48 protein-coding genes (1 of these 48 cut by a window edge) are annotated in these 47,768 nt (G+C 46.0%); 9 read left to right on the forward strand and 39 right to left on the reverse strand.

What is annotated here, in order from left to right:
* A protein-coding gene (locus tag ACFQ1X_RS04740) for a Na/Pi cotransporter family protein (RefSeq protein ID WP_144840165.1) crosses the window boundary here: on the reverse strand, positions 1 to 495 show its 5' end (the start). The gene continues 1,137 nt to the left of window position 1, outside the view; the window shows 495 of its 1,632 coding nt (coding positions 1–495); its start codon is at positions 493 to 495; its stop codon lies off the left edge, out of view.
* 161 nt (positions 496 to 656) lie between these two features.
* Here ACFQ1X_RS04740 and ACFQ1X_RS04745 point away from each other — a divergent pair, with 161 nt between their 5' ends.
* The 3 genes from ACFQ1X_RS04745 to ACFQ1X_RS04755 all read left to right on the forward strand — a co-directional run bounded on the left by ACFQ1X_RS04745 (position 657) and on the right by ACFQ1X_RS04755 (position 3,046).
* On the forward strand, positions 657 to 1,172 hold the full coding sequence (locus ACFQ1X_RS04745; protein ID WP_379081569.1) for a DUF1189 family protein: 516 nt from the start codon (positions 657 to 659) through the stop codon (positions 1,170 to 1,172).
* 143 nt (positions 1,173 to 1,315) lie between these two features.
* Positions 1,316 to 2,437, forward strand: a complete 1,122-nt coding sequence (gene ispG, locus ACFQ1X_RS04750; RefSeq protein ID WP_144840163.1) for a flavodoxin-dependent (E)-4-hydroxy-3-methylbut-2-enyl-diphosphate synthase — start codon at positions 1,316 to 1,318, stop codon at positions 2,435 to 2,437.
* 12 nt (positions 2,438 to 2,449) lie between these two features.
* Positions 2,450 to 3,046: a hypothetical protein gene (locus ACFQ1X_RS04755; protein WP_144840162.1), complete on the forward strand. Its 597-nt coding sequence runs from the start codon at positions 2,450 to 2,452 to the stop codon at positions 3,044 to 3,046.
* Positions 3,047 to 3,199: 153 nt separating this feature from the next.
* Here the strand turns inward: ACFQ1X_RS04755 and ACFQ1X_RS04760 are convergent, their stop codons facing one another.
* From ACFQ1X_RS04760 to ACFQ1X_RS04780, 5 genes are all read right to left on the reverse strand, one after another.
* A complete protein-coding gene (locus ACFQ1X_RS04760; protein ID WP_144840161.1) occupies positions 3,200 to 3,610 on the reverse strand; it encodes a Fur family transcriptional regulator in 411 nt (136 codons plus the stop codon).
* Positions 3,607 to 4,461: a metal ABC transporter permease gene (locus ACFQ1X_RS04765; RefSeq protein WP_144840218.1), complete on the reverse strand. Its 855-nt coding sequence runs from the start codon at positions 4,459 to 4,461 to the stop codon at positions 3,607 to 3,609. Before ACFQ1X_RS04765 ends, ACFQ1X_RS04760 begins: the two co-directional genes overlap by 4 nt.
* Positions 4,462 to 4,463: 2 nt before the next feature.
* Positions 4,464 to 5,228 carry a metal ABC transporter ATP-binding protein gene (locus ACFQ1X_RS04770; RefSeq protein WP_144840160.1) on the reverse strand — a complete coding sequence of 255 codons (765 nt, stop codon included), beginning with the start codon at positions 5,226 to 5,228 and terminating at the stop codon, positions 4,464 to 4,466.
* Positions 5,229 to 5,335: 107 nt separating this feature from the next.
* The gene (locus ACFQ1X_RS04775) at positions 5,336 to 6,232 is read right to left on the reverse strand and encodes a deoxyribonuclease IV (RefSeq protein ID WP_379081607.1); all 897 of its coding nucleotides are present in this window, start codon (positions 6,230 to 6,232) and stop codon (positions 5,336 to 5,338) included.
* Positions 6,233 to 6,241: 9 nt separating this feature from the next.
* The gene (locus ACFQ1X_RS04780) at positions 6,242 to 7,537 is read right to left on the reverse strand and encodes a DEAD/DEAH box helicase (RefSeq protein WP_144840158.1); all 1,296 of its coding nucleotides are present in this window, start codon (positions 7,535 to 7,537) and stop codon (positions 6,242 to 6,244) included.
* A 130-nt stretch (positions 7,538 to 7,667) separates the two neighbouring features.
* On the opposite strand from ACFQ1X_RS04780, the gene ACFQ1X_RS04785 reads away from it, so the two are divergent.
* Entirely contained in the window at positions 7,668 to 8,648 is a 981-nt protein-coding gene (locus ACFQ1X_RS04785) for a 4-hydroxy-3-methylbut-2-enyl diphosphate reductase (protein ID WP_144840157.1), read from the forward strand.
* Positions 8,649 to 9,163: 515 nt separating this feature from the next.
* Here ACFQ1X_RS04785 and ACFQ1X_RS04790 read toward each other — a convergent pair.
* The 9 genes from ACFQ1X_RS04790 to ACFQ1X_RS04830 form a co-directional block, all read right to left on the reverse strand.
* A complete protein-coding gene (locus ACFQ1X_RS04790; protein WP_144840217.1) occupies positions 9,164 to 10,273 on the reverse strand; it encodes a Nif3-like dinuclear metal center hexameric protein in 1,110 nt (369 codons plus the stop codon).
* On the reverse strand, positions 10,260 to 10,973 hold the full coding sequence (locus tag ACFQ1X_RS04795; RefSeq protein ID WP_144840156.1) for a tRNA (adenine(22)-N(1))-methyltransferase: 714 nt from the start codon (positions 10,971 to 10,973) through the stop codon (positions 10,260 to 10,262). The genes ACFQ1X_RS04790 and ACFQ1X_RS04795 overlap by 14 nt, the downstream gene beginning before the upstream one ends.
* Positions 10,974 to 11,036: 63 nt before the next feature.
* A complete protein-coding gene (cccA, locus tag ACFQ1X_RS04800) occupies positions 11,037 to 11,441 on the reverse strand; it encodes a cytochrome c550 (RefSeq protein WP_144840155.1) in 405 nt (134 codons plus the stop codon).
* A 128-nt stretch (positions 11,442 to 11,569) separates the two neighbouring features.
* Complete coding sequence (locus ACFQ1X_RS04805; protein ID WP_144840154.1) at positions 11,570 to 12,709, reverse strand: acyl-CoA dehydrogenase; 1,140 nt, start codon at positions 12,707 to 12,709, stop codon at positions 11,570 to 11,572.
* 43 nt (positions 12,710 to 12,752) lie between these two features.
* Positions 12,753 to 12,974: a hypothetical protein gene (locus ACFQ1X_RS04810; RefSeq protein ID WP_144840153.1), complete on the reverse strand. Its 222-nt coding sequence runs from the start codon at positions 12,972 to 12,974 to the stop codon at positions 12,753 to 12,755.
* A 189-nt stretch (positions 12,975 to 13,163) separates the two neighbouring features.
* The gene (rpoD, locus tag ACFQ1X_RS04815; protein ID WP_144840152.1) at positions 13,164 to 14,318 is read right to left on the reverse strand and encodes an RNA polymerase sigma factor RpoD; all 1,155 of its coding nucleotides are present in this window, start codon (positions 14,316 to 14,318) and stop codon (positions 13,164 to 13,166) included.
* 31 nt (positions 14,319 to 14,349) lie between these two features.
* On the reverse strand, positions 14,350 to 16,143 hold the full coding sequence (gene dnaG / locus ACFQ1X_RS04820) for a DNA primase (RefSeq protein ID WP_144840151.1): 1,794 nt from the start codon (positions 16,141 to 16,143) through the stop codon (positions 14,350 to 14,352).
* Between the two features lie 202 nt (positions 16,144 to 16,345).
* Positions 16,346 to 17,149: a pyruvate, water dikinase regulatory protein gene (locus ACFQ1X_RS04825; RefSeq protein WP_144840150.1), complete on the reverse strand. Its 804-nt coding sequence runs from the start codon at positions 17,147 to 17,149 to the stop codon at positions 16,346 to 16,348.
* 11 nt (positions 17,150 to 17,160) lie between these two features.
* The gene (locus tag ACFQ1X_RS04830) at positions 17,161 to 17,799 is read right to left on the reverse strand and encodes a helix-turn-helix transcriptional regulator (protein WP_144840149.1); all 639 of its coding nucleotides are present in this window, start codon (positions 17,797 to 17,799) and stop codon (positions 17,161 to 17,163) included.
* A gap of 312 nt (positions 17,800 to 18,111) precedes the next feature.
* On the opposite strand from ACFQ1X_RS04830, the gene ACFQ1X_RS04835 reads away from it, so the two are divergent.
* Positions 18,112 to 19,488: a glycine--tRNA ligase gene (locus ACFQ1X_RS04835; RefSeq protein WP_144840148.1), complete on the forward strand. Its 1,377-nt coding sequence runs from the start codon at positions 18,112 to 18,114 to the stop codon at positions 19,486 to 19,488.
* Between the two features lie 454 nt (positions 19,489 to 19,942).
* Here the strand turns inward: ACFQ1X_RS04835 and recO are convergent, their stop codons facing one another.
* The 20 genes from recO to lepA form a co-directional block, all read right to left on the reverse strand.
* Positions 19,943 to 20,725 (reverse strand): DNA repair protein RecO, encoded by a 783-nt coding sequence (gene recO / locus ACFQ1X_RS04840; RefSeq protein WP_144840147.1) that lies wholly within the window; start codon positions 20,723 to 20,725, stop codon positions 19,943 to 19,945.
* Between the two features lie 12 nt (positions 20,726 to 20,737).
* The gene (era, locus tag ACFQ1X_RS04845) at positions 20,738 to 21,655 is read right to left on the reverse strand and encodes a GTPase Era (RefSeq protein ID WP_144840146.1); all 918 of its coding nucleotides are present in this window, start codon (positions 21,653 to 21,655) and stop codon (positions 20,738 to 20,740) included.
* Complete coding sequence (locus ACFQ1X_RS04850; RefSeq protein ID WP_144840145.1) at positions 21,639 to 22,049, reverse strand: cytidine deaminase; 411 nt, start codon at positions 22,047 to 22,049, stop codon at positions 21,639 to 21,641. The genes era and ACFQ1X_RS04850 overlap by 17 nt, the downstream gene beginning before the upstream one ends.
* A 20-nt stretch (positions 22,050 to 22,069) precedes the next feature.
* Complete coding sequence (locus tag ACFQ1X_RS04855) at positions 22,070 to 22,423, reverse strand: diacylglycerol kinase family protein (RefSeq protein ID WP_144840216.1); 354 nt, start codon at positions 22,421 to 22,423, stop codon at positions 22,070 to 22,072.
* Positions 22,410 to 22,892, reverse strand: coding sequence for an rRNA maturation RNase YbeY (gene ybeY, locus ACFQ1X_RS04860; protein ID WP_144840144.1), 483 nt, complete (start codon positions 22,890 to 22,892; stop codon positions 22,410 to 22,412). The genes ACFQ1X_RS04855 and ybeY overlap by 14 nt, the downstream gene beginning before the upstream one ends.
* Before the next feature lie 15 nt (positions 22,893 to 22,907).
* Positions 22,908 to 25,049 (reverse strand): HD family phosphohydrolase, encoded by a 2,142-nt coding sequence (locus tag ACFQ1X_RS04865; RefSeq protein WP_144840143.1) that lies wholly within the window; start codon positions 25,047 to 25,049, stop codon positions 22,908 to 22,910.
* A gap of 121 nt (positions 25,050 to 25,170) precedes the next feature.
* On the reverse strand, positions 25,171 to 26,130 hold the full coding sequence (locus ACFQ1X_RS04870) for a PhoH family protein (protein ID WP_144840142.1): 960 nt from the start codon (positions 26,128 to 26,130) through the stop codon (positions 25,171 to 25,173).
* Between the two features lie 228 nt (positions 26,131 to 26,358).
* On the reverse strand, positions 26,359 to 26,838 hold the full coding sequence (locus ACFQ1X_RS04875) for a hypothetical protein (protein WP_144840141.1): 480 nt from the start codon (positions 26,836 to 26,838) through the stop codon (positions 26,359 to 26,361).
* Between the two features lie 30 nt (positions 26,839 to 26,868).
* A complete protein-coding gene (gene floA / locus ACFQ1X_RS04880) occupies positions 26,869 to 27,855 on the reverse strand; it encodes a flotillin-like protein FloA (protein ID WP_144840140.1) in 987 nt (328 codons plus the stop codon).
* Positions 27,856 to 29,184 carry an NfeD family protein gene (locus ACFQ1X_RS04885; protein ID WP_144840139.1) on the reverse strand — a complete coding sequence of 443 codons (1,329 nt, stop codon included), beginning with the start codon at positions 29,182 to 29,184 and terminating at the stop codon, positions 27,856 to 27,858.
* A gap of 251 nt (positions 29,185 to 29,435) precedes the next feature.
* Positions 29,436 to 29,609 (reverse strand): 30S ribosomal protein S21, encoded by a 174-nt coding sequence (gene rpsU / locus ACFQ1X_RS04890; RefSeq protein WP_112232367.1) that lies wholly within the window; start codon positions 29,607 to 29,609, stop codon positions 29,436 to 29,438.
* 94 nt (positions 29,610 to 29,703) lie between these two features.
* A complete protein-coding gene (gene deoC / locus ACFQ1X_RS04895) occupies positions 29,704 to 30,372 on the reverse strand; it encodes a deoxyribose-phosphate aldolase (protein ID WP_144840138.1) in 669 nt (222 codons plus the stop codon).
* A gap of 67 nt (positions 30,373 to 30,439) precedes the next feature.
* Positions 30,440 to 31,177 (reverse strand): 16S rRNA (uracil(1498)-N(3))-methyltransferase, encoded by a 738-nt coding sequence (locus ACFQ1X_RS04900; RefSeq protein WP_144840137.1) that lies wholly within the window; start codon positions 31,175 to 31,177, stop codon positions 30,440 to 30,442.
* Positions 31,178 to 31,190: 13 nt separating this feature from the next.
* Positions 31,191 to 32,132, reverse strand: a complete 942-nt coding sequence (prmA, locus tag ACFQ1X_RS04905) for a 50S ribosomal protein L11 methyltransferase (RefSeq protein WP_144840136.1) — start codon at positions 32,130 to 32,132, stop codon at positions 31,191 to 31,193.
* Between the two features lie 15 nt (positions 32,133 to 32,147).
* Complete coding sequence (gene dnaJ, locus ACFQ1X_RS04910) at positions 32,148 to 33,257, reverse strand: molecular chaperone DnaJ (RefSeq protein ID WP_144840135.1); 1,110 nt, start codon at positions 33,255 to 33,257, stop codon at positions 32,148 to 32,150.
* 113 nt (positions 33,258 to 33,370) lie between these two features.
* On the reverse strand, positions 33,371 to 35,209 hold the full coding sequence (gene dnaK, locus ACFQ1X_RS04915) for a molecular chaperone DnaK (RefSeq protein ID WP_144840134.1): 1,839 nt from the start codon (positions 35,207 to 35,209) through the stop codon (positions 33,371 to 33,373).
* Between the two features lie 21 nt (positions 35,210 to 35,230).
* Positions 35,231 to 35,851: a nucleotide exchange factor GrpE gene (grpE, locus tag ACFQ1X_RS04920; protein ID WP_144840133.1), complete on the reverse strand. Its 621-nt coding sequence runs from the start codon at positions 35,849 to 35,851 to the stop codon at positions 35,231 to 35,233.
* Positions 35,852 to 35,926: 75 nt separating this feature from the next.
* Entirely contained in the window at positions 35,927 to 36,955 is a 1,029-nt protein-coding gene (gene hrcA / locus ACFQ1X_RS04925; RefSeq protein ID WP_144840132.1) for a heat-inducible transcriptional repressor HrcA, read from the reverse strand.
* A 462-nt stretch (positions 36,956 to 37,417) separates the two neighbouring features.
* Positions 37,418 to 38,557, reverse strand: a complete 1,140-nt coding sequence (gene hemW, locus ACFQ1X_RS04930; protein ID WP_144840131.1) for a radical SAM family heme chaperone HemW — start codon at positions 38,555 to 38,557, stop codon at positions 37,418 to 37,420.
* A gap of 57 nt (positions 38,558 to 38,614) precedes the next feature.
* The gene (gene lepA / locus ACFQ1X_RS04935; protein WP_144840130.1) at positions 38,615 to 40,444 is read right to left on the reverse strand and encodes a translation elongation factor 4; all 1,830 of its coding nucleotides are present in this window, start codon (positions 40,442 to 40,444) and stop codon (positions 38,615 to 38,617) included.
* Between the two features lie 217 nt (positions 40,445 to 40,661).
* Here lepA and rpsT point away from each other — a divergent pair, with 217 nt between their 5' ends.
* A complete protein-coding gene (rpsT, locus tag ACFQ1X_RS04940; RefSeq protein ID WP_144840129.1) occupies positions 40,662 to 40,910 on the forward strand; it encodes a 30S ribosomal protein S20 in 249 nt (82 codons plus the stop codon).
* Between the two features lie 351 nt (positions 40,911 to 41,261).
* Here rpsT and holA read toward each other — a convergent pair whose 3' ends face one another.
* A complete protein-coding gene (holA, locus tag ACFQ1X_RS04945) occupies positions 41,262 to 42,284 on the reverse strand; it encodes a DNA polymerase III subunit delta (RefSeq protein ID WP_144840128.1) in 1,023 nt (340 codons plus the stop codon).
* A 155-nt stretch (positions 42,285 to 42,439) separates the two neighbouring features.
* Here holA and ACFQ1X_RS04950 point away from each other — a divergent pair, with 155 nt between their 5' ends.
* Positions 42,440 to 42,574: a YqzM family protein gene (locus ACFQ1X_RS04950; RefSeq protein WP_144840127.1), complete on the forward strand. Its 135-nt coding sequence runs from the start codon at positions 42,440 to 42,442 to the stop codon at positions 42,572 to 42,574.
* Between the two features lie 37 nt (positions 42,575 to 42,611).
* Here ACFQ1X_RS04950 and ACFQ1X_RS04955 read toward each other — a convergent pair whose 3' ends face one another.
* The 3 genes from ACFQ1X_RS04955 to ACFQ1X_RS04965 form a co-directional block, all read right to left on the reverse strand.
* Entirely contained in the window at positions 42,612 to 44,753 is a 2,142-nt protein-coding gene (locus ACFQ1X_RS04955; protein ID WP_379081595.1) for a DNA internalization-related competence protein ComEC/Rec2, read from the reverse strand.
* A gap of 131 nt (positions 44,754 to 44,884) precedes the next feature.
* On the reverse strand, positions 44,885 to 45,460 hold the full coding sequence (locus tag ACFQ1X_RS04960; RefSeq protein ID WP_144840126.1) for a ComE operon protein 2: 576 nt from the start codon (positions 45,458 to 45,460) through the stop codon (positions 44,885 to 44,887).
* Between the two features lie 62 nt (positions 45,461 to 45,522).
* Positions 45,523 to 46,161 carry a helix-hairpin-helix domain-containing protein gene (locus ACFQ1X_RS04965; protein ID WP_144840125.1) on the reverse strand — a complete coding sequence of 213 codons (639 nt, stop codon included), beginning with the start codon at positions 46,159 to 46,161 and terminating at the stop codon, positions 45,523 to 45,525.
* 722 nt (positions 46,162 to 46,883) lie between these two features.
* Between ACFQ1X_RS04965 and ACFQ1X_RS04970 the strand changes: the two genes are divergently transcribed.
* Both ACFQ1X_RS04970 and ACFQ1X_RS04975 read left to right on the forward strand, forming a co-directional pair.
* Positions 46,884 to 47,300, forward strand: coding sequence for a hypothetical protein (locus tag ACFQ1X_RS04970; RefSeq protein WP_144840124.1), 417 nt, complete (start codon positions 46,884 to 46,886; stop codon positions 47,298 to 47,300).
* A 48-nt stretch (positions 47,301 to 47,348) separates the two neighbouring features.
* The gene (locus ACFQ1X_RS04975) at positions 47,349 to 47,666 is read left to right on the forward strand and encodes a hypothetical protein (protein WP_144840123.1); all 318 of its coding nucleotides are present in this window, start codon (positions 47,349 to 47,351) and stop codon (positions 47,664 to 47,666) included.
* The last annotated feature ends 102 nt before the right edge of the window (positions 47,667 to 47,768 follow it).

A 47,768-nucleotide genomic window follows, 5' to 3' on the forward strand; every position in this document is an offset into this window, starting at 1 on the left:
GAAAGCCGGCAGTTCGCGCAATGGCTTCATCGCACCGCTCATCGTATCCATACCGAAGAATAAACCACCGAACCCGAAAATGACCTGCCCGATGTTCTGAATTTGATTTTTCTTGAAGAAGAAGATTAAGAAAGCCCCTACTGCCATGATCGGCAACGAGTATGCACCGACATCAAGTCCGATGATGAACGCAGTGACGGTTGTCCCGATATTCGCTCCCATGATAACGCCGATTGCCTGGCGCAAGGTCATGAAACCGGCACTTACCAAGCCGACTACAATTACGGTCGTACCTGAACTGGATTGAATTAGGATGGTTACGATAATACCAACCAGCACACCCATGAACGGATTAGTCGTAAAGCGGTCCAAAATTTCACGAAGTTTATCCCCTGCCGCTTTCTGTAAAGCGTCTCCCATATACTTAATGGAGAATAGGAATATACCAAGCCCACCTATGAAGGTGAAAAATATTTCTTGCCAGTTCATTTCCACGATTAAAAATCACTCCTAGATTAGCGTATTGACACCTTGTCTATTATGAATACTTCTCCATGCAATTGTAAATACCTTTAATAAAAATTTACATTCCCGTAACAAAGCATAAGTAACTCGATTAAATATAATGGTAGGATATTATTATAGATGAAAGGAAGATGAACGTGAATCTATTGCAATTACTGAAAGCCAGCATCATGGAACCTAAAAAGCAGGCAGCCGTCAGGATACTGCCGATCGGAAAAATAATGCGCTTTGTTTTCCTCTTCATCCTGCTGCTGACAATTCCCGCTTTTATCGAATTTATTGATGGACTTGACAGTGTTTCGGGCGATTTGGAAGGTTTTCTTCTATATATAGAAAAAATAGAGTGGCTGCTCTATCCATTGGCCTTTATCATGCTGTTTGTTTCCACCACCCTTTACCATTTCATTAAAATCAGTTTGTTCGCCTGGATCGGCATGGCATTACTGAAATGGATGAAACGCCGGGGAGAATATCGCCAAATGTGGCGGACGGCTTCCCTTGCTGTCACAGTTCCGACAATTATATCGGTAGCTGTCGGTTTTATTGCAGAGAATCCATGGCTTCCACTCCTGATATCGCTGCTGGCAATCGGCTATCTTTATCTGGCAATAAAGTATTACCCGAAAAAGCCGGGGGGACGCAAATAGCGCGCTGACCGTTCTTTCTTGTATTCTACAAGCGGAGACTGCTAAAATAGCAATAGGCATCCCTTAGAGCCGGTGGCACAAACCGGCAGAAGAAAACGGGATCAGTGGAAATAACTGGAATATCCCAAAAGGAGAGATAATTGATGAGTGAGATTATTCACCGTTCAAAAACACGCCCCGTAAAAGTCGGAGATATCACAATCGGCGGCAGCAATGAATTATTCATACAAAGTATGGCAACAACCAAAACACATGATGTAGAAGCGACGGTAGCGGAAATTCTTCGTCTGGAAGAAGCTGGCTGCCAGGTCGTTCGCGTCGCATGTCCGGATGAACGAGCGGCATACGCAATCGGCGACATCAAAAAACGCATCAACATCCCGCTTGTTGTCGACATCCATTTTGACTATAAACTGGCACTTATTGCAATTGAACAGGGTGCCGACAAAATCCGCATCAACCCGGGCAACATCGGACGCCGCGAAAAAGTTGAAGCAGTCGTCAATGCCTGCAAAGCAAAAGGCATACCAATCCGTATCGGCGTCAATGCCGGTTCATTGGAACGAAAGATATTGGAGAAATATGGCTATCCAACAGCTGACGGAATGGTCGAAAGTGCTCTTCACCACATCAAAATCCTTGAAGACCTCGATTTCCATGACATCATCGTGTCCTTAAAAGCATCTGATGTGGGACTGGCAGTAGAAGCTTATGAAAAAGCGTCGAAAGCGTTCGATTACCCGCTGCATCTTGGCATCACAGAATCCGGTACATTATTCTCCGGAACGGTGAAATCGGCTGCAGGATTGGGCGCTTTGCTGCAAAAAGGCATCGGCAACACGCTTCGCGTCTCATTGAGCGCAGATCCGGTAGAAGAAGTCAAAGTGGCACGCGAAATGCTGAAAGTTTTCGGGCTTTCATCAAATGCAGCAACTTTGATCTCGTGCCCGACATGCGGACGCATCGAAATCGACCTTATTTCTATAGCCAATGAAGTCGAAGAATACATCTCACATATCAAAGCACCTTTAAAAGTCGCTGTTCTCGGATGCGCGGTCAACGGACCTGGCGAAGCACGTGAAGCCGACATCGGCATCGCCGGTGCGCGTGGAGAAGGTTTACTCTTCATGCACGGGAAGACTGTCCGTAAAGTACCTGAAGCGACGATGGTGGATGAATTGAAAGTTGAAATCGATAAACTTGCGCAGGAATATTTCGACAAGCAAGCCGCAGAAAAAGCGGAAGCCGACAAACAACAAGTATAAGGTAGTGATGCTATGAGATATCGTTTTGGAATTGATATAGACGGGACAGTAACATGTCCCACTTCATTGATCCCGCATATTAACAAACAATTCAACAGTGAATTGACATTGGATGATATTAAGGAATATGACCTGACTTCTGCACTTCCCCATTTAGAGCCCGGTGAATTTTACACCTGGTTCCGCGAAGCGGAATCATCCATCTATGCATCTTCACCAGTATCAGATAATGCCAAAAGCATTCTGAACAATTGGAAAGAGCATTATGAATTATTCTATATTTCTGCAAGGGGCGATAATGTATCGAATATCACCCTGGATTGGTTTAAAAAACATGCAATTGCCTATGACCATATCGAATTGATCGGCACCCATAAAAAGATTGAAACTGCAAAAAAACATAATGTGGATCTCTTTTTTGAAGATAAGCATGACAATGCTGTAGAAATCAGCGAAGAGTTGGACATACCGGTCATTTTATTCGATACCCCTTACAATCAGGAAGCAGTACCGAATGGAGTCATTCGCGTATATGACTGGCTGGAAGCGGAACAATGGGTAAAAAAAGAATTTGGTGTTCAAAGCACGTTAACAGCTCAAAACAAATAGGAAAAGCCGATTGCACAATTGCAATCGGCTTTTTTGTGTTCAAGTATTTAACTCGTTAATATGAAGGATTTAAGAACTGGCGTTGCCGTTTTTCTGTGTCCAGACTTCAGCGGCCCAGCTCCTCGGGTCATAATCCAGCCCAATCACTTTTCTTTATTTACATTCCGGACACTTACCATAAATTTCGAATTTATGGTTGGCAATTTCATATGCCGGCAATGCGGCTCCAAGCATATCCATCGGACACACTGGAATTTCCTTAATTTTTCCGCAGTCCATACAGATAAAATGATGGTGATGCGAATCACTTTCACAATGCATACGGAAATGGCGCTCTCCGGAAAGCTCGGTCTCTTCCAAAATCCCCAGGCTGACAAATGTCGCCAGATTTCGATACACAGTATCATAGCTCATGCTCGGATAATCTTTTTGCATGACGTCCAGCAGATCCCTTGCGGTCAGATAACGGTCGTCGTTGACAAAAAGTTCAAGAATCTGGTTGCGTTTCGACGTTTCCTTATAGCCTTTTTGTTTCAATATGTCCCATGCTTTTACAAGATTCATGCGATCGCTCCTCTTTTTACGCTTACGGATATTTTTTTGTAAATCAAAACAATCAGCAATAATAAAATCGATGTAACGACAATCGTCCCGCCTGGTGCCAGGTCAAAATAGAAAGCGGAAACCAGTCCGGCAATAACGGATCCTTCGCCGAACAGGATCGACAGGATGATGGTCTGTTTAAAGCTTTTCGATACACGCATGGCTGCAGCGACGGGAATGGTCATCAATGAGGAAACCAGCAGGATCCCTACGATGCGCATAGATCCCGCAATGACAAGCGCCGTTACAATCATGAACATGAAATGGATCCATTTTGCCGGCAATCCTGAAGCTTTTGCATATTCATCGTCAAAGGATAAAACGAAAAGTTCTTTGAAAAATAGAAAGATAAATGCGAGCACCACTCCTGCGATTGCAACGACGATCAATAAGTCTTCCCTGCTGACAGCCGATACCGATCCGAAAAGATAACCGAAGAGGTCATTTGAAAAGCCCTCAGCCAATGAAATGAAGATGGCACCAAAACCGATTCCGGCCGACAGGATAATCGGAATGGCCAATTCCTCATAATGTTTATATAGGCTGCGGAGCCTCTCAATCAGGACTGAGCCGCCGACAGATGCTGCGATTCCCAGGAACAACGGATTCAGCGTTGCGAAAGCGGCAACGCTCTGGCTTAAATAGAGGCTGCCGGCAATTCCGGCCAGTGTGACGTGGCTGAGTGCGTCTGCAATCAGCGACAGCCTGCGCACGACAATGAAAACACCTAACAGCGGTGCGATGACACCGATGATCAGACCTGCGCCAAAAGCATTCTGCAAAAATTCATAAGTTAATATAGCGTCTATCATTGTCAATGTGCGCCTCCTGTGTGATGGATTTTCCGGACGGAATGGCCATACCAGGAGGCGCGTTCTTCGTCGCTCAATGTTTGGAACTGTTCTTTGAAGCCATGGAAATGAATCGTCTGGTTCAGGCATGCCACATGTGAAATACGATCCGTCACCGTATCCACATCATGCGTCACCATAACCAGCGTGATGCCATTGTTACGGTTCAGCGATGCCAGCATATCGTAAAAAGACTGTACATTGGGATGGTCGATACCGACTGTCGGTTCATCGAGAATCAGCATTTTAGGCTTTGACACGAGCGCACGGGCGATAAAAACACGCTGCTGTTGTCCCCCTGATAATTCACTGATGCTGCGGTCCTGAAATTGCTCCATACCGACAGCTTGCAGCGCCTCCATAACATCTTCATCGACAGTTTTCGGCATGCGGTGAAACAGACCCGCTTTTTTCGCAAGCCCCCCTGCCACAACTTCTTTAACTGTTGCAGGGAAACCGGCGTTGAATGAATTGGATTTCTGAGAAACATAGCCAATCCATTCCCGGCTTTTGAAGTTCTTCGAATCCACCCCAAAAAGTTTTATTGACCCTTTTGAAGGTTTTATCAAGCCCAGCATGATTTTCAGCAAAGTGGATTTCCCGGATCCGTTGGGCCCCAATATCGCCAGAAAATCCCCTTTTTCGACTTTCATCGAAATATTTTCCAATGCTTTAGTTTCTTCATATTCAAAGCTGATATCTTTGATTTCAATCAATGGCGCATCCATACTGCCGCCTCTTTTCCAATTAAGAATGATTACGATTTACATTTTAAAAGTATAAGCCAGTTCCGGTCCCTTGTAAACCATTCGAATCCAAAAAGAAAACTCCTCTATTAAAGAGGAGCTTTCAGTTCTTCTATGACGCCGGGTGAAAACACACCGGCTTTGAACATCTCTATTTCGAATGCGTATGGCGCTTTTTTGTTTTTGGCCTCCGCTCCGACATATGGCGTTTCCAAAATCTTTGGAACATGCATAAGGTCACGGTGATGAACAATGCCATTCAGGGCTTCAAAACCGATTTCACCAAAGCCGATATTTTCGTGGCGGTCTTTGGCTGCCCCCCGAACATTCTTGCTGTCATTGATATGAAGCACCTGCAAACGGTCAATGCCGACGGTGCGGTCAAATTGTTCAAGGACACCGTTGAAATCTTCCTTGATATTATAACCGGCATCGTGTGTATGGCATGTGTCGAAACAAACTGACAGGCGCTCGTTATTTTTAACGCCGTTTATAATGGCTGCAATCTCTTCGAAACTGCGGCCGCATTCAGTCCCTTTACCGGCCATCGTTTCCAGGGCAATATTCACCGGAAAGTCCTGGCTCAGCACTTCGTTCAGGCCTTCGATAATTTTAGTGATGCCCGCCTCAGCTCCGGCACCCACATGTGCACCGGGATGCAGAACAATCTGCGTTGCCCCGAGTGCTGCAGTGCGTTCTATTTCCTTTTGCAGAAATTCGACGCCGTGAGCAAAAGTTTCAGGCTTCTGGGTATTGGCGATATTGATGATATAAGGTGCATGGACGACAATATTGGACAAGCCATTGGCTGCCATATGTGCCTGCCCAGCTTCTATATTAAGTTCCTCGATCGGTTTGCGCCGCGAGTTCTGCGGTGCTCCTGTGTAGATCATGAAAGTAGTTGCTCCGTAGGAAGCTGCTTCTTCACTTGCTGCCAGCAGCATCCCTTTGCCGCTCATCGATACGTGAGATCCAAGTAACATAATTTCGACTCCTTATTTCTTGCGGTTTTTCCGGCGTTCCGCTTTTTTGATTTCGTCCATTTTCCACTTCATCTTTTTCTTGTACATCGGTTTAACCGATTTTGGTTTGTGGACCATCGTTTTCGCTTTTGCATCCGCTTCATTCGTCGTACGCACACGCGCTTTTCTGCTGTGACGCTCTTTCAGATCGACGAATTCGCCTTTGATAATGTCTTTCTGCTGGAACGGGATGCCCATTTTTTCAACGCGCACAATTGCGTCCTCTTCTTCCGGTTTGAACAATGTGATGGCGAGGCCCTTCATTCCCGCACGGGCCGTACGTCCGACACGGTGAATAAAGAATTCGAGATCTTCCGGCAATTCATAGTTGATGACATGGCTGATCCCCTGAATATCGATGCCGCGTGCTGCAAGGTCTGTTGCCACGATGTATTGATATTCCAGGTCGCGGATCTGTCTCATCATCTTCACTCGTTCACGAGGCGCAAGGTCACCGTGGACACGGCCGACTTTGATGCCATCTTTTGCTAATTGATCAGCTACATAATCCGCGTTGGTGCGTGTGTTGACGAAAATAATCGCCAAATAGGGATTGATGGTTTCCATCACTTCCTTCAAACGTTCCATCTTGCGTTTGCTGCGAACAGGAACAAGGTAAAAATCGAGTCCTTCGGCAGTCGGGCGTTTGTCGCCGATTTTAACATGGATCGGTGATTCCATATATTTTTTCAGGAATGGTTTCAACTTTTCAGGGATGGTAGCAGAAAAGACATACATCTCAAGATCATCCTGCATTTTTCCGGCAACCTGGTCGATTTCTTCGATAAAGCCCAAATCGAATGCCAGATCCGCTTCGTCCACTACAAGAATTTTTGCAGTATGGACGAACAATGCCCGTTCGTTGACCATATCTTTCAAACGTCCCGGTGTCCCGATAACGATATGGGGCTGAGTTTTCAGTTTATTGATTGAACGCTGCTTGTCTGTTCCGCCGATAAACGATTTCACTTCAATGCCTGAACCTTCTGTAAGCTTCAGGACTTCGTTGTAGAGCTGGGTTCCGAGCTCACGCGTCGGTGCAGCGATGACCGCCTGCACTTCCTGGCGGCTCACGTCGACCCGCTCTACGATGGGGATGATGAAACTGTGTGTCTTGCCTGTCCCTGTATGGGATTGGCCGATTGCACTGGTGCCTTTCAATATATGAGGCATGATCTGTTTTTGGATCGGAGTCGGTTCTGTAAAACCGAGTTTCTCCACTGCCTCCAATAGGAATGGTTTTAATGAGTATTCTTTGAAATTTGTCATGGGATGTAATTCCCTCCTTACGCTCCGTATATTATAGCATAAACCGCGGGTTTTACGCGATGGAACTTTTGTAATGCTGAACCGTCTCCGTTATAATAGAAGTATTGATTGTTGAAAGGAGCGGTACCAGATGAAAGTTATGAAAATATCGCCAAGAGGCTATTGCTACGGAGTGGTGGATGCCATGGTCATTGCCAAAAATGCCGCAATGGACGAAAGTTTGCCGCGGCCTATTTATATATTGGGAATGATTGTCCACAATAAACATGTAACTGATGCATTCGAAGCGGATGGCATCATCACGCTCGACGGCACCAATCGGCTTGAAATACTTGAAAAAGTCGAAACGGGTACTGTTATTTTCACAGCGCATGGCGTTTCACCGCAAGTCCGGGAACTGGCTCGCCGAAAAGGGCTTGTATCCATTGATGCAACTTGCCCGGACGTAACAGTTACACATGATCTGATCCGTGAAAAAACGGCGGACGGTTATCATATCGTCTATATCGGAAAGAGCGGCCACCCTGAACCTGAAGGCGCAATCGGTGTCGCTCCTGACTTGGTCCACCTTGTTGAAAATGTGGATGACGTCAACAAGCTCCAACTGACAGCTGACAAAATCATCATCACCAATCAGACGACCATGAGCCAATGGGATGTCGTAGCGATGATGGAAAGACTGAAAGAAAAATTCCCTCATTCGGAAGTCCATAAGGAAATCTGCCTTGCCACTCAGGTCCGGCAGGAAGCAGTAGCCGAACAAGCGGGCGAAGCTGATCTTCTGATTGTTATCGGTGATCCGATGAGCAATAACTCAAATCGTCTGGCACAAGTATCCCAGGATATTGCAGGAACACCTGCTTACCGCATTTCGGATTTGTCCGAACTCAATCTCGAATGGCTCGAAGGTGTCGAAACCGTGGGAGTTACAGCAGGAGCTTCAACTCCGACTCCGATCGTCAAGGAAGTCATGACTTTCCTCGGCAATTACGATCCGGCTGATCCGGAAACGCATCAGCTGACACGAACAGTTCCATTGAATAAAATCCTTCCGAAAATCAAGCATCCGAAACCTTCGGATCGCATTGAGCCGTATCCGGTGGGAGAATAACTTACCAAAAAGAAAGCGGCGAATCTGCAACAAGCAGATTCGGCGCTNCCAAAAAGAAAGCGCCGAATCTGCAACAAGCAGATTCGGCGCTTAGCTTATTGAGGAAGATAAATGAAAACCGATATTCCGCAAAACAGCTTGCTTGCCTGGGGGCTCGCGCTGAGCTAACTCGAGGCTTCGCCCGAGTGGATCTCAGCACTTCGCTTGGTCCCCTGGGCGTCTGCGCTGTTTTGCTCCATATCTTAGATCACTTTCTATAAAGGAATACACGTTCAAGTGTGTTGCAAGCGGGAAAGTGGACACTTCCACTCTGCACACAAAACAAAATGAAGTGGCAGGCGGTGACTCCAGCGGGAACTAGAGCGAGTCCTGAGACCCCGCAGTGAGCGAAGCGAGCGAGGAGGCTCAGGCCGCTCCCCGCGGAAGCGTCCGCCTAGAACGAAATGATTGGAAAAGTTCTCGGTTTCTCGACAGAATGAGCGCCGAATCTGCAACAAGCAGATTCGGCGCTCTTTTTATACCAGTTTAAAAGGTTCTGTATTGACTTCGGACGGCAGAAATTCGCATTGCCAGTTTGTATTCATCTCCAGATGATTGGCGACACCACGGATCATCACTTTTTCCACATGATGTCCGGGATCAACAATATTCAAGCCGATCGCTTCAGCATCCTGCGCCGTATGGAAATACATATCTCCCGTAACGTAAACATCCGCTCCGGCACGTTTGGCCTGCTGAATGTATTTATTGCCATCACCGCCAAGAACCGCCACTTTTTTAACGGTATCTTCCCAGTTGCCGACTACGCGGGCGAAAGGAACCTGTAATTTTTCCTTCACCAGTTCGGCAAACTCTTTCAGTGTCAGCGATTCCGGCAATTCCCCTATGCGGCCAAGCCCCATCGGAAGCTCTTTGTTTTCCAAAGTGAAAACATCATAAGCCACTTCTTCATACGGATGTGCGGCAATCATAGCGCGGATGACGCGGTCCTTCTCAAATTTCCGGACCACAACTTCAATTTTCGATTCTTCGGTTGTTTCCAGCTGGCCGGCTTTTCCGATATAGGGGTCGGCATCTGCTGTGGGACGAAAACGGCCAGTACCCGACAGTGTGTAGCTGCAATGCTCGTAATCGCCAATCGATCCGGCACCCGCATTTCCAAGTGCTTCCCGCAGCTCATCTTCGTGGCTTTCCGGCACAAAAACAGCAATTTTCACGAGTTCCGCCTCATAAGTTTGGACGAGAACCTTCGTTTCCTGAAGCCCCAGTGCCTTCGCGAGCAGATCATTGACTCCCCCGTCTGCCACATCGAGATTCGTATGGGCGGCATAGACGGCGATATCATGTTTGATCAGCTGTTCCACCAGCCGGCCTTGCGGAAAATCAGTCTGGATATGTTTCATCGGGCGAAAAATGGGCGGATGATGCGCGATGATCAGTTCCGCACCTTTGGCAATCGCTTCATCGACAACGGCTTCATTGACGTCAAGGGTGACGAGCACCCTCTCAACTTTTTTGTTCAATGTTCCGACGTGAAGGCCGATGGGATCTCCTTCCATCGCAAGATACTTCGGCGACCATTTCTCAAATTCTTCAATGATTTGCAGGCCATTAGGTATTTTCAACATGCAGCACCTCTTCCACCAGATGTATTTTGTCAACGAGTTCTTTTTTCTTCGCAAGAATTTGGAGCGTCTGTTCGGTTGCTTCCATCGAAACGAGAATTCGCTTCCACTGTGAACTTTCCCTGCTCCATTTATCAATAAACACCGAAGACTTTTCTGCCATCAAGATCGGCCCCATCAAAAGTTCCTCTTCTGAATATTTAACAGGAGAAGATGCTGGTTCCAACACGATGATTTCGTATATTTTATCGTTTTCTTTCAGGATTTCCTCTTCAAAGATTGCCCATTGGTTTGCTGCAGCCCATTCTCTGATTGATTTCCCGTGGACATTCGCCTGCAGGATCAGGCGCTCGACTCCTTCAAGTTTAACTTTGCCTTCTTCTAAAATAGATGTAATCAACGGGCCTCCCATGCCTGCAATCGTAATCGCTGTGACGCCGTCAGTCTGCCGGATTGCTGCCAAACCACTGGCAAGCCTAACTTCTATAATGTCCTCCAAACCTTCTTGACGGACTTGTTTTTTCGCTGAATCATAGGGACCTCTGACCACTTCTCCGGCTATTGCTCCTTTAATAACGCCTTTTAAAGCCAGGTAACAAGGAAGGTAAGCGTGATCGCTGCCGATATCCGCCAATACTGCCCCTTCCGGCACAAAGGCAGCAACTCTTTTCAATCTTTCCGATAATTGTTGCGCATTCATCCATTAATCCTCCCAATTGACAGAAAAACCCTTAGCTCCAGAAGAACTAAGGGTTTTTTGCTATTATTCTCCAAGTGATAGAACCCACTCAGCCATTGCCGGAATGTTATCAGCATCAACTAATCCGGGTGGCATAGTGCCTTTACCGTTTATAAGAACATCTTCAATTTCTTCTTGAGACAATTCAGTAGCAACTAAAGATGGTCCTGAAGCGCCTTCATAGCTTGAACCATGACATGCGATACAGCTTTCCTGCGCTTTAGCTTCCGGATCGAATTCTCCTGCATCAGCAGTATCTTCGCCTTCACCAGTGCCTTCACCTGTAGCCATACCTTCGCCGCCTTCTTCTGTTGCTTGATCATCGGCAATTTCACTTTCATTGCCCACGCCTTCCAATGACATGAAGAAAATAAGACCAATACCGAAAGCCATGATTAAGATATAAGGTACAATTGCATTTTTTTGCATCCGTTACCCCTCCCTCTTCTATTTCTGTAAATGATAGTATTCGTATCATTCATTATTGTACTGTATTCTGTTCTAAACGGAAAGGCATAACGGATAAGTTTTGTTCCCTTTGTGACAAATTCAGCAATTTAACAACCGATTTGACGGGCAATGACCATCCGTTGGACTTCCGATGTGCCTTCTCCGATTTCAAGCAATTTCGCATCGCGCATATAACGCTCTACTTCGTATTCTTTCATATAGCCGTAGCCCCCATGAATCTGGATCGCTTCGTTTGCTACCTGCATGGAAATTTCTGAAGCGTAAAGTTTTGCCATGGAAGCTTCTTTCGTAAACGGACGTCCCTGATCTTTCATCCAAGCCGCTTTGTAAACCATATTGCGGGCCAATTCAATTTTCATCGCCATATCAGCCAATTTGAATTGCGTAATCTGGAATTCCGATAAAGTTTTGCCGAATTGCTTGCGTTCTTTGGAATAAGCCAATGCCCGATTGAAAGCGGCTTGTGCAATTCCGACTGCCATCGCGGCAATCCCGATGCGCCCGCCATCAAGCGTAACAAGAAACTGTTTGAAGCCGTCTCCACGTTTGCCCAGCAGGTTGCTTTTAGGAACCCGTACATTATCCAGCACCAATTCAGTCGTATTGGAAGCATTCAGCCCCATTTTTTCATAATTGTCTATAATTGTAAAACCTTCGGCATCTGTCGGCACAATAATTGCGCTGATTTCTTTTTTGCCGTCCACCATGCCAGTAATGGCTGTAATAGCCAAGTGCTTGGCGTGGCTTGCATTCGTGATGTAAACTTTTGATCCGTTGATGACCCAGTCATCGCCATCTTCAACAGCACGTGTTTCCGTACCTCCTGCGTCTGAACCGGCATTGGGTTCTGTCAGGCCGAAAGCACCGAACGATTCGCCTGTACAGATCGGCGTCAGATATTTTTCTTTCTGCTCATCCGTACCGAACAGGTTGAGTGGTGCGCCGCCGAGTGAAATATGGGCTGAATACGTAATTCCTGTAGAAGCACATGCGCGGCTAAGCTCTTCTGTGACAATCGCAAAACTTGTCGTATCTGCGCCGGCCCCGCCGTATTTTTCATCAAACGGCAATCCCATCATCCCCATGTCGGAAAGCTGTTTGAAAATTTCTTTCGGAAATTCTTTGCTGCGGTCGCGGTCAACTGCTCCAGGAGCCACTACCTTATCCGCAAATTCCTTGATTGTCTTTTTAATCATCTGCTGTTCTTGAGTTAAGTCGAAATTCATTGTTTTTACATCCCCTTTGATCTGAATACGCTTTCAATATTCATTATATAGCTAAAATTCCGTCAAACTCAATAGATAAGGGTAAATTGATTTCTAAGCATACGAAGAAAGAAAGTTTTTTACAATCGATATTCCGCAAAACAGCTTGCTTGCCTGGGGGCTCGCGCTGAGCTAACCAAAACCCGTGCTCCTGCATCGCTGCGCTGCTTCGTCGCAAAGAGCTGTCCTCGCAGGCTTCGTCCAACTCTTCGCTGTTTTGCTCCATATCTAAGCTACTCTCTAAGCGCCGGCGCGGCTATGGACTGAGCGGAGCAATAAGACGAGTGCTCTTCTCGGCTTATTGCGGGAGCCTTGTCCAGAGCGCCGAAGCGTGTGTAAAGGCTAATTCTTATGTTCAACTTATATAGATAAAACAAAAACCGTTCCTCATATTTACGATGAGAAACGGCTTTGCTTATTCTAAAAAGTCTTTCAATCGTTTGCTTCTTGAAGGGTGGCGCAGCTTGCGAAGTGCCTTGGCTTCAATCTGGCGGATCCGCTCACGGGTGACGCCGAAAACTTTTCCGACTTCTTCAAGTGTGCGTGTACGGCCGTCATCAAGTCCGAAGCGCAGGCGCAATACATTTTCTTCGCGGTCAGTCAGCGTATCCAGGACATCTTCCAACTGCTCTTTCAACAATTCATAGGCAGCGTGGTCAGACGGTGACTGTGCATCCGAGTCTTCAATGAAATCACCCAGATGGGAATCGTCTTCTTCACCTATCGGCGTTTCTAGTGATACGGGCTCCTGTGCAATCTTCAGGATTTCCCGCACTTTTTCAGGCAGCAGGTCCATTTCTTCACCGATTTCTTCCGGAGAAGGTTCGCGCCCTAAGTCCTGCAGCAGCTGGCGCTGGACACGAATCAGTTTATTGATGGTTTCGACCATATGCACAGGAATCCGAATCGTACGGGCCTGATCGGCAATGGCGCGTGTGATGGCCTGACGGATCCACCACGTTGCATATGTGCTGAATTTGAATCCTTTAGAGTAATCGAATTTTTCAACCGCTTTGATGAGACCCATATTTCCTTCCTGAATCAAATCCAGGAACAGCATTCCACGGCCGACATAGCGTTTGGCGATACTGACAACGAGACGCAGATTGGCTTCAGCCAATCGTTTTTTCGCTTCTTCGTCTCCTTGCTCAATCAATTTCGCAAGACGGACTTCCTCTTCAGCTTTCAAAAGGTCCACTCGACCGATTTCTTTCAGGTACATGCGGACGGGATCGTTGATTTTAATACCTGGAGGCACGCTGAGGTCATTCAAATCGAATTTTTCTTCCGTTGGTTTCATGAGCCGTTCAAGATGCTCTTCATCATCGGATTTTCTTTCGAGTTCAATGCCATGGCCTTCCAGCTGGTCGATAAATTCTTCCACCTGGTCAGACTCCATTTCAAAAATCGCTAATTTATCGGCAATCTGTTCATAATTGAGCTCACCGCTTTTTTTGCCGGCTTCAATCAATAGTTTTTTGGCTTCCTCTACACTCACTTCCGGACCTTCAGTAGTCAATGGTACGTTGCTTGCTTCAATTTCATTTTGGCGTTCAGACTTTTCAGCCATTCGACTTCCTCCTTTAAAAACCGGAATTAAACTATAGCGACTTTCGCAATGCAATCGCTTCTTGTGCAAGAAGCAAAGCGCGTTTCAGGTCGTGCTGTTTTTCCGCTTCTTTTGATTGCTGTAACTTCATTAATATTTCCTGCTCGACCCGATTCTTGCGCAGGTGTTTAAGGCAATCGGCAATTTCTTCTTCCGGATGGTCTGGATCCCGTTCTGAAAGAGCGGTCTCCATCACCAGTTTCCGTAGTTCTGAATCCTGGAGCGTTTCCAGAAATTGATGGAAATCCGCCTTATTCCATTCTTCATAAAAACCGAGCAATTGCACGTATATTGCCTGGAATTCTTCACTGATGAATGGAATTCCTTCTTCCTGCGCCAGTTTGTCCATCACTGCTTCATCTGCCAGGGCGTGTGCCAGCAGGAGCCGCTCCGCTCTATGGAGTGAAGTCACTTTCTTAGGTTCACGCCTGACCGTTTGGGGTGCTCTTTCAGAACGGTTATTTTCCACAGATTTATTTTCCAGTTTGCGGTAATGCTGTAAGATTGCTTCCTGGGACAAACCGGTTTCATCGGCTAATTGCCTGATATAAAGGTCGCGTTCCAGCGGTGTGGAGCGTCCAGCCAATAATTGGAGGACTTCCTGAATATATTGGAGCAGATCATTTTCATATTGAAAATTTTTATGGCGCCTCGCATGCATCATGGCAAAAGCGATGAATGCATGGGGTTTGCCAATAATCTGTTCTTTAAAAGCTTCGCTGCCGTTTTCACGGACATAATCATCCGGATCCATTTTCCCTGGCAGTACAGCAACTTCCACTTTGAACTTTTCCTGATTCAGCGCAATAGCTGCGCGCTTGGCCGCTTCCCATCCTGCATCATCGCCATCAAAACAAATGACGACTTCCTGGGCAAAACGTTTCATCACCCGTATGTGCTGTGTTGTCAGGGAAGTACCCATCGTTGCAAGTGCATTGTCGACTCCTGCTTTTCCTGCTGCAATAACATCCATAAAGCCTTCAAAAAGGACAATGCTTCTGTTCTTCCTGATGGAACCTCTCGCCAGATGAAAATTATAGAGCACCTGGCTTTTTTGGAAAATCGGTGATTCGGGGCTGTTCATATACTTTGCTTCCTGTTTCGTGTTTTCCATGATGCGGCCGGAAAAAGCGATCGCCTTGCCGGTTTCATTCATAATTGGAAACATGATGCGGCCGCGGAACCGGTCAAAATAACCATCCCCCTGTTCACGTGCGATTGCCAGGCCACTTGATGTCAGTTCATCTTCTGTGAACCCTTTTCTCTGCAATGCGGCAGACATATAATTCCATTCCGGCAGCGACCAGCCGATGCGGTATTTCTCGATCATCTCATGACTGAATCCACGATTTTCAAGATAATCCAGCGCCGCCTGGCCTTCTTCCGTATTCAGCAATATATGATGGTACATATCAGCTGCGAATTCGTGCATGGCAACGAGCCGGTTATCAGCCTCGGAGGGAGCAGGTGCCCCGCTCGAAGGCGTGCTGATATCGACATCGTGGCCGGTGCGCTGGCCTAATCGGGATAAAGCTTCCTGAAAAGAAAGATTTTCTATATCCATCAGGAATGTTATGACATTTCCGCCCGCGCCGCATCCGAAACAATGAAAAATCTGTTTGTCGGCAGTGACGGAAAATGAGGGGGTGCTTTCTCCATGGAACGGGCAAAGCCCAAACCAGTTGCGTCCCCTTTTGGTCAATTGTACATATTCACCGACGATATCAACAATATCGGCAGATGAGCGTATTTTCTCGATCACTTCTTCTGGTACCCTACTGGACACATTAATCACCATCTTTATTTGCTTAACATACTTAATTCGTGATACAGCGTCAAAGTCCTTCATATTTCAATAAAAAGATGCGGTGTACAGAATGGTCTATCTTATTGCTTTAGCCACAATTCTCCATTATAAAACGTTTTTCACAAAAAATCCACAAATTAAAGTAGAAAAACCCCCTTCGCAGGTGGTTCTTCTACATTGTTTATTTCAGTTTGCTCATAATCAGGTTGGCAGTCTCTTCTACAGCGCGGTTCGTCACATCGATCACTTCACATTGGATCTTCTCGACCACTTTGTTGAAATGGATGATTTCTTCGTGGATGCGCTGAATTTTTGCGTAATTGGCATCGTCATTCAAACCAAGCGCTATCAGCCTTTCCTTACGAATATGATTTAATTTTTCAGGGGAAATGACGAGCCCGAAACATTTGGCGGGATCGACTTTGTACAGTTCATCAGGAGGATCCACTTCCGGCACCAATGGCACGTTCGCCACTTTCAGCCGTTTATGCGCAAGATATTGCGATAAAGGAGTTTTGGATGTTCTCGAAATTCCGACCAGGACAATATCAGCCATCAGGATGCCTCTGGGATCCCGGCCATCATCATATTTCACGGCAAATTCAATGGCTTCGACTTTTTTGAAATAATCATCATCCAGTTTCCGGACCAGCCCCGCCTCTTCAAGCGGTTCTGCATTCAACTCGACTCTGAGAGCATCCAGCAAAGGGCCCATCAGATCCACTGAGGTGACATGCAGGCGACCGGTTTCATTTACGATAAAGTCACGCAGCTTATTTGACACCAGTGTATAGACAACAAACGCGCGCTGGTCTGCTGCCATATGTATAATATCCTTTACCTGGTCAATTGAATCGATATATGGAAACCTTTTCAATGAAACGTTCTGGTCAGGATTCAAATACTGGCTGACAGCTGCTTTTGCCACCAGTTCCCCTGTCTCTCCCACTGAATCGGAAATCACGAATACTCTCAGTAAATTCATCGTATTTCACCTCATAATTCATGGCTTTCGGATAAGGACAAGAATGCCCGGGTAATATTGGTTTTCGTGATACGGCCCACCACTTTCAGGCCATTTGCCAATTCTTCGACCACTGGCAGCGCGTCAATCTGCTGATTGATCAATCTGTTCGCAACCTGGATCAAAGAATCCGCTTTGGAGCAATAAGTTATATTCGGCATGCGGGTCATGATTATATGAACCGGAATGGCAGTAAGATCCTGGCTGCCGAGACTTGTACGCAACAAATCTTTACGGGACAGAACGCCTGTCAGCATGGAGTTTTTATCCACAACGAAAAGCGTTCCCACATCATCCAAAAACATTTGGCTGATGGCATCATAAACGCTGACATTTTCCCTGACGACAACCGGAATCGACTGAAAGTCTTTTACTTTCATATTGTTCATCGTATCGGTTACATCATGTCCCGGCTTTTTGCCGGAATAAAAATAACCGACCCTCGGACGCGCATCCAGGAATCCGGCCATCGTCAGGATGGCAAGATCCGGGCGTAAAGTCGCCCGCGTCAGATGAAGCCGCTCAGCAATCTGTTCACCCGTGATCGGGCCATTCCCTTTGACGATTCGCAGTATCTCTTCTTGTCTTTTATTGAGTTCGATCGGACTCACCGCCTCAAAATATGTGTTATACTCAATGATGATTATTATATACTAATTAAGGTTTAATTGCTAAGAAAAATTCGGCGTGGTACAATATTGAAAGATTCTATAGCAGGCAATGATGGATTTATAAGTACTGCCAACAGAGCGAGTGGGGATGGTGCAAGCCCACACAGGCGGGAAAAGGCGATCTGGAGCCGTTTTTATTTGAGCGGGCTGCAACAGCAGCCAATCGAGGTGGAACCGCGGGTCATAACGTACTCGTCCTCGGACTTTATGTCCGGGACGTGTACGATTTTTTATTTTATGGAGGTAATTTTTATGTCAATGGAAGAAATAGTATCCTTAGCAAAACACAGAGGCTTTGTATTCCCGGGCTCTGAAATTTACGGAGGCCTGGCCAACACGTGGGATTACGGCCCGCTTGGCGTCGAACTGAAGAACAATATCAAAAAGGCCTGGTGGAAAAAGTTCGTCCAGGAATCCCCTCATAATGTGGGACTCGACGCAGCGATACTGATGAACCCGAAAACCTGGATCGCTTCCGGCCATGTCGGCAACTTCAATGATCCGATGATCGACTGTAAAAGCTGTAAATCACGTCTGCGGGCCGATAAATTGATCGAAGAGGCATTGGATGCGAAAGGAACCGAGATGATCGTCGACGGCCTGTCGTTTGAAAAAATGGCTGAACTGATTGAAGAACACGCAATCGACTGCCCGGTTTGCGGCAAGCACGATTTCACGGAGATCCGCCAGTTCAATCTGATGTTCAAGACGTTCCAGGGCGTCACAGAAGCTTCTACAAATGAAATCTTCCTGCGTCCGGAAACGGCACAGGGAATTTTCGTCAACTATAAAAATGTCCAGCGCTCAATGCGCAAAAGAATGCCATTCGGGATCGCACAGATCGGCAAAAGTTTCCGCAACGAGATCACACCGGGCAATTTCACTTTCCGGACCCGTGAATTTGAACAAATGGAACTTGAGTTTTTCTGCAAACCGGGTGAAGATCTGGAATGGTACGCTTACTGGCGCGACTTCAGCAAAAATTGGCTGCTGAACCTCCATATGTCGGAAGACAATATGCGCCTCCGCGAACACGATGCGGATGAATTGTCCCATTACTCAAACGCCACGGTCGACATCGAATACAAATTCCCGTTCGGCTGGGGCGAACTATGGGGCATCGCTGATCGTACCGACTTTGACCTGAAGCGCCATATGGAACATTCAGGCGACGATTTCACTTACGTCGATCCGGTCACCAACGAACGTTTTGTCCCTTATTGCATCGAGCCATCACTCGGCGCTGACCGAGTGACGCTTGCTTTCCTTGTGGATGCTTATACAGTGGAAGAACTTGAAAATGACGACAAGCGCACCGTGTTGAAATTCCATCCGGCGCTTGCACCATATAAAGCTGCTGTTCTCCCGCTGTCCAAGAAATTAGCGGAAGGCGCGACAGAAGTGTTTGCTGATCTCGCAAAACACTTCATGGTCGATTACGACGAATCCCAGTCCATCGGCAAACGTTACCGCCGCCAGGATGAAATCGGCACGCCGTTCTGCGTGACTTACGATTTCGATTCCGTTGACGACGGCCAGGTAACAGTACGCCACCGTGATTCCATGGAACAGGTGCGCATGCCGATTGCCGAAGTGCAGGCATATATCGAAAAGCATATTCAATTTTAATTAGAAAAGGCGCTGTCCCAAAACATGGGCAGCGCCTTTTTTAGCTTTTTAATAAAGATAAAATGAAAAGCGATATTCCGCAAAACAGCTTCGCTTGCCTGGGGGCTTGCGCTGAGCTAACTCGGTCTCGTTTCACTTCGCCCGAGTGGATCTCAGCACTTCGCTTGGGCCCCTGGGCGTCTGCGCTGTTTTGCTCCATATCTCAGAAATACCTTCTATAAGCAGAAATCCACTTAATTCACTAAGAAGTAAGAAAACTGACACACCGATTCTAAACAACATTTAAATGAAGCAGCAGGCGGCGACTCCTGCTGGATTCAGAGCGAGTCCTGAGACCCCGCAAGGAGCGTAGCGACTGAGGAGGCTCAGGCAGCTCCCAGCGGAACGCCTCCGCCTGAAGCGAAATGATTAGAGAAGTAGATAGTTTTTCGACAGCCAAAAGACCCACAAAAGACTATTCGTCTTTTTGCGGGTCTTCTTTTTTCGGCAAAAATTCCGGCGTGCGTTCGAGCTGTTCAAGGAATTTCCTCGACTTCAGCCGGATTCCTGCCTGTTCTTCATAAATCGTGCGGACAATCCCTTTCAACAGCGATTTTGATTCCTTTTTCAAAGTCAGGGAACCGACGCGTTCAATCGGCACGAAATAAAATGTGCGGATCAGTTTGACCAGCGCCGGACTCAGCCGGATGATGTAAGGGTCGATATGGAAACAGCGGTGGCAAAGAAATCCAAGTTCCTGAAATGAAAAGGCAAACTCGCCATCTGTCGCACCGCAATTCGCACATTCATGGAGTGTCGGGGCAAGCCCTGCCGTCTGCAGCATTTTCCACTCAACAAATAGGGTAATCGCTTCCGGATCATAGCCTTCTTCGATGGCATGAAGCGCCTGATACAGCATTTCGTAGATTCCCGGCTGCGGCTCATCCTGCTCCGTCAGTCGGTCTACCAGTTCCGTGACATAACTGGCGTAAGCAGTCGACATCAGGTCTTCCCGGATATGGCGCAGCGATTCCAATTGGTCGCCCGCTGAAAGCGTCCCCATGCCTTTGCCTTTATAGATTGAATACGTGCCATGCGTAAAAGGCTGGGTAATGGCAGCCAGACGGCTGGTCGGTTTTTTTGCACCTCTCGCCATGCAGGTGATTTTGCCTGCTTCGCGGGTGAACAAGGTGACGATCTTATTGTTTTCACCATAAGGCATCGTGCGGATGACGATGCCTTCTAATTGACTTTGCATGGAGACTACTCCTTAGTATTCATCGTCTCTGAAACCAAAATCACGCAAATGAAGGGCTTTATTGCGCCAGTCTTTCTGCACTTTCACCCATAACTCCAAATAGACTTTCGAACCGAGCAGGTTCTGGATATCCTGGCGGGCACGTGAGCCGATTTCTTTCAGCAAGGCGCCTTTTTTGCCGATGACGATGCCTTTTTGGGAATCGCGTTCGACCATAATGATTGCCTGAACACGCACCATATCCGGATTTTCCTCGTCCGGCGCGATTTTCTCGATTACAACCGCGATGGAATGGGGAATTTCTTCCCGTGTTAAATGAAGCGCTTTTTCACGGATCAATTCTGAAATGATAAAACGTTCCGGATGGTCAGTCACCTGGTCAGCCGGGTAATATTGCGGGCCTTCCGGCAACCGCTCTGAAATTTTCGCAAGCAGATTTTCCACATTATTGCCCTGCAAGGCCGAAATTGGAATCGCTTCTGCAAAATCGAATTCGCTGCGGTATGATTCGATAAGTTTCGGCAAGTTGTCCGGATGGACCTGATCGATTTTATTCAGAACCAGGAATACGGGCACGTCGATGCCTTTCAGCATTTCAAGCACGAAACGGTCCTGTTTGCCGATGCGCTCATCGGCACTGGCCACAAACAGCAGCACATCCACTTCACGAAATGTATTTTTTGCCACTTTCAGCATAAAGTCGCCTAGCTTATGGCGCGGCTCGTTGATGCCGGGTGTATCGATAAAGACCATCTGCGTGTCGTTTGTTGTCACCACGCCCTGGACTTTATTGCGTGTCGTTTGCGGTTTGTCGCTCATGATGGCGATTTTTTGGCCGACCACACGGTTCAGGAATGTCGATTTGCCGACATTCGGGCGTCCGATGATGGAAATGAAGCCTGATTTAAAGCCGTTATTTTCCTGCTGCATATTTTAAATCCTCCGTTGAAAAAGCTCCAGGCAGCAATTCACTGATTGTTGTATCCTGAACATCGCCTTTTAAATTTGTTAAATAAACCGGCATATCGGGTGCACAGAATTCAGCAAGCACCTGGCGGCAGGCGCCGCAAGGGGAAACCGGCCCTTCAGTATCAGCCGAAACAGCCAATGCGACGAATTTGCGGTCGCCTTCCGACACAGCCTTGAACATCGCTGTACGCTCTGCACAATTCGTCATGGAATATCCTGCGTTCTCGATATTGCATCCCAGATAGACTTTGCCGTCAGCTGTCAGCAGTGCAGCACCTACCGGGAATTTTGAATAAGGCACATATGCGTTTCCGCGTGCCGCTATCGCTTGTTCCAATAATTGTTTCTTTTCCATTTCAATCACCTCTATATAAATTAAAACCATTTTGGTAAAAATATTAGTAACCCAATTATAGCACTTGCAATGGCAAATACCAAAACGCCGCCTGCTGCCATGTCTTTTGCCTGTTTGGCAAGAGGATGCAGATCCGGGCTAGCGAGGTCGACAATGCGCTCCATCGAAGAATTGAGCATTTCAAATGCCAGCATGCCGCCAATCACCAGCACGAGCACGAGCCATTCCACCGCCGCTAAGCCCGTCAGCAGGCCGGCCAGGATCACAGCGGCAGCCGCTGTAAAATGAAACCTGATATTCTGTTCACTCTGCAATGCTGCACGTATGCCGGCAAAAGCAAAAACGAATGATCGAAGGAACCTAATTGCTTTCATAGCCATCACGTGTGATTCCAAGTGAATTCAAAATCACATCCTGTTTGGCGAACATCTTTTTTTCTTCCTGATCATTCATATGGTCATAACCGAGAAGGTGCAGAAATCCGTGGACAGCCAGAAAGCCCAGTTCACGTTCAAATGAATGCCCGTAATCCGTTGCCTGTTCTTTCGTCCGGTCCAGCGAAATGATGATATCGCCGAGTACACGCGGTTCGGCAGAATCCTGTATGAGCACTTCTCCTTCTCCCCGTTCTTCCATTGCAAAGGAGATGACATCCGTCGGCTGATCTTTTTCGCGGTAATCACGATTAATTTCCTGAATTCTGTCATTTGTGACGAAACTGACTGACACTTCGGCGTCAGCAATTTCCTCATTTTTAGCTGCATGCTGCAGAATTTTTTCGACAAATTCAATATCGCTTTGTGCCAAAGTTTCGGTTTCGTCCATGAAATCGATTGTTAACAATTTGAAAACCTCCTTTTATTCGTCGTCTTTCGGGTATTCAATTCTTGAATGGAAAATACCGTTCAGTGTCTCACACATGACATGCTTAATCGTTTTCAGTTCTTTCATCGTCAGGTCACATTCATCAAACTGTCCATCCTTCAGTTTATCTTCAATTATCGCATTCACCAATTTTTTTATCTTTTCAGAAGTCGGATCCTTCATCGAACGGACTGCCGCCTCAATACTGTCCGCTGCCATGATAACAGCATTTTCTTTTGTTTGCGGTTTAGGTCCGGCGTAACGGTAATCCTCTTCCCGCACTTCTGGGTTCGTTTCTTTTTCTTTCATATAGAAGTATTTCAAAAGGCTCGTTCCGTGATGCTGATCCGCAATATCAATGATTTCTTTCGGCATTTTGTGTTTGCGCAGCACTTCTGCACCTTGCGCCCCGTGGGACAAAATGATGTCGCGGCTCTTCTGAGGCGGCAGGGAGTCGTGCGGGTTGGCGATATTCACCTGGTTTTCAATGAAATATTGCGGCCGTTTTGTTTTGCCTATGTCATGATAATAGCAGCCGACCCGTGCCAGTAAACCGTTTGCACCGATCGCCTCGCATGAAGCGTCCGCCAGATTGGCCACCATTACACTATGATGATAAGTACCAGGAGTTTCAGTCAGTATTTTCTTTAACAGCGGATGATTCGGGTTCGAAAGTTCAATCAGCCGCATTGGAGAAAGCAAACCGAAAGCCCATTCGAAAAATGGCAGCAATCCGATTGTCAATGCACCGGACAATAATCCCGAAATCACTGCAGCAGCAAAGTAATAACCCACTTCTGCCATATCGTATTGGCTCTGGGAAATCAACAGGTAAAAACCGATAAACAGTGAATTGACAATCGCTACAAAAAGGCTGGTCTGCAATAATCTTGCCCTGCGGTCATCCCGTTCGATCAGATAAACACCGGCTAGTCCGCCAAACAGAATGTAAAGCACTGTTTCCATCTGCATAATTGGCGAATAATCGTACTGCAGCATAATTCCGGCACTTGCAGCAATCAGGATGGTTACAAATAATGCAGTTCTTTCATTGATCAGCATACGGACGATCATTCCCGCCAAAGCAGTAGGAAAAAGGAAAGTGATGTCCACGTCAAAATTTCCATTTACTAAACTGAGAAGTTTCATAAGTGTCAGGCTGATGATAATAACCACAGCCATGACGAGTAGAGCGATGGTCTTTTTTTGTTCCGTTTCATGGGAACGATGGGTAATGATCCATAAGATGGCCATCGCAATCAGCACAAATAATAACAGGCCTAATGCGGGCTTCAGATCCGTTTGATCTTCCGTCATACCCGCAAGCTCCAGCTGGCGGTGTACTTCCCTGTCTATCACTTGTCCTTCCTGTACAAGCACCTGTCCTTGCAGGATTTTAGTCGGTTCCACACTGTCCCTGGCCTGTTCCAATTGGGCTTCTGTCAGTTCTTCATCAACCGTTTCATTTGCAAGTATGCCAAACCGGCCGATTGTCACCGCAGCCTGAAGGACGGAAGCTGGAATTTCCTCATTGTTCAGGATCGATTGTTCAACTTCATTGCGCTTGGCGCCAACCTCCTGTTCACGGACAGGAGAGCTGAGATTTTCTTCAACAATTCCGGCAATCTCCTGCTGAACCGTGTCCAGACGTTCTTCAGGCAATGACAGCAGTGACCGCAGCATATCATCCGTCAGCCTTAATCCGTTGTCGTTCGTTTCCATCAATCGGGTCGTTTCACGCAATTCTGTCAGCATGTCCTGCATATCGGCAGTTTCTTCTTCTGCGGACGTTTCACCATCATTCTCTGCTTCAAGATTTTTCGCGTCTTCCACATATTCGAATAAGGAAGCGATGACGGCTGATTGATTGGCTGCCAGCTCATCATTGAATTTATAACTCGGCGCAAGTTCGGATGCGGCACGCTGTTTTTCAAGTTCAGTTTTCACCGAATCTTCGACTGTTTTAGATGACCGGATTGTGTCCTCAGATAATTGAAACAGCTCGACATTGTATGCATCATCATTTACTGAACTGTAATAGAAACTATAAAATATAATGCCTATCAAAACAATCATAGCCAGTGAAAATACTTTGAAACCTGTCTTTTCAATCATTGCCCGAATCCGTGAGACCATCTGACCACCCCGCTCTTAGTACTTACATCATAACAATTCCAATGAAAGATTTCACGATTAATTCCGAATTATTTCCAGTCATTCTATAAATGGGCTTTTTTTATTAATGAAAAAACCAGCCTCAAGTCGGCTGGTCTTCATAAGCATCTATTATTTTGGAAACCAGCGGATGGCGGACAACGTCTCCACTCTCCAGATACATGAACTGAATTCCGCTGACACTCTTCAGAATTTTTTCAGCAGCAATCAAACCTGATTCAGCGCCCCGAGGTAAATCTATTTGGGTTTTATCTCCGGTGATGATCATTTTCGATCCGAAACCTAAGCGTGTCAAAAACATTTTCATCTGTGCTTTGGTCGTGTTCTGGGCTTCGTCAAGAATGACAAATGCTTCATCCAGTGTTCGGCCACGCATATAAGCGAGCGGCGCAACTTCAATTGTCCCCCGTTCGATGAACCGGTTCGTTTGTTCAACACCGAGTACGTCATGCATGGAATCATACAATGGCCGTAAATACGGGTCCACTTTCTCTTTCAGGTCACCAGGCAAAAAACCGAGGCTTTCTCCAGCCTCCACAGCCGGACGGGTCAGAATTATACGTTTCACATTGCCATTTTTCAGTGCCTGGACAGCCATGACAACAGCCAGGTACGTTTTTCCGGTTCCTGCCGGTCCGATTGCGAATGTCAGGTCTTTATTGCGCATTGCACGGATATAATGGCGTTGGCCAATCGTTTTCGCACGGATGATTTTGCCTGCTGCATTTCTGGCAACTTCCTCATCATATAATTCCGCGAAATATTCGATAGTGCCCGCTTTACCCATTTCAATAGCGGAAACGATATCCCGCTGATCGATATTTATTCCTTTTCGGATCACTTTCAGTAATTGCTCTATTAATAACTTTCCGGTCTCTCTGCCTTCATCTGTCCCTGACAGCTTGATCACTTCACCGCGTGTAAGGATTTGTATATCAAATGCTTCTTCAATCAATGTCATATGATTATCTGATATGCCTAGTAGAAGCACCGCTTCATTCGGGTCTTTCACATGAAGTTCCAATAATTCGTTGTTTGTCATTCGGCCACTCCTTGTATACATTATTTATTCTGATTTTACTCTATCATTAAATACGAATCGCTGTAAAATATTATTGTATCTCTTTTGTTTACATAATATTGTTATGAGTTGATAAATTACAAAATACTCTTGTCAGCCAATTCATTTAAATAGTTCAAGCCATAGAAAAAGCCTGGGAAAGAATCACGATTCTTCCACAGGCAGATTTTATAGCTATTCGAAGCCAAATTATTTCTTTCTTTTCGATTTTGGCGGCATGAAGACTTCCGCTAAAATAATTCCTCTTTGTGCATCGTTTTGTGTGAGCGGAAATAAATTTTTTGCAGGCTCCGGTTCCTTCCGAATAACACTGGCGGGCTTCTGATGAGCCGACAGCCTGCCGCTCGCCCGCTCCACCCGCTCAATTGCGGGTGCCGCAACTTCACGTTCACGGCCAGGTCTGCTTTTCGTATATCTCTCGGCCACTTCTTTTGCCGCTTTTGTTGCCTGTGTCTTTTTATCTGTTTCCGGATTCATCTGCGTCTGGAACTCACCATAAACCTCTTTGGCGTAATCTTCCATGCGTTTGAATCCACCCTGGGCGCGGCCGGATGGACTTTGTTTCTTTTCTCCCGAGCCACCGGACGAAGAACGTTCTTCGCCTTTCTTTTTATTGCTGAAAAACGCGCTTACCGCCATTATGATAAGGGCAAATATGAGTGGTTCCATGGGACAAACCTCCTCTTTGGATCATTGCTTTTATTCTTCATTAGACTCAGGCGTACTTGTTTTAGCAATCGAATCGCGCATGCCTGTATCAGCCTGTACATTTTTATAGTTTACGTAATCCATAACGCCGATGTTCCCCGAACGGAGAGCTTCAGACATTGCAAGTGGAACTTCAGCTTCAGCTTCAACAACTTTAGCTCTCATTTCCACAACTTTAGCTTTCATTTCCTGTTCGCTGGCTACAGCCATTGCACGGCGTTCTTCAGCTTTGGCCTGAGCGATTTTCTTGTCTGCTTCCGCTTGCTCAGTCTGCAATTCAGCACCGATGTTTTTACCGATATCAACATCCGCAATATCAATGGAAAGAATTTCGAAAGCTGTTCCGGAGTCAAGGCCTTTGCCCAAAACAGTCTGTGAAATTAAATCAGGATTTTCAAGAACTTTTTTATGGCTTGTGCTTGAACCCAGTGTAGAGACAATACCTTCACCAACACGTGCAACGATTGTTTCTTCACCAGCACCACCGACTAAACGGTCAATGTTGGCACGTACTGTAATACGGGCTTTCGCTTTCACTTCGATGCCATCCATCGCCACACCGGCGATAAATGGTGTTTCAATAACTTTCGGGTTTACCGACATCTGCACAGCTTCCAGAACGTCACGTCCTGCAAGATCAATCGCAGCTGCACGTTCGAAAGGCAGTTCAATATTCGCACGATGTGCCGCAATCAATGCGTTTACTACACGGTCAACGTTACCGCCTGCAAGATAATGGCTTTCCAGTTGGTTGATTTGAACCGATAAGCCGGCTTTGGAAGCTTTGATCAACGGGTTAACGATACGAGATGGGATAACACGGCGAAGACGCATACCGATCAAGGTGAAAATACTTACTCTGACACCTGCTGCGAGCGCTGAAATCCATAATGTTACGGGTACAAACGTAAAGAATATTGCCAGTATGACGATTATACCGATTATGGCTGCCCCTAAATATATTGCTTCTAATCCCATTTATTCTTCCTCCTCTTTTTCTTCCAGTTCGCGGACGACAATCCTTGAACCTTCTACCTTAATAATTTTAACATTTTTGCCCCGCCCAATGTAGCGACCTTCGGAAACCGCATCAATTCTTTCGTCCCCGAAGATTATAGTGCCGGATGGGCGCAATTCTGTAGCGGTAAGTGCCAATTGGCCGATCAGTTCCGGCCGATTGGCGGTTGATACATACCCACTTTTCGTATCGGTGGAATCCAATAAGATGATGCGTTTGAATAATTGGAGCCTTTTGCCAAAGAATTTCACTAATATCACCATCCCTAGAGTTGCTGCGACCATTGCAATAAGCACTGCGACGGCAGTGGTTTGTAAATCTCCGCCTGCCAACAGGATACTGCCAAGTACAGCAGCGATCCCAAGAAACCCTAACACGCCGCCGGGAACGAAAAATTCCGCAATCATCAAGCCGAGCCCGAGAAACAGCAAAATTACTGATTCAAAGCCGGCCAGCCCCGCCACAAGGTGTCCATAGAAGAACAGCAGCAGGGAAGTGAACCCGATAAAAGCGGGGACTCCAATGCCGGGCGTGAACATTTCAAGCAACAATCCGAGCATCGCAATACTCAACAGTATGGGCACGACCACCGGATTCGTCAAAAAACGGGCCAGACTTTCAGAAAATGTTTCATTGACATAAACCAGTTCAGAGTCTTCCAGGCCTTTCAATTCAAGTAATTCTTCAATCGATGACACAGTTCCTTCAGAATATCCAACCTGTTCCGCTTCGCCAGCTCTGAGTGTCAACAGCTCGCCTTCTCCCGCTCTATATTCCGGGAGATCGACTGATGCATCTGACATAGCTAACGCAAATTGCGGATCTCTATCTGAACTTTCGGCAGCATTTGCCATGGATGACCGCCATGCACTGTCCGCTTTGTCACCTGCCGCATTTCCAGACTGATCGATGACTTGCGCTGCTCCCATTCTTGCCGAAGGGTGCATGTAGATTTCCTCCGCATTCAATGCGAGAAAAACGCCGGCTGACAGGGCATCCTGGTTGATAAAAGCGATAGTCGGAATTGAGGTTTCCTGCAGAAGGCGTGCAATTCCATCTGCTGCATCGACAAAACCGCCCGGCGTATCGATTTCAAAAATGATTGCGCCGGCTTCAGCTTCTTCCGCTTCTTCAATGCCTCTGTCGATGAATGCCTGCAAACCTCTTTCAACTTCCGCTTCCACCGGAATTATGTAAACGGAATGGTTGTCTGCGTGCAGCACCGGAATCAGCGACAGCAATACAAGAACAAACAACATAAAAGCAGTAAAGATTTTCATGCCTTTCATAAAAATCACCCCTTTACTAATCCGCTCCTTTATATACGGATGAAATTGTAATCGGTTTCATATTCGGTGTTTCTTTAATTATAAATTTAAAATTTTGGAATAGCTAAGAAAGCGCTTTCCGGTTATACCCGGAATTCATTTGTTTTCACCATTTGTCCATAATATAGAAAAACCGGCTGCACATTGGATGTGCAGCCGGTTTCAGCTGGTCGTTCATATTTTTAAAAGTCTCATTTTAAAAGTAAGGTCAATTAAAATTTACGTTTACGCGCAGCTTCTGATTTTAGTTTGCGTTTTACGGACGGCTTATCATAATACTCGCGCTTTCTTACCTCTTGCATTGTTCCAGATTTAGAAACAGTGCGTTTGAAGCGGCGAAGAGCATCTTCAATCGATTCGTTTTTACGAACGTTAGTTTTTGTCATCTCTTTTTCCCTCCCTCCGAACACACGTTGAAGCGAATAACAACAAGTGTTATATACCAAAAATTATATCGTATGTTCAAACCCGAGTCAATAGTTAATAATCGGAATCCGATTTCAAGCCCTGTACAATCTGTACTCCCGAACTTGCACCGATGCGGCTTGCGCCCGCATCTATCATCGACTGAACATCTTCCAGGCTTCTGACTCCGCCGGAAGCTTTGACACCGAGTTCAGGTCCTACAGTTTCACGCATCAATTTAACATCTTCGACTGTAGCGCCGCCAGTTGAAAAGCCGGTTGATGTTTTGACGAAATCTGCACCCGCTTCTTTTGACAGCCTTGAAGCCAATACTTTTTCCTCGTCTGTTAAGAGGCTCGTTTCAATGATCACTTTTACGATGGCTTTGCCTTTAGCAGCTTCGACAACCGCCTGGATGTCATTCTTTACAAGCTCGCTGTTGCCGGATTTGATTGCGCCTATATTGACAACCATGTCAATTTCTTCTGCGCCTTTATTGATGGCGTCAGTTGTTTCAAAAGCTTTCGTTTCAGAAGTCGATGCTCCAAGAGGAAAGCCGATGACGGTGCACACTTTCACTTTGCTGTCAGTCAGTTCCGCAGCAGCAGTTGCCACATACGAAGGATTGACGCAGACAGAAGCAAATTCATATTCCGCTGCTTCCTTGCAAAGCTGGATAACCTGTTCTTTAGTAGATTCCGGTTTCAATAAAGTATGGTCGATATAAGATGCAATGTTTGTCATGTAAATGCTCCATTCTTTAATTTTGATTTTATTTTTGAAATGCGTGCATTCCCATTCTTTCCTGAACTTATTCAAATTCATAGGACATTGCGGACAATGCATAAAATGGTGCCGTTTCCGTACGCAGGATGCGTGGTCCAAGTGAAGTGAACAGTGCCCCCGCTTGCTTCAGGCTGGCTGCTTCATTTTCTGAAATTCCGCCTTCAGGTCCGAAAACAATCAGTATCGAACTTTTATCATACAATGTTTTCAAAATATCGGCAAACCGCGCCGGGCTTGAAGACCGAGCCTCTTTTTCGTAAGCCACGATTACAGCGTCAAAGGAATTTGCAGCTTCCATCAATTGCTTGAAACTGTGGACATTATGTATTTCAGGAATATGGGTCCGGTGTGATTGTTCTGCCGCTTCTTTGGCAATCTTTTGCAGCCTTGATATTTTCTTATCGCTTTTTGCCGCATCCCATTTGACGATTGATCGTTCGGCCGCAAAAGGAAGCAATGCAAACATGCCTAGTTCAGTGCTTTTTTGGGTGATGAGATCCAATTTATCGCCTTTGGGCAATCCACAGGCAATCGTGACCTGCTTCGGCATTTCCACATCAGACTCCATTTCCCTGTCGAGTCGAACTTCAATATCCCGCTCAGCAGCAACGATTGTCGCTTCAAAAGCTTTGCCATCCATAACCGCTATCAACCGATCGCCAACAGTTTGACGCATAACTTTGGCGATGTGCTTTGCATCATCGCCAGTAATTTCAGTTATACGGTTTTCGGGAACTTTGCCTTCAATAAAATATCGCTGCATCGTTGCACCCCGTTCATTCAGGTTTTTTAGAAATGATTGTTACCCAATCTTCCATCATCATAATATCTTCTATTACAAAACCGGATTTCTCAAGCGCTTCCCTGACGTCTTTTTTCTTAGCTGAAATTATGCCGGATGTAATATAATGCCCTCCCGGCTTCACAACCTGGTAAGCGTCATTTGTAAAGGAAATGATGATTTCAGCCAGAATATTAGCTACAACGACATCCCCCGGCTCTTCAATCGTATCGACCAGATTGCCGCCCGCGACTGTTACACGGTCCTGTACTCTATTGAGTTTCACATTGATGCCGGCAGCTTTGACCGCAATATCATCCAAATCGAGTGCATGAACAGACTTTGCCCCAAGCAATGCGGCGCCAATTGCCAAGACGCCTGAACCGGTTCCGATATCGATGACTCGCTGGCCTTTTTTGACCGTTTTTTCCAGAGCTTGCAGGCTCATCACTGTCGTCGGGTGAGTGCCGGTTCCGAACGCCATACCCGGATCCAACTCGATGATGAGTTCATCACTCGATACCGGATTGTAGGTTTCCCACGTCGGCACAATCGTAAAGCGCTGAGAAATCTTGACCGGATGGTAATATTTCTTCCAGGCAGTAGCCCATTCTTCCTCATTCACTTCGCTGATTGTCACCACATTGGCGCCGATGTTGATGTCATAGGTGACTAGATTACTGACAGCCAGTTTTATCGCTTCGACTGTTTCGCCAAGAAAACTGTTTACCGGCAAATAGGCTTTCAGAATTACGCCATCCTTTGGAAAGTCATCCGCATTTAAAGACCAGATCTCTCCGAATTGATCTTCCCGTTCTTTCAGCAGATCTTCCGAGTCTTCAATCACAACGCCACTTGCGCCAGCTTCGTGCAGGATATTCGAAACGGATTCAATCGCTTCGTTTGTCGTATGGATGGATAGTTCTGACCATTTCACGTGCAAACAGCTCCTTTAATCGCCTTTGATGGTTCGTTTGATTTTATCGAATAATGAACTTGCCTGTTCTTCCGGAATATCTCCACTGATTTCCGCAAACTCTCTGAGCAATTGACGCTGCTTTTCATTGAGTTTGGTCGGAGTTTTCACTTTAATAATAACATGCTGGTCTCCCGTGCCATAGCCGTGGACATTTTTAACACCTTTTCCTTTCAAACGGAAACGTGCGCCACTCTGGGTTCCTGCAGGGATTTTCAATTTCACTTTTCCGTGGACAGTAGGAACTTCGATATCATCGCCTAGAGCTGCCTGCGGATAAGTTAATGCCAATTCAAGATAGATGTCATCGCCTTCACGCTGGAATTCCTTATGCGGTTTTACGCGGAAAACGACATATAGGTCTCCTGGTGGCCCTCCGTTGTATCCTGGTGCGCCTTGCCCGCTGACGCGCAATTGCTGGCCATCGTCGACTCCGGCTGGAATACTGACTTTGATTTTCTTAACTTTGCGCACTTTGCCTGCGCCTTTGCACGTTTGGCATTTTTCTTCGATAATCTGGCCAGTTCCTTCACAATGATGGCAGGCTCTGCGATTGACCATACGGCCGAATGGCGTGTCCTGAGTCACGTTCAGCTGGCCAGTTCCTTCACAGTATGGACATGTCTTTTTCTTAGTGCCCGGTTTTGCGCCGGAACCGTCACATGTATCGCAATTTTCTTCTTTAGGGATTTCAACTTCCGTCTCTTGCCCGAATACTGCGTCCATGAAATCGATCGGCATGGAATACTGGAGGTCTTCCCCTTTTCTCGGCGCATTCGGATCGCGGCGTCTCGTTCCACCGCCAAAGAATGTGCTGAAAATGTCTTCGAATCCAAAACCTTCTGCTCCGCCGCCGAAGCCCTGATTCGGATCCTGGTGGCCGAACTGGTCGTATTGTGCACGTTTCTGCTCGTCACTCAATACTTCATAAGCATCTTTAACTTCCTGGAACTTCTCGGATGCATTCGCATCCTTATTGATATCCGGATGAAATTCTTTTGACAGTTTACGGTACGCTTTTTTGATTTCTTCCTTGGATGCCGTTTTGGAAACACCAAGCACCTCATAATAATCTCGCTTATTCATATGTCACTCTCCCTCTAACAATCACCTGTTATTGTACACGCTATTAATTGAGCTTGCAAAGACATTGAAAAAGCCAAAGCATGTTGCTTTGCTTTGACTTTTTCCGGTCTTTCTTATTTCTTGTCTGAATCGTCGTTGACTTCTTCAAAATCTGCATCAACGATATCGTCGTTTTCGCCGGCTGCACCTTCTGTGTCGCCTTCAGCTGCCTGTTGAGCTGCTGCAGCCTGTTCATAAGCTTTCATAGACAGGGCCTGCAGGATTTCGTTCAACTTCTCTTTCTTCTCGCGGATATCGTCTGTGCTGTCGCTTTCAAGAGCAGCCTTCAGTTCATCACGCGCTTCTTCAGCTTGTGTTTTCTCTTCTTCAGTTACCACTTCGCCTAAGTCAGCGATTGTTTTATCAGTCTGGAAGACTGCCTGATCCGCTTCATTGCGAAGTTCAACTTCTTCTTTCACTTTCGCATCCGCTTCAGCATTTTCTTCCGCTTCTTTGATCATGCGTTCGATCTCATCATCAGTCAATGAAGTATTGGACTGGATCGTGATCGTCTGTTCTTTCTGCGTTCCAAGGTCTTTTGCTTTAACGCTTACGATACCATTTTTATCAATATCGAATGATACTTCAATTTGCGGTACGCCGCGCGGTGCCGGTGGAATATCAGCCAATTGGAAACGGCCAAGCGTTTTATTGGCTGCTGCCATTGGACGCTCCCCTTGAAGAACATGGATATCAACAGCCGGCTGGTTGTCAGCTGCAGTTGAGAATGTTTGTGATTTCGAAGTTGGGATCGTCGTATTGCGTTCGATCAATTTAGTGAATACGCCGCCCATCGTTTCGATACCCAGTGATAATGGCGTTACATCCAGAAGAACTACATCTTTGACGTCACCAGTCAAGACTCCGCCTTGAACAGCTGCGCCCATAGCAACAACTTCATCAGGGTTTACGCCTTTATGAGGATCTTTTCCTGTTTCTTTCTTAACCGCTTCCTGTACAGCAGGGATACGAGTTGATCCACCTACTAGAATTACGCGGTCAAGTTCTGAAGCTGAAATTCCAGCATCTTTTAATGCCTGACGAGTTGGCCCCATTGTGCGTTCCACCAATGATGAAGTCAGTTCATCAAATTTCGCGCGGCTCATAGTCACTTCAAGGTGAAGCGGTCCAGATTCGCCGGCAGTGATGAACGGTAATGAAATCTGAGTTGAAGATACTCCGGAAAGATCTTTTTTCGCTTTTTCCGCTGCATCTTTCAGGCGTTGTGTTGCCATTTTATCTTTGGAAAGGTCAATTCCGTTATCTTTTTTGAATTCCTGTACCAGATAATCGATGATCAATTTATCGAAATCATCTCCGCCAAGACGGTTATCGCCTGCAGTGGATTTTACTTCGAAAACGCCATCGCCAAGTTCAAGGATGGATACGTCAAACGTACCGCCACCAAGGTCATAGACCAGGATCGTTTCATCTGTTTCCGTTTTATCAAGGCCATATGCAAGTGCTGCAGCAGTTGGCTCGTTAATGATACGCTCTACTTCAAGACCTGCGATACGTCCTGCATCTTTTGTAGCCTGGCGCTCTGCGTCATTGAAATAAGCAGGAACTGTAATTACCGCTTTAGTCACTTTTTCACCAAGATATTCTTCTGCATAGCCTTTAATGTATTGCAGGATCATGGCAGAAACTTCCTGAGGCGTATATTCTTTGCCTTCAGCAGAAACCTTTTCCTGTGTTCCCATCAAACGTTTAATAGACTGGATAGTATTCGGATTCGTGATTGATTGGCGTTTAGCTACTTCTCCGACCTGGCGTTCTCCGTTTTTAAATGCCACAACGGATGGTGTTGTGCGGTTGCCTTCCGGATTCGGAATAATTTTCGGTTCGCCGCCTTCTAAGATTGCTACAGCTGAATTTGTTGTTCCTAAGTCAATACCAATAATTTTACTCATTTAAATTCCTCCAATTAACTATTATTCGTTTACTTTAACCATTGCCGGGCGTAAAACTCGGCCTTTTAGAGTGTAACCTTTTTGCAATTCCTGCAATACAATGCCTGGTTCCGCGTTATCGTCTTTTTCCTGCATGACTGCCTGATGGAAATTTGGATCAAATGGCTCCCCGACAGCTGGAATCTCTTCGAGCCCTTCACGTTTCACCGCTTCCAGCAGTGATTTCCGGACCATATCGACGCCTTTCATAATCGAGGCTGCATCGTCACTTTTCGTTTCAACCGCCATTGCGCGTTCAAAGTTATCCAATACCGGAAGCAGATCCGTCAGCAATGACTGCGAACGGAATTTAGATGCGATTTCCCTGTCTTTCTGGGAACGTCGTTTGAAGTTATCATAATCAGCCAAAAGACGAAGATATTTATTCTGTTCCGCTTCCACTTCATCTTGCAGTCTGGCGATAACATCTTCTTCAGATTCTTCGGTTTCTTCTATTATTTCCTGTTCCTCAGCGCTGTTTTCTGCAGCTGCAGATTCTTCGTTCAGGGTATCGTTATCACCTGTTTGCTCTTCAACCGAAGATTCTTCGATGTCTGCTGCGATAGTTTCCTCTTTGGTCAGAGGCTTTTTTTCGTTAAACAAATGATTTCCCTCCTTTTGTTCATATTGTCCAGACTCCAGCGGCCCAGCTTAACGGGGCCTCTCGCTTTTCCTTACTTAACTCTTGAAAGTCCGATTCAGCTCTTTGGAAAGGTCGCCGCTCAAAGTATCCAGCAAAGACACGATTCGCTTATAATCCATCCTTTTCGGACCGACGATTGCGATTGAACCGGTCTGTTCCTGACCGATATCATAAGATACCGTTATAACCGAGCAGTCCTCCATTGCTGAAAGTGCATTTTCTGAACCGATCCGGATATGGAGACCCTGGTTGCCGACTGGAATGATCATCGGAATGTGTTCCGTTTCTTCCATAACATCCATCAGGCTCCTGATCTTGTGAAGATCGTGAAAATCAGGCTGGTTCAGGATATTCAGCTTGCCGCCGTAGTAGACGTTTTTTTCCCTCGGGAGAATGACTGCCTGACGGAAAGTCTGAAATAACTCTCCGTAGCGTTCCAAATGCTGCTTCATGACCATCATCGTTTCCTGTTCCAGCCGCGAATGCAGATCGTACAGGGAAACGCCCACCAGGCGCTCGTTTAGGATATTGACCATTTTTTCGATTTCAGAAGGATTGAGCCCCTCCGGAATCGGAAAAATTCTGTTCTCGACATGGCCGGAATCCGTCACGATTATCGCCACTGCTGAAATGGCAGACAGCGGCACAATCGACAGATTCTTGACGATATGCCGCTCTATATCCGGTCCGAGCAAGATTGAAGTGTAATTGGTCAATTCCGAAAGGATCATCGCGGACCGTTTGATCACTTCTTCGGTCTCGCTGATTTTATCTTCGAAAATAGAGCGCAATTGAATGATGTCTTCTTTCGGTAGCGGCCGTGGCGTCAGCAGATGGTCGACGTAATAGCGGTAGCCTCTCTCAGAAGGAATCCTGCCGGAAGAGGTATGGGTCTTTTCAAGAAATCCCATACTTTCCAAATCGGCCATCTCGTTCCGGATGGTTGCGGAACTGAATGAGAGACCGGATTTTTTAGATAGTTGGTTTGATCCCACCGGCTGCGCTGATTGAATGTAATCATCCACTGTCACTTTTAAAATGAGCAGTTGCCGTTCTGTTAACATGATCATCACCTCTGTTAGCACTCTTATGTGGCGAGTGCTAAGACTACACTAAAATTACCAAATTCCATTTGCCTTGTCAACGATTGCGCATCTATATAAAACTTAATTTAAATATTTTAATTTTATACAACGCTTCGGCGCTTTGGACAAGCCTCCCGCAATAAGCCGAGAAAACCACTCGTCTTATTACTCCGGCTAGTCCGGAGGCGCGCCGGCGCTAAAAGAATTCTCTAGAGATATGGAGCAAAACAGCGAAGAATTGAACGAAGCCTGCGAGGGCAACTCTTTGCGACGAAGCAGCGAAGCGATTCAGGAGCAAAGGGTTTTGAGCGAGCCTCCGGCAGTCGGCACCGCGACGTCCTGTCGCGCCGACTGCATGACCCACATCCTGTGGGCCCGCAAGCGAGCTGTTTTGCGGAATATCGGTTGCTAGGAAATATCGACTCTTATACTATATCTATTTTAAGCCAGCAAAAATTGTTCAAAAACATTATTGCCGATAAAGCGGCCTTGTTTTGTCAACTTCACTCTGCCGTTTTCAATGACCAGGTTTTGACTTGAGATTTCCTTATTCAAAATGTCGCCGTAGACGGATTCCATTTCGATTCCGAACTTGTCGTTGAAATGTGAGAGCGACACGCCGGCTGTTTTGCGGAGTCCCAGAAACATTTCTTCTTCCATCTGTTCTTTCCGTGGCACTTCGTGGCTGTTCAGTATCGGGCGCTTGCCTTCATCCAGCGGTTCCATATATTTCTTCAATGGTCCGGCGTTTGAATAGCGGATGCCGTGGACGTAGCCATGCGATCCTGCTCCGGCACCGATGTATTCTTCATTGTCCCAATACAGGAGATTATGGCGGGACTCTGCACCTGGACGAGCGAAATTCGAAATTTCGTATTGCAGTATACCCCGTTTTTCCATTTCATCCATCAGTTTTTCATACATATCCGCTTCCAGATCTTCCGTGACCGTATTCAATTTTCCTTTTGTCATCAAATTATAAAACACCGTTTTCGGTTCGATGATCAGCGAATAGGCTGAAAAATGCGGAAGATCAAAAGCAAAAGCCTGTTCGAGCGTATCTTCCCATTGCTTCATCGTCTGGCCTGGCAAACCGTACATCAGGTCAAAACTCAGATCGGTAAACCCGACTTTGCGTGCATCTTCCACAGCTCTTGCGACATCGTTATTGCTGTGCGTCCTGCCAAGCCGCTTCAGCAGATCTTCGTCGAAAGACTGAACGCCCATGCTGAGGCGGTTGACTCCGCCTTTGAACAGCACCTCCATCTTTTCATAAGTCAATTCATCGGGGTTGGCTTCAGAGGTCCATTCCAAATTATCTGCCATCGGAACAAATTCGTGGATATAACCCAACAATTTTTCGAGTTGCTGCGGTTCAAGAGAGGTTGGTGTGCCTCCGCCAAGGAAAATCGTTTCCATCGGCACTTCGAGTGCACCTTGCTGCTTCCATAAAGAAAGTTCTTTCCCCAGGGAATCGATATAGGCATCCACCGGCTGGTCCTTGAAAAAGACTTTATTGAAGTCACAATAAAAACAGATCTGGTGACAAAATGGAATATGGATATATAAACCCTTAACCATTGATATTCCTCTTTTCTAATAGGAAAAGGAGGCTGAAACACCGCCTCCTCCTTTTGCTTATTTTGATTGGTCGTCCATTTTCAATATGGCCATGAACGCTTCCTGCGGCACTTCAACATTACCAACTTGCTTCATGCGTTTCTTACCTTCTTTTTGCTTATCAAGCAATTTCCGTTTCCGGGAAATGTCGCCGCCATAGCATTTCGCGAGGACATTCTTGCGCATTGCGCTGATTGTCTGGCGGGCAACGATTTTTTGTCCAATTGCAGCCTGGATCGGTACTTCGAATTGCTGTCTCGGAATCAGAGATTTTAATTTGTCGACGATAACCTTACCGCGTTCGTAAGCAAAATCGCGGTGAACAATAAAGCTCAGCGCATCCACTTGCTCCGCGTTCAACAAAATATCCATCTTCACAAGTTTCGATTCCTTATAGCCGATCAATTCATAATCAAATGAAGCATATCCTTTTGTCCCTGATTTCAACTGGTCGAAGAAATCGTAGACGATTTCCGCCAGTGGCAGTTCATAAATGATGCTGACACGCGAATTATCCAAATAATCCATTGTCAGGAAATTACCGCGTTTTTTCTGGCAGATTTCCATTACTGCCCCGACGTAATCATTCGGCACCATAATTGTCGCTTTGACATATGGTTCTTCCACATAACTGATCTTTTGTGCATCCGGCATCATCGCCGGGTTATCGATTTTCAGCACTTCATCATCTGTCATATGGACATTGTAGATAACACTTGGTGCAGTTGTGATCAAATCGATATTAAATTCACGCTCTATGCGCTCCTGGACAATTTCCATGTGCAATAATCCGAGGAATCCGCAGCGATAGCCAAAACCGAGCGCCTGGGACGATTCCGGTTCAAATTGAAGGGCTGCGTCATTCAATTCCAGTTTTTCAAGTGCATCCCGAAGGTCATTGTATTTCGAGGTATCAATCGGATAAAGTCCGCAATACACCATCGGGTTCATGCGGCGGTATCCTGGCAATGCTTCAGCTGCAGGGTTTCTGGCCAGCGTAATCGTGTCGCCGACCGGTGCATCGCCGACATTCTTAATGGCGGCTGTCAGGAATCCAACATCACCGACAGTCAATTCTTCACGAAGCGTTGCTCTTGGTGTGAAAACACCCGCCTCAATTACTTCAAACTCTTTATCGCTGGACATCATTTTGATCTTGTCGCCAGGCTTGACTGTGCCTTCGACGATTCTGACATAAGAAACGATTCCGCGGTACGGATCATAAAGAGAGTCGAAAATCATCGCTTTTAATGGTGCGCCGGGATCTCCGGTAGGGGCTGGAACTTTTGCAACAATCTGTTCCAGAATCTCTTCGATGCCGATTCCCGCTTTCGCAGAAGCAAGCACAGCTTCAGAAGCATCAAGTCCGATAACTTCTTCCACTTCCTGGCGAACCCGTTCAGGATCAGCTGCAGGCAAATCGATTTTATTGATGACCGGCAGGATCTCGAGGTCGTTGTCGAGAGCCAGATAAACATTCGCCAAAGTTTGCGCTTCAATGCCTTGTGCAGCATCGACAACCAGCACTGCGCCTTCACAGGCAGCAAGGCTGCGTGAAACTTCATAAGTGAAATCGACATGGCCTGGCGTATCGATTAAATGCATGATATAAGTTTCGCCGTCTTTCGCTGTGTAATTCAATTGGACAGCGTTCAATTTAATAGTAATGCCGCGTTCGCGTTCCAAATCCATGGAGTCCAGCAGCTGCTCTTTCATTTCCCTTGCGGTCAGGGCGTTTGTTCGTTCCAGTATGCGGTCGGCAAGCGTCGATTTCCCATGATCGATATGTGCGATGATGGAAAAGTTACGTATTTTGCTTTGACGCGCTAATCTCTGTTCTTGGTTCATGGTCCACACTCCTATACAAACTACTATGAATTATAGCAGTACCCCAGCCATTGAGCAATGAATGCACTAGAATTCATTTCACTGTAAAGGCAAACTTCTTTGCACGTATCTATTGCATTCCTTCTCCCTGTTTGATAAAATAACTCATGTTGTATAGAGACATTAAAGAGTTGAGGTGTTCCCATCTCTTTTCCTATTTGTCTAGGAGGTGAAAGATATGCCAAACATTAAATCTGCGATCAAACGTGTGAGAACGAATGAGTCTAAAAACGCTCAAAACACGAAAGCTAAATCAGCAATGCGTTCATCTTTGAAAAAAGCTGAGCAGGCTTTGACTAACAAAGACGAAAACGCCAGCGCTTCGGTTAAAGTTGCGATTAAACAAGTGGAAAAAGCGGCTTCAAAAGGCTTAATCCACAAAAATACTGCAGCCCGCCAAAAATCTCGCTTGATGAAACAAGCGTAAACATGTGAAAAGCCGGTTCCTTTCTTCAAAGGAGCCGGCTTTTTTTCGTTGTTGAAAATTAAAATATTTATAACCGATATTCCGTAAAATAGCTTCGCTTGCCTGGGGGCTCGCGCTGAGCTGACTCGGTCTCGTTTCACTTCGCCCAAGTGGATCTCAGCACTTCGCTTGGTCCCCTGGGCGTCTGCGCTATTTTACTCCATATCTCTAGAGATTTCTCTCCGTAAAGGCGCGCCTCAGGAGCATAATCTTTGCCCTCGTCCATAGCATCAAAACGGTATAATTATCGTATTCATTAATTCAACCTTTATAACTTCTTAACCTATATTCCGCAAAACTTCCAAAAACACGTCAGGCCTTCTTCACGGCTCTTTTCATCAGAAAGAATTCCAGGACGCGTTCCCGGTTTCCGCTGACTGTTTTGAGTTGGAGGTCGATATCGGCCAGGTCGCCAAGCACTTCGAGCAGTCGCTGCTCCGAAAAGGGCTGGCGCTTTTCGACCAAAAGTTTCACGCGATACGGATGGGCTTTTAATTGTTTGGAAATTTGTTGCGCATGATAGCCTTTTTTCTGCAGGTAATAAACATGCACCATGAAGCGGATCTGCGAAGCAAGCAGCGCAGCGAGTGCGACAGGTTCCTCTTTTTGCCGGAGCAGGTCGTAATAGACGCTGAGTGCGGTGCTGACATTGCCGTCGAGATAAGCCTGCAGCATTTTAAAAGCGTCCTGTTCGAGTGTACGGGCGGTCATCCTTTCAACCAGCTCTTCGGTAATTTCCCCTTCTGCTCCGAGGAAAAGGGACATCTTTTCAATTTCTGAGGACAATAAGGTCAGATTGGTTCCCGCCATCTCGACTAATTTCCGGACAGCATTCCGGTTGATCCCCTTGCCGAAAGATTTTGCTTCCTGTGCAAGCCACGATTCCAGATCGTTTGCCTGAAGTGCTTTGGCTTCGATCGTAACGGCATGCTGCTTGATTGATTTGACGATTTTTTTTCGTTCATCCAATTTTTCATAAGGTGCCACGAAAATGGTGACTGAACTTGATGGCGGATTTTCCAGCCAGGACTCCAGTGTTTTCAAATCGTGGTTGATCTTTTCTTTGCCGCGTTCAGCCGCTTTCAGAAATGAAGCATTTTTTGCGATAATCAATTTCCGGTCGCTGAAAAACGGAAATGTATCCGCCTCGTCGATGACATGATCAACCGGGACCTCATCGAGATCGAAGAATGACAATTCGAGTTCTCCCGCCTGAGTCATGGAGGATTTCAATAGATCCAATGTTTTTTCGATGAAATAACTTTCGGTGCCTATAATGACATATACAGGGTCGATGTGACCGCTGCGTATGGATTTCCAGATTGAAGTGATCACGTTACCGCCTCCTGTCTCTACTATAGCGGATTTTGGACATTTTGTGGGATTTGTCTTTTCTGTGACGCCACTTAATTTCAGCCGCATAAATGAAGTTCAATGTAGATTTTTCTATTGCACTAGCTTATAATTAGAGTGAATTAGGAGGGATAGCCATGAATGAATTTGAAAATAATGTACAATCGAAGCGGAACGACGCCATCGATGCCGGTATGGGATTTGTGGTATCATTCGTGTTCTTCGCAACTATCTTTATTATCGCCGCAGTTGTACAATACGTAGCACTTTAATTCAATGAGGTTTCGGCTGTCAAGCCGAAACCTTTTTTTATTTGGATGTGTTTACAGTGTAAATGCCGTCCTGAAAAATGATTTCGATCGTCCCCTGTTCTGCTGTACTGAGTGTGGGCAAAGCCAGCGTCTCAAATCTTTTTACGACTTCTTGTGCCGGATGGCCATATCGATTGTCTTTGCCGGCAGAAAAAATCGACAATTCGGGTCGGAGTTTCGTCAGAAAAGCATCTCCGCTCGAGGTCTTGCTTCCATGATGGCCCACTTTCAACAAGGTAATATCCGCAAGCTGCTCTCCATATAACCCCAATATTTCATTTTCCCCATCCGTCTCCAAATCTCCGGTAAACAGCAATTTAAATCCGTCATACTCCATGAGCAGAACGAGAGAATCATTATTTCCTTCATAATTCCCGTCATCCGGACTTAGATAGGTAAAACTGATTTCTTCGCTCTGCCATTGGCTGCCTTGTCCCGGCAACCTGATTACCGTGTCATCCAAGTCCGCTTCCAGTTCTTTCATGATCTCCGAATTTTGGGATCCAGGAGACAGATGCAGTTCTGTTACATCGAACAGCTGGAGAATTTCATCTGCTCCTTCTGCGTGGTCGGCGTCGGGATGGCTCAGAATCATTTTATCGATCCTGGTAATGCCGTTGCCATGTAAATAAGGGGCCACAATCTGGCGCCCGATTTCAAACGGCCTGTCTCGGTCACTGAATCCTTCCCTGCCGAACCGCAGCACTCCTCCCGTGTCGATGAGGTACACGCCTTTCCGGTAAGGCAATTGGATTAATGCGCTGTCCCCCTGCCCCACATCAATGATTGTCACCTTTAACGAGCCGTCAAAATAAGGAAGCGCGGCGAAGACAATGGCCGGCACAACTCCGATGGCAATTTTCCACCAGCGAAAGCCCTTCTCCACCAAACTGTAAAACAGGATTATTCCTGCAATCATCAAACCTAAAAAAACTCCATCCGGTTTTCCAGGAATCCACATCTGATGTGGCCATTCTGCCAGCCAGATGGTCCAGTGCTCCACAAAAGTCCGAAACGGCTCATAAAAGAAGAAGACGAAATCTGCAGCCGGTTGGAACAATAAAGTCAGGGCCAGCAATAAAAGATTCATCGGCAGGATCAACAGCGTATAAAGAGGCACAAAAAGGCTGTTTACTGCAAAAGATGATATCGACAAGCCGAAAAAATGAAACAGCAGGATCGGGTATAAAGTAAACTGAGATATGAAAGTGATCAGCAAGCCCTTTCGAACGGGCGATTTTGCGGTCTCAAGCAACTTTAATGAATAGATGATGCCGAAGCTCGCGCCATATGACAACTGAAAACCGATTTTATAGATGATATAGGGATTTATTGTGATAAAGAAAATAAAACTCAGCAGCAGAATAGTTGCAATCGGAATCCGGACCCGAAAGAGCTTCAGCACCAGAACCGCCGCCGTCATGCTGACCGCCCGCCAAACAGAAGGTGCACCCCCTGCCATAAATGCATATAAAGGCAAAATCATCAATAGCAGAATCATTGCCGTTTCTTTTCGGATGCCGCATCGCAGCATCAATAAATACAGGAGACCGCTGATAATTCCAACGTGGAGTCCGGAGATTGCAAAAAGATGCGAAATGCCGAGCGTTTGCTGAATCCGCTGCTGTTCAGTGGAGATGCTTTTCCGTTCACCGATCAATAGCGCTTCGGCTTCTGCTGTTAAAGCGGGCGGAAAACTTGTCCGGATATGCTGTTTCAGATTTTCTCTTCTATTGGATAATGCTGCAGCAAATCCTTCGGTCATATTTTGAAATTCCATCATTTGAAGTGACAAAACTGACGACGCTCCATTATCTTTGAGATAGTTTTTCATATCGAAGGAGTAGTCGTGCGCCGCTTCAGCCGGTTCTTCAAAAATTCCCGATACCCTCCACACGGAATTTCGGACGAATCCTTCTTTTTCCTCTTTTTCTTGCGGTGTTGCAAAACGATAATTGGCATAAACCAATCCGCCGTCTTCGAGTCTCAGAAAACCTCTCACTGAGTCGCCATCAATTTTAAAGCCTTCCTGAAATTCAGCCTGGCCATCGTATTGACCCGAGTATTCCGGTAGTGCTGCATGGCGGATGTCCTGGACAATGAATATCCCAGCCGCAACCAGCAGAATCGACATAAACATACCGGACTTTTCCCTCTTCCAAAGCATCCATAGAAAAAGCAGCGCAATGAACACGAGATTCCCAGGTGCATCATGCGCTGCTATTGTACAGATTGCCACTGCTGCGGCAAGATAAATCGCCGTATTGCGGCTTAAACTTTTATTTCTTCTCCGAATAATTCCTTCACCCGCTCATTATAATGAGCCAACTCTTCATCGCTCCCGCCTTTTTCACGCAGCTTCTCCAGCAATTCCATATAAAGAGCAGCTTTTTCGACGCCCAAAAAGTCAATCTGGCGTTCATCAAAAATAACTTGTACCACTTCAACACCCGCCTGTTCCAACAGCTCGATTGCATATTCATGATTTTTATAATCGGCTGCATAATACAAACGGGAAATTCCAGCCTGTATGATTGATTTTGTGCATTGCAGACACGGGAAATGGCTGACGTACATATCGGCGCCGTTTACACTGACACCGTATTTCGAACATTGCAGCAATGCGTTCATTTCCGCATGGATGGTCCGCACACAATGGCCGTCGACCACATAACAGCCTTTATCGATGCAATGATCGCCACCGGAAATCGAACCATTATAGCCTCCTGCAATAATTCTCCGGTCGCGTACGATGGTCGCTCCCACTGCCAAACGCGTACAAGTGCTTCTGAGCGCCAGTAAATGGCTTTGTGCCATGAAAAATTGGTCCCAAGTTATTCGCTTCATTTAATTGCCCCCCGCTTTTACTGTCAATTTCAGTTTATCAGAGGTGGAAAAGACGTCAACAATCAGTTGACTGAAATCGCATCTTTCAAATTTTCGAAGGTCTTATCACCTATGCCGGTGACATCCTTCAATGCTTCAATTGAAGCAAATGGCCCGTGTTCTTCCCGGTGTGCAATTATGGCTGCTGCTTTCGATGGTCCGATGCCGTTGAGCGTTGTCAGGCCCGCTTCATCCGCGGTATTGATGTTCACAGTGCCGCCTGAACCGGCTGCTTCCGTGCCTCCTGGCGACTGCGTTATCACCGGAGTGGTAACCGCCGTTTCCCCCATTTTCGGGACATAGACACTCATTTCATCCGTTAATTTCATGGCCATATTGAGCGACAGGTCATCTGCTTCCGGCAGCAGTCCGCCTGCCAGGTCAATTGCGTCATGCAGCCTTGAATCCGCAGGCATTTCAAATACACCCGGTGCATTCACCTGGCCTTTTATTTCTATGAGAATATTTCCGGGTTCTGTTTCCGGTTCGTTGATAATGGTTGGGGTTTCACTCGGCTGAGGGGGTTCAGCTTCTATCAGATCAGATGGTGCCGTTACGATTTCATCGGACTCACCATGGGGAAATAAAAAATAAAGCGCCAGCAAGGAGATGACTGCAGCGGGGATCAACAGTCTGCTGTATTTACTGAAAATCTGTTGCATTGTCAGTGTGCATCCCTCTTTCCGGCGGGAAGCAATAAAATGAAGCTGTCTGAATTATACATTTATTGTAATCGGTTGTCTATCTATATAAGTTGAACTAATCATTTTTAATAGCCGATATTCCGCAAAACAGCTGCGCTTGCCTGGGGGCTTGCGCTGAGCTAACTAGGTCTCGTTTCACTTCGCCCGAGTGGATCTCAGCACTTCGCTTGGCCCCCTGGGCGTCTTCGCTGTTTTGCTCCATATCTGTAGTGAGTTTTCTCAGCAAAGGTGCGGCTCCGGACTGGCCGGAGCAATAAGACGAGTGCTCTTCTCGGCTTATTGTGGGAGGCAAGGTGCGCCATGAACTTGCGGCGCCAACTTTGCGACGAGCAGTGCGCAGGAGCATAATCTTTGCACTGTCCAAAGCGCCGAAGCGATGTATCAAGACTTTTTTGTTAAACTTAAAAAAATATAGATCTTTTAAATCAAAAAACCACCATAAATGTAACGGGTTCCGTTTTGAAGTACAAAACACAAAATAACAACTAAAAACGATATACAATTCGCACAGCAATTAGAACCAAACTCGCACCCCATTTCGTGAGAAATTCTGGTAATTCAGAGTTTCCGCGTCGGGATGTTTTTTTATTAAAAAGGTTTAATTCAAAACTTAGTTATAATTAAAGTAGTAATATAAATTAAGTAACGTGTTGCTGTATGTAAGACATAAGAAATGGGGGTTGATTAACATTAAAAAGAAATATGGTTATTTATTAGCACTAATTATTATCGGTTTGCTTGTTTTTAGTTTCTTGAGATGGAACGATTATCGAGAGAAAGATTTAGTTGAAGTATTAGATGCAGAGGAAATAGTAGAATTTCGTTTCGCCGACGGAACCGAGGAATACGTAGACCTTGAATTTAATGGCATTGTCACAGACCAAGAATCGCTTCAAGAACTCACAAACTTTTTCAGCGAATATAGAGTGAAAAAAGAAGGCGAGAGAAATTTCGAAACGAAATATCCCGATGAGCAATTTAATTTCCTCACTTCCTATGAAGATGATCGAATTACTACTTCTTACCCCAATTCGCGGATCGGCGGTGCTATTTTTATTTCAAATCAAATGTGTCTTAGAAATCTTAGGGGATTATAGCCTAAAAAAGGAATTATAAGTATAATAGTATAAAGGGGGCACAAAAAAATGAAAAAGTTAAGTGTATTAATCTTACTATTGGTTATGGTGTTGATGGGTTGCAGTAGCGATGAAACACAGAATTATTCATTGACTTCTACGAGCGACAATTGGGATGGAGAAATTCAAATTGAAGAAGGGCCTATTAATTCCGAAAATGAAGATGTCGCAATTATAATGGCAGAGTATACAGGTGATAATTCTGAAGCGTTGGCTGACGAAACGATTCTTATGACTATTTTTATACCTGATGGAAGTGTCGTAAAAGATTACAAAGGTCTTCCCGAAGATAACATTTTAGAATTTGATTATTCTCAATCTAATTGAATCAATTTCATAAATCGCCCTTTTAAAAAGTGCAGACGATTTTTCGGATCATTTTTTCCGTTTTTTAAATTTAGGCAGCTGCTAAAGCGGCGTGCTTGGCGG

The organism is Metaplanococcus flavidus, from assembly GCF_042675885.1.
In the GTDB taxonomy this organism is placed as follows: domain Bacteria; phylum Bacillota; class Bacilli; order Bacillales_A; family Planococcaceae; genus Planococcus; species Planococcus flavidus.

Coding starts and splice junctions, on each gene's coding strand:
- ACFQ1X_RS04745 (WP_379081569.1), top strand. CDS start 657: ATGAACGTGAATCTATTGCAATTACTGAAAGCCAGCATCATGGAACCT.
- ispG (WP_144840163.1), top strand. CDS start 1,316: ATGAGTGAGATTATTCACCGTTCAAAAACACGCCCCGTAAAAGTCGGA.
- ACFQ1X_RS04755 (WP_144840162.1), top strand. CDS start 2,450: ATGAGATATCGTTTTGGAATTGATATAGACGGGACAGTAACATGTCCC.
- ACFQ1X_RS04760 (WP_144840161.1), bottom strand. CDS start 3,610: ATGAATCTTGTAAAAGCATGGGACATATTGAAACAAAAAGGCTATAAG.
- ACFQ1X_RS04765 (WP_144840218.1), bottom strand. CDS start 4,461: ATGATAGACGCTATATTAACTTATGAATTTTTGCAGAATGCTTTTGGC.
- ACFQ1X_RS04770 (WP_144840160.1), bottom strand. CDS start 5,228: ATGGATGCGCCATTGATTGAAATCAAAGATATCAGCTTTGAATATGAA.
- ACFQ1X_RS04780 (WP_144840158.1), bottom strand. CDS start 7,537: ATGACAAATTTCAAAGAATACTCATTAAAACCATTCCTATTGGAGGCA.
- ACFQ1X_RS04785 (WP_144840157.1), top strand. CDS start 7,668: ATGAAAGTTATGAAAATATCGCCAAGAGGCTATTGCTACGGAGTGGTG.
- ACFQ1X_RS04795 (WP_144840156.1), bottom strand. CDS start 10,973: ATGAATGCGCAACAATTATCGGAAAGATTGAAAAGAGTTGCTGCCTTT.
- cccA (WP_144840155.1), bottom strand. CDS start 11,441: ATGCAAAAAAATGCAATTGTACCTTATATCTTAATCATGGCTTTCGGT.
- ACFQ1X_RS04805 (WP_144840154.1), bottom strand. CDS start 12,709: ATGAATTTCGACTTAACTCAAGAACAGCAGATGATTAAAAAGACAATC.
- ACFQ1X_RS04810 (WP_144840153.1), bottom strand. CDS start 12,974: ATGGAGCAAAACAGCGAAGAGTTGGACGAAGCCTGCGAGGACAGCTCT.
- rpoD (WP_144840152.1), bottom strand. CDS start 14,318: ATGGCTGAAAAGTCTGAACGCCAAAATGAAATTGAAGCAAGCAACGTA.
- ACFQ1X_RS04825 (WP_144840150.1), bottom strand. CDS start 17,149: ATGAATTTACTGAGAGTATTCGTGATTTCCGATTCAGTGGGAGAGACA.
- ACFQ1X_RS04835 (WP_144840148.1), top strand. CDS start 18,112: ATGTCAATGGAAGAAATAGTATCCTTAGCAAAACACAGAGGCTTTGTA.
- recO (WP_144840147.1), bottom strand. CDS start 20,725: ATGCAAAGTCAATTAGAAGGCATCGTCATCCGCACGATGCCTTATGGT.
- era (WP_144840146.1), bottom strand. CDS start 21,655: ATGCAGCAGGAAAATAACGGCTTTAAATCAGGCTTCATTTCCATCATC.
- ACFQ1X_RS04850 (WP_144840145.1), bottom strand. CDS start 22,049: ATGGAAAAGAAACAATTATTGGAACAAGCGATAGCGGCACGCGGAAAC.
- ACFQ1X_RS04855 (WP_144840216.1), bottom strand. CDS start 22,423: ATGAAAGCAATTAGGTTCCTTCGATCATTCGTTTTTGCTTTTGCCGGC.
- ACFQ1X_RS04865 (WP_144840143.1), bottom strand. CDS start 25,049: ATGGTCTCACGGATTCGGGCAATGATTGAAAAGACAGGTTTCAAAGTA.
- ACFQ1X_RS04870 (WP_144840142.1), bottom strand. CDS start 26,130: ATGACAAACAACGAATTATTGGAACTTCATGTGAAAGACCCGAATGAA.
- ACFQ1X_RS04875 (WP_144840141.1), bottom strand. CDS start 26,838: ATGGAACCACTCATATTTGCCCTTATCATAATGGCGGTAAGCGCGTTT.
- floA (WP_144840140.1), bottom strand. CDS start 27,855: ATGGGATTAGAAGCAATATATTTAGGGGCAGCCATAATCGGTATAATC.
- ACFQ1X_RS04885 (WP_144840139.1), bottom strand. CDS start 29,184: ATGAAAGGCATGAAAATCTTTACTGCTTTTATGTTGTTTGTTCTTGTA.
- rpsU (WP_112232367.1), bottom strand. CDS start 29,609: ATGACAAAAACTAACGTTCGTAAAAACGAATCGATTGAAGATGCTCTT.
- deoC (WP_144840138.1), bottom strand. CDS start 30,372: ATGACAAACATTGCATCTTATATCGACCATACTTTATTGAAACCGGAA.
- ACFQ1X_RS04900 (WP_144840137.1), bottom strand. CDS start 31,177: ATGCAGCGATATTTTATTGAAGGCAAAGTTCCCGAAAACCGTATAACT.
- dnaJ (WP_144840135.1), bottom strand. CDS start 33,257: ATGAATAAGCGAGATTATTATGAGGTGCTTGGTGTTTCCAAAACGGCA.
- dnaK (WP_144840134.1), bottom strand. CDS start 35,209: ATGAGTAAAATTATTGGTATTGACTTAGGAACAACAAATTCAGCTGTA.
- hrcA (WP_144840132.1), bottom strand. CDS start 36,955: ATGTTAACAGAACGGCAACTGCTCATTTTAAAAGTGACAGTGGATGAT.
- hemW (WP_144840131.1), bottom strand. CDS start 38,557: ATGGTTAAGGGTTTATATATCCATATTCCATTTTGTCACCAGATCTGT.
- lepA (WP_144840130.1), bottom strand. CDS start 40,444: ATGAACCAAGAACAGAGATTAGCGCGTCAAAGCAAAATACGTAACTTT.
- rpsT (WP_144840129.1), top strand. CDS start 40,662: ATGCCAAACATTAAATCTGCGATCAAACGTGTGAGAACGAATGAGTCT.
- ACFQ1X_RS04950 (WP_144840127.1), top strand. CDS start 42,440: ATGAATGAATTTGAAAATAATGTACAATCGAAGCGGAACGACGCCATC.
- ACFQ1X_RS04955 (WP_379081595.1), bottom strand. CDS start 44,753: ATGTTTATGTCGATTCTGCTGGTTGCGGCTGGGATATTCATTGTCCAG.
- ACFQ1X_RS04960 (WP_144840126.1), bottom strand. CDS start 45,460: ATGAAGCGAATAACTTGGGACCAATTTTTCATGGCACAAAGCCATTTA.
- ACFQ1X_RS04965 (WP_144840125.1), bottom strand. CDS start 46,161: ATGCAACAGATTTTCAGTAAATACAGCAGACTGTTGATCCCCGCTGCA.
- ACFQ1X_RS04975 (WP_144840123.1), top strand. CDS start 47,349: ATGAAAAAGTTAAGTGTATTAATCTTACTATTGGTTATGGTGTTGATG.